This window comes from Pseudoglutamicibacter albus (assembly GCF_022346425.1).
Taxonomy (GTDB): Bacteria; Actinomycetota; Actinomycetes; order Actinomycetales; family Micrococcaceae; genus Pseudoglutamicibacter; species Pseudoglutamicibacter albus.
The window spans coordinates 230,529-288,199 of sequence record NZ_JAKRCW010000001.1; the positions used below are offsets into that span (position 1 = coordinate 230,529).

The following is a 57,671-nucleotide window of genomic DNA, read 5'->3' on the forward strand; positions in this document are numbered from 1 at the left end:
CGCCATCAACCGGATGTACGCGTCTAGCGAGAAGGCTTCCGACGTGCCGCTGCCTCCGGGCACTCACATGCACACCGCGTGGGCGTTCACTAAGCCGGGCACCTACACGATTGACGTGACGGCCCGCGCCAAGCAGTCCGGCGACGGTGAGCAGGGTGCCCAGGCCCGCAGCGCCGCTGGAAGTGGCAACGATGGGGAAGCGGTTGCTAAGACCCAACGCCTCACATTCGTGGTGGAGAAGAAATCCGCCACCGAAGAGCCTGGCGCTTCGGAAGCTCCGAGCGAGAATCCGACGGCGGAACCAACGGAAGAGCCGACGGAAGATCCAAGTGAGGAACCGACCGAGCAGCCGAGCGGGGAACCGTCCCAACAGCCGACCGCGGAACCGTCGCAACAGCCGACCGCGGAACCTAGCGTGGAGCCGAGCGACCAACCGTCTGAGCAACCAACCGAGGAGCCTTCGGTGGCGCCAAGCGCGGCGCCCACGCAGGAACCGGGCACCCAGCCGTCAACGGAACATCCAGGCGAAAGCCCTAGCTCTTCAGCTCAGCCGGGCGAGCCAGGCGATCGTGCTGGGGTGGGTTCCGCATCGGACGTGGGAAGTGACCTAGCACGCACGGGTGCGGCGGTGTTGGTAGCGGGCGTGATCGCTGGGGTGGCGGTCCTCACGGGTGTCGTGTTGTTGCTGGTTGCGCGCCGCCGCAAGGGCTGAACCCCCGCTCGTGTGTTTAGCCTGTCTCGGGCCGGTGATTCAGGCGAGCATGAAGCCCCACACCAGAACCGATACTGCGAAGATGATTCCGAGCACGATGAGGATCAGGACCATATAGCCCATCACGTCGCGCAGCTTCAGCCCGGAGATAGCGAGCACTGGCAGAACCCAGAACGGCTGAACCATGTTGGTCCATTGGTCACCGATCTGCACCGCAACCGCAGTCGCAGCGTGATCCGCACCAAGCGCAGCCGCAGCCTCCGCCATCACCGGACCCTGAACAGCGAACTGACCGCCACCAGACGGCATCAGGATGTTCAAAATACCACCGGAAATGAACGACCAGAACGGCAGCGTTTCCGCGCTAGCGAACGTACCGAACGCATCAGCGAACGCAACAGCCAAACCGGACGCGCTCAAAATACCCATGATGCCCGCATAGAACGGGTACTGGATGATGATGCCGGCAACAACCTTAACGCCATCGTTGACTGCCGTGAGGAACGCGGAAGGCCGCATGAACAGCAGGATTCCGAGGAACAGAAACATGAAGTTCACCGTGTCCAGGTTCAGCGTGCCGCCCTTGACGAAATAGCGGACCGCGAACAGCATCGCAATCAACCCGAAACCGATGCCAACAACGCGGGAATTGTTCAGGCGGCTAGCAATGGTCGGGGTGCTCTCCTGCACTGGCTTCACCGAAACCGCAGGGAAGTCTTCGCGGTTGATCTCGCGGACCTTCGCCGGGTCCTTCGGGTGCAGCAGCATGTTGAAAATCGGCAAAATGATAAGCACTGCCAGGTTCGTCAGCAGCAGGTACGGGGAGAACAGCGTATCCGTTAGCGGGATCAGACCAACCTGCTCTTCCATGAAGTTGCCAGGGGTCGCAAGCAGCAATGGAACCGAACCAGACAAGCCGATGCCGTACACCGCGAACCCGGAATAGCCGGCCGCAATCGCAAGCGGATAGTGCAGGCCCTTAACGTTCATCGCGAGCTTCTGCGCAACAATGCCGCCCATGACCAGGCCGAAGCCCCAGTTCAACCACGAGCCAATGCCGCCCACCAGCGTCGCCGCAACAATAGCGGCACGCGGCGAGGAGATCTTCGAGGTCAGCACGTCCAAGAAGCGGTCCACCGGCGGAGTCTTAGCGAGAACATAGCCCGCCAACAGCACCACGGTCATCTGCATCGTGAAGGACAACAGACCCCAGAAGCCCTCACCCCAGTAGTCAACAACCTGGAACGGGCTGGAACCCTGGAAAATAATGGCCAGGATCATCGTCAAGACCGTCAAGATCATGGCGATGACAAGCGGATCCGGCAAGTACCGGTCCATCAAATTAGAGAAAAACTGGGCCGTCGCTTCGAGCGGTCCACGTCTCCGTTTTACGGTTTGAACCTCATTGTTCATCATTCCCCCAAGGGCTTATTGAGTGATTTTTGTTTTAGAAGTTGTCCATCGCGCCATAGGACGCGCTGTTCCCAATCGCCTGGCGAAAGCAGCTCACCACGCTGGCGAACCACCTCCGCGACAAGGTCCTCAGTCCACGGTGTCCTGTTACCAATGTCATGTTCCATGCGCTGATACGACGGACCCATGCGGTCAGCATGAGCCGCGATCCCGCCGCGCGTGTTGAGATCCACCGTTTCGAACGGCCCCATGAAGGCCCAACGGCGGCCCAAGCCATCGCGGACAACTTTGTCGATGTCGTCGACGTCCGCCACGCCTTCCCGCACGAGCGCGTAAGCCTCCCGCAACACCGCACCCTGGAGCCGGTTGAAGAGGAAACCCTCAATCTCCTTGTGCAGAACCACAGGTGAAAGCCCCGCTTGCTCATAGAGCGCGCGAGCCCGCTCAACCGCGGCGGGCGAAGTGGCAGGGCTAGGGACCAACTCGATCACCGGGATCGCGTACGGCGGATTACCCGGGTGCGCCACCAGCGTCTGTTCCTCGATCCCGGTTCCTGCCGCGGACTTCGACGTCGGGATGAACGACGTCGACGAGCACACAACGCACTCCTCGGAGATCAGCTGAGCGAGCTCACTGAACAGTGAACGCTTCATCTCAAGCTTCTCCGGAATGCATTCCTGCACCAGCGCCGCGCCGGCAACCGCTTCCTCGAGGCGACCCGTGGTGGTGACGCGCTCAACCAGGGCGTCAACGTCGCCGTCGAAGAGGCCGTGCTTCTGCAGCAGCTCGCCGCGTTCGCGGATCTCCTGCGGGATCGCGTTCCGGCGCTCTTCCGCAGGCTCGAAAATGGAAACCTGCATCCCCGCCTGCGCGAACACCACGGCGAAAGCAACCCCGATGGAGCCGCCACCCACCACTGCGATGTGGCCGTTGGCTACGGTGCCGGCTGAAGATGCGTTCTGTTGATTAGTCATGGTGTGCTCCTACAGTCATGCCGCCACATACATACAAGGTCTGGCCAGTGATGAAGCCGGCGTTAGCGCTCAGCAAGAAGACGGCGGCGTGGGCGACGTCATCGGGCGTTCCCATACGGCCAACCGGGATGCTGTTGACGATCGCCTTAGTTCGCTCAGATTCCGCTGGGTTCGCGTTCATGAACAGCTCAGTAGCGATGGGGCCCGGCGCCACGGCATTCACCGTGATGCCCTGCTGACCTTCCTCGAGAGCCCACGTGCGCGTCATGCCTTGCAGACCGGCCTTCGTAGCGGAATACGCGGTGCGCAACTCCTTACCCAGAGCCGCGCGCGACGCGATGTTCACGATCCGGCCGAAACCAGCCTCACGCATCCCCGGCACCAACGCCTGAGCGCACAAGAAAGCGCTCCGCAGATTGAGGGCAACAGCGTTATCAAACTCTTCGACCGTCTGATCGCTGAGAGAGTTCGCGAAAACAGCGCCAACATTATTGACGGCTCTGTTGCAAAAATCGTGAAGCTTGAGCATGCTTGGCGGAGATTGGACGGACGGAACGATGACGGATTTCAAGTGGCGCCATTTCCAGGGTGATGTGATCCTGTGGGCGGTGCGCTGGTATTGTCGCTATCCGATCAGCTATCGCGACCTTGAGGAAATGCTGGCGGAACGCGGCATTTCGGTCGACCATACGACGATCTATCGCTGGGTCCAGTGCTACGCCCCGGAGATGGAGAAGCGGCTGCGCTGGTTCTGGCGGCGTGGCTTTGATCCGAGCTGGCGCCTGGATGAAACCTACGTCAAGGTGCGGGGCAAGTGGACCTACCTGTACCGGGCAGTCGACAAGCGGGGCGACACGATCGATTTCTACCTGTCGCCGACCCGCAGCGCCAAGGCAGCGAAGCGGTTCCTGGGCAAGGCCCTGCGAGGCCTGAAGCACTGGGAAAAGCCTGCCACGCTCAATACCGACAAAGCGCCGAGCTATGGTGCAGCGATCACCGAATTGAAGCGCGAAGGAAAGCTGGACCGGGAGACGGCCCACCGGCAGGTGAAGTATCTCAATAACGTGATCGAGGCCGATCACGGAAAGCTCAAGATACTGATCAAGCCGGTGCGCGGTTTCAAATCGATCCCCACGGCCTATGCCACGATCAAGGGATTCGAAGTCATGCGAGCCCTGCGCAAAGGACAGGCTCGCCCCTGGTGCCTGCAGCCCGGCATCAGGGGCGAGGTGCGCCTTGTGGAGAGAGCTTTTGGCATTGGGCCCTCGGCGCTGACGGAGGCCATGGGCATGCTCAACCACCATTTCGCAGCAGCCGCCTGATCGGCGCAGAGCGACAGCCTACCTCTGACTGCCGCCAATCTTTGCAACAGAGCCTTTGCGTCAATGCAGGGAGATAGCGAAGAGCGCGCTTCAACGGAGATGCTCGAATGGGTCCACGACGGATTGGAGTCCGTGGTCGCGGCAGACGTAGATGATTCGCACGCCGTACCCGTCGGCGCCGCTCGGCTCGGGGTCGCATTCTGCGCGGCAGACGTTACAGAGCCGGTGCTCGTTGCTCCCCCAGACCGTGACCTCGATATCGTCGGGGATCTCCATTCCGTCGAACTCCATATGCGGAGGTTAGCTGTCGCGGATTGAGTCGTGTCAAGATGCGGCACCGATGCTAAACCGCCGTTACCTATGGTCATCGCGCCGGTCGCGCACTCGACGCTTAGTTCTTGAGGTACTCGAGGACGGCGATGACGCGCTTGTTCCCTGTGCGCTCGTTAAGGTCGAGCATGGTGAAGATGCTGCTGATGTGCCGTTCCGCGATCGCGACGCGACATGCACACGGTCCCTGATTTGCTCGTTTGTGAGCCCCGTAGCCATGAGCGAATCGTCAGTATCGCGGAGGAGGTGCTGCGGGAGCGGGAAAGGATTGACCTTACTGACGCAGAGACCCAAAGTGCGAGCATCCCTCATCGCTTTGATGCCAGCCCTTCAACCATTGCAACTAACCCGAACTCGAAATCTAGGTCTTGATCGACAGGCTCACATCCGTTGTCGAGCGCTGTTTGTTCTTCTAGTACGAAACCGACCGTATAGCGGCTGATAGCCATGAGAGCTCGGACCGCAGAGCCCTCAGCGAATCCTTCGGACACGAGAAACTCGATCTGACTTTCGGGGGCATCCGAGCCCGCTGGCATCTGGTCACTCTTTTGACGGTGAAACTCTGCGTGCAGCCGTGCTCCATCCCGGACTGCCAGAAGCGCTGTCCGGAAGCTCCGCGCGTTGCGCAGGAGAAAGTCGTCCCAGCGCTCCCCTGACTCTGGGAGTGAGGCGTGGTGTTCGCGATCAAGCACATCAGCTGCGAGCGATCCGAGCAGGTGGGCCTTTGTCCGAAAGTGCCAGTAGAGCGCTGGCTGCTGCACCCGCAGATGCGCAGCCAGCGCCCGTGTGGTGAAACCGTCGATCCCCGTGTTATTGAGCACATGCCTCGCACCGCGCAAGACTGCTGCACGATCGAGTCGCGCTTGTTTCTGAGCCATGCTTGCACTTTATCATCGATAACTTTATCGTTGATAAGGTGTCATCTCTCACTTCCGCTCGTGGCTCGTTGGCCACGGTCCTCATCACGGCTAGCCTCGACGCCGCCGGCATGGGCCTGGTGATGCCGATTCTTCCCGCACTGCTACACGAGGCAGGGGTCACCGCTGATGCGGTTCCGCTGAACGTCGGAGTGCTGATCGCGCTCTACGCGGTAATGCAGTTCATCTTTGCCCCCGTACTGGGAACGCTGTCGGACCGATTCGGCCGCCGCCGGGTGCTGCTTGTTTCCCTGGCCGGTGCGACCGTCGACTATCTCGTGCTCGCCACGACGTCCGCTCTGTCGGTGTTCTATATCGCCCGCGCAGTGGCTGGGATAACCGGAGCGACCAATGCGGTCACCGCCACCGTGATCGCCGACATCACGCCACCCCACCAGCGCGCCAAGCGTTTCGGTTTACTCAGTGCCTGCTATGGCGGCGGAATGATCGCGGGGCCAGCCATGGGTGGACTGTTCGGTGCCATCTCGCCACATCTGCCGTTTTTGCTCGCTGCTCTTCTCTCAGCGAGCAATCTGGCACTCACCTTTATCCTGTTACGCGAGACCCGTCCTGATTCCCCTGCGCGCTCTGCGTCGCTCGCTCAGCATCGTGGTCGCCCCGGCCTCAGCGCGGTGCCTGGGATTACCTTCCTATTAATCGCATTCGGCCTTGTTCAATTCATTGGGCAGGCTCCAGGTGCGACCTGGGTGCTGTTTACTGAACACCGCCTCGACTGGAGTCCCGTCGAAGTTGGAATCTCCCTGTCCGTTTTCGGGATCGTACAGGTTCTCGTGCAGGCCCTCCTTACTGGCCGCATCGTGGAGTGGATCGGTGAGGCAAAAACAGTCATCATCGGGTGTATTACCGACGCCTTGGGTCTCGTAGGCCTGGCGATTGTCACTGACGCATTTTCCATGGCACCTATCTTGGCGGCACTGGGGATCGGTGGCATCGGCCTCCCCGCTCTGCAAACCCTTCTCTCCCAGCGCGTCGATGAACAGCACCAAGGGCGCCTCCAGGGTGTGCTCGCCAGCATCAACAGCGTCACATCGATCTTCGGACCGGTCGCTTTCACAACGATCTTCGCGCTCACTTACATCAACGCCGACGGCTTCCTCTGGCTCTGCGCCGCAGCACTCTACGTGCCCTGCGTGATTCTCATCATGCGTGGTACAGCAGCGTCCCCGAAGTTCGGCTCTTGGGCGAGCGGCGACTCGATGTGAGTTGTGAGACGTGAGCAGGAGCAACACGGCGGCGACACTGCTTCGCCATGGCCGACTAGCGAGACGGCGCCACCGGGAAACTCGGCATCATCGACCAAGGACAGGTCAGCTGGGAGCCTGATAGACCCATCGAAATGTGCGTGCCGATCGCGGAGAAGGGCCGGGCGCATCGGATCGAGCCATAGCACCATGAGTCTTCACGGAAGTGCGTCGACGGAGACTTGGTTGTGAACCGGGCCAAGGGAGAGCTGGAGGCCCTCTCCGAGTGGCTTGCCGATGACATGAGCTGGACGCTCATCGAGAAATCCACACACAGCGGCCCCAGTGCAGCCCGAGAGGTGCGCCCGCCGTTCTCCCGAGCGGGTGGAGGTCATTTCTGTCGTCACCCACGGACGACGCGCTTCCTGCGACGGCTACCTCGAGGCTGGAGGAATGCGCGTCCGTTTCAGCCATGCGTTCCGCTTCGTCAGCACCCCCAAGACCTCGATGATCGCAGAACTGCGACGCTACTGCATCGAGACGCAGGTTGACTGAGGCCTGTGCGGACAGCACGAACGACCCTTGAGCCCGTAATCTGGGAACCGCAGAAACTACCCGATCGAAACGCAACTACTTTGCCGACCCTACGGGGTTGGCTCGCGGTCGTCGTCCTTGGCCGGGCTCTGTTGCAAAAATCGTGAAGCTTGAGCATGCTTGGCGGAGATTGGACGGACGGAACGATGACGGATTTCAAGTGGCGCCATTTCCAGGGTGATGTGATCCTGTGGGCGGTGCGCTGGTATTGTCGCTATCCGATCAGCTATCGCGACCTTGAGGAAATGCTGGCGGAACGCGGCATTTCGGTCGACCATACGACGATCTATCGCTGGGTCCAGTGCTACGCCCCGGAGATGGAGAAGCGGCTGCGCTGGTTCTGGCGGCGTGGCTTTGATCCGAGCTGGCGCCTGGATGAAACCTACGTCAAGGTGCGGGGCAAGTGGACCTACCTGTACCGGGCAGTCGACAAGCGGGGCGACACGATCGATTTCTACCTGTCGCCGACCCGCAGCGCCAAGGCAGCGAAGCGGTTCCTGGGCAAGGCCCTGCGAGGCCTGAAGCACTGGGAAAAGCCTGCCACGCTCAATACCGACAAAGCGCCGAGCTATGGTGCAGCGATCACCGAATTGAAGCGCGAAGGAAAGCTGGACCGGGAGACGGCCCACCGGCAGGTGAAGTATCTCAATAACGTGATCGAGGCCGATCACGGAAAGCTCAAGATACTGATCAAGCCGGTGCGCGGTTTCAAATCGATCCCCACGGCCTATGCCACGATCAAGGGATTCGAAGTCATGCGAGCCCTGCGCAAAGGACAGGCTCGCCCCTGGTGCCTGCAGCCCGGCATCAGGGGCGAGGTGCGCCTTGTGGAGAGAGCTTTTGGCATTGGGCCCTCGGCGCTGACGGAGGCCATGGGCATGCTCAACCACCATTTCGCAGCAGCCGCCTGATCGGCGCAGAGCGACAGCCTACCTCTGACTGCCGCCAATCTTTGCAACAGAGCCTTATTGACCAAGCGGGTGATCGGGCCGTCGGCAAGCGCCTGCTCCAAAGCGGCGCGAGTGGATTCCGGGTCGGAAAGATCGCAATGGATAGCGTCGTCTCCGGCACGATCCAGGATGACTGTTTCGTAGCCAGCATCGTGGCATTTCTTCGCGATCGCGGCACCAATACCGTTGGCCCCGCCAGTAATCAGGACACGTTCAGGGGTAGCAGTGGACATCAGCAAACCTTCTCAAATAGGGGAGTGGAAGTGTGTGGAAGCTAGATCGTGGCGATCGGGTTGAGCGGAGAACCTGCCGCGCCTGGAAGGTGAAGCGGCGGGGCGGTGAGCAGGAACGCGCTCCGGCCAGCCTCACGCAAGGCGTGGGCGAGATCTTGGGTGTACCAAAGCTCACCGAGCGGAACCCCGAGCTTGAAAAGGCAATGCTCGTGGAGTGGAAGGATCGCGGCAGGGCCCTCAACCGGCAACGCTGGATACAACTCAACCGCAGTGTTATCCGCAGCGATCGCCGCGATGCCCACATCAGTGATCCACTGCAGCAACCGCTGATCCCGCCCATCGAGCCCAGCACCCAGCGATTCGAGCTTCTGCGAGTCAGGCTTGCCGCCCATCGCCATCAGTTCCGTCGCGAACCCGGTGTGGACCACCATGATGTCGCCCGGGCGGATATCCAGCTGGTCTTCGTTGATGATCTGCTGCAGGTCGTCGAAACCGACCGGCTTCCGGTCGCGGCCCAGGTGCTTCTCCAGGTCCACCAGAACCGCGCGTCCCTGGATAGGGTGCTGCGCCACCGAATGGATGCCGAGCGGCCCGAAATCGGCCGTCGATGTGGACGGATCAGTGACGCTGCAGTCTTCCGGACGCTCCGGAGAGTGGACGTCAGTTCCGGCCCGGTAGCCGTTGTAATAGACGGGTTCCGGGACGCCGTCACCGTCTGCATCGAACATAGACCCCGCGTGAGCCAGGGAATCCCACTGAGTTGAGTACTGGTTGTGCAGGACCACGAGGTCATCGTTGAGCACGTCGGTTGCGCCCTCATGCACCTGGCTGATTTGGCAATTCGCGTTGACCAAACCGTTGCGCAGATTAGGCCGGTGTACCGGCGGCAAACGGTTCGGGTTCAACACGGTGCCGCCAGGCAGGGTGAGCGGAAGGCTCAGCGAAAAGGTGCGGTGGTCCCGGACTTCGGCGAAGCCCTCCCGGACCTTCTCAGGGGTGAGCAGATTCAGCCGTCCGAGCACATCGTCAGACCCGAAGTCACCCCAGGTGGAGCCTTCAGGCTTCGACACCCAGCGGTTGTTTTCTGTGTAGCGGTGCGTAGCCATAGAACCTCCATTTATATGCGTCTGCTTCAAGTTCTAAGCGATTTATGCAAGAACTGTCTAATCGTTTGTGCATATGAATCTTGATTAAAAATCTATGACGCTTAGGGTTGGGTGCCTCATGCCTGTTTAACCGCGAAATCACGCCGTTCTTCGGCGAGCGCAGGGGAGAGGATTGGTGGGTGAAAGGGCGCGGAGTTGACGTTATCCACGTCACGAAAGCGAAATAAAAGCGGGGGTTGTCGCGACGCATCGCGACAACCCCCGCTTCGGTTAGCTCAGCCAGCCTCAGACTGGCGGGTTAGGTGAGGAGGAAACCCCACACCAGAACGGAAATCGTGTAGATGATTCCGAGCACCACGAGGATCAGCACCAGGTAGCCCATCACATCGCGCAGCTTCAGCCCAGAGATAGCGAGAGCAGGCAGGATCCAGAACGGCTGGATCATGTTGGTCCACTGGTCACCAATCTGAACCGCCATCGCCGTGGCCGCCTGGTCCGCGCCCAGCGCGGTGGCTGCTTCCGCCATCACCGGCCCCTGAACAGCGAACTGGCCGCCACCAGAAGGCATGAACAGATTCAGGAAACCAGCGGAAATGAACGACCAGAACGGCAGCGACTTCGCGGTAGCGAACGCACCGAACGCATCGGCGAAAGCGACCGCCAAACCAGACGCACTCAAGATAGCCATGATGCCCGCATAGAACGGGTACTGGATGACGAGGCCAGAAATGATCTTGATGCCGTCATTCACGGCGTTAAGGAATGCCGATGGGCGCGCGAACAACAGGATCGCGAGGAACAGCAGCAAAATGTTGACCATGTCCAGGTTCAGGTCGCCGCCACTGAGGAAGTAGCGGGCCACGTACACCATCGCGATCAACCCGAAACCAATGCCAATAACCCGGGAATCATTCAACCGGCTAGCAATAGTCGGGCTCTCAACCTGCGTGCGCTTCGTCGAAACCGTTCCGAAAGCAGCCCTATTAATCTCACGGACCTTCGCCGGGTCCGTAGGGTGCAACAGCATGTTGAACAGCGGCAAAATAACGAGCGTTGCCAACGTCGTCAGCAACAATTGCGGGGTGAAAATCGTTTCCGACAACGGGATCACACCCACTTGTTTCTCCATAAAGCTGCCTGGCGTAGCCAACAGCAGCGGGACTGGAGCCGAAATCCCAAAACCAAATACAGCAAAACCTGAATAGCCCGCGGCAATAGCGAGCGGATAATGCAAGCCCTTAACGTTCATCGCGAGCTTTTGCGCAACAATGCCGCCCATCACCAGGCCGAAGCCCCAATTCAGCCAAGAACCAACACCAGCAACCACAGTTGCGGTGGCGATAGCGACGCGCGGCGAATAAATCTTAGAAGCCAAGCTGTCCAGGAAGCGGTCCACCGGTGGTGTCTTCGCGAGCACATAACCCGACAACAGCACCAAAGTCATCTGCATTGAGAAGGCCAACAGGTCCCATAAACCTGCGCCCCAGTAATCGACAACCTTGAGTGGGTTAGTGCCCCGAACTATGACCGCTAAAGCCATCGTCGTGACTGTTAGAAATATTGCTATGACGAACGGATCGGGTAGATATCGATCCATCAGATTCGAGAAGAATTGCACCGCCGCTTCAAGCGGCCCTCGTTTCTTCTTACGGGTCTGTAATTGGCTGGTCTTTAGTTGTGTGGATTCTGTCTGCGTTTGTGTTTCTGTTTGTGCGGATTGTGTCTGCGTTGTCTGCAAGCCATCTTCGTCTGGTTCTGCTTGATTTTGACGCTTCCGCTTGAGGGTTAGAACCCCGTTTTTCATCATTCCCCCTAAGGGCTCGTTGAGTGTTCGTTTTACACACTTTCAACGCCGCGCGGCATCGCGTTAACGCCCGGCGAAGAGGACCCCTTTCCGTAGCTGCAAACTGGTATGCCGCGGACGTTGAGAAAGAGCGTATGCGCTACGTGAGGATGGAATGACGAACATGACGAAATGCAACGCGCCCCGGTCTGCTTGCGCAACGCCGCTACGCGGAACGTCCATTATCGGAGGGCCTGTTCGGAGATATCTGTCCGCGGAACGTCACCCATTGTTTCCCTGCGAGTGTTTCAATGGGTTCATGAGCGAGAAACTTTTTGAACACGAATCTGAAGAGTCCATGAGCCGTGAACAGGCCGCCGCCCGCCTGCGCGACCTCGCCGATGCGCTTGATGAGATTCTCGCCGTGGGTAAATGTTAGGCGCATCTTTAGTTAGTGCGTCCCTCCTAAGGCAGTCGGGAACACATCGATCGAGACCGCCCCGACGTGGGAGTCGTTCTTGAACGAGCACGCCTACTCTCACTGGAGAAGCGCTCTGCCCCTCATCGCCACCCAGACGAGTGCTCTGGTATATCCTCGTAGTCGGCGAGGGGCTCGGCAGCGCTGAAGGCGGGCACGCAGCACCCGACCGATTCTATAAACGTGGGTAACGGTTATTCGCCTATTAACGTGGTGATCCGAGGGGCAGTCTAATTCGGTGTTAGGCTTTAAGTATGCAGGGGAGGTGAAGTCGATGGACTACTTGTGGCAGTTTATTTCTTGGACTACCAGACGTGAGGCTGATGAGGCGCTTGCCCCCTCTATTACGAATATGAAGGCGCAGAAGTTGGCCTATCTCGCGGAAAGTCTCTACGGACACTTGGAGTCTCGCGACCTTTCTGCAGGGGCGTTCCAGGCGTGGGAGCATGGTCCGGCCCAGCCAGAACTGTACCGGGCTATTAAATCTCGTGTTGGTGATAATCCTGCCGCTCCGTTGCCGCCTTTCTCGGGGGGTAATGCCCTTTCGAAGGATATTGAGGAAATCTACGAGGGGGTATGGGACAATTTCGGCGGAATGACTGCCAACCAGTTAAGAAACTTCACGCACACGTACGGCCCCTACGACCGTCATTATCGCCGCGATGTTCGAGACATCGACATTCCAAAGGACGAGATTCACGAAGCTTGGCCCGAGTTTATTAACGGCCTGCACATTTTCGAACGCTCGCCTGAAATGCGACGTCGGGTTGTGGCGCTCGCAAAGTTGCCCAGGACGGTTGCTTCCTCGCCAATGAGTGGGATCCATGGTGAAATAGTTCACGACGTCCTCGTGGGACCCTGTGTCGAGTCGTGAGTTTCTCGTTTCCGCTGGTTATCCGCCAAGGATGCCTTTATTACGTGAAAGATGAGAAAATTACCTTCATCTCCGAGGGTAAACGAACTCGGCACGCTACTCGTCGTCCGGTTCTAGTCGTCTCCCGTGACAACGTGAATGATGAAGACTCTTATGAGGCAGTTTTTGTATGCCCAATTTCTAGTGGAGGCAACTCATCGGACTTTGACGTTAAAATTGCGGCTTTTGAAGGTGGGCAGCGAAAAAAGAGCTGGGTGAGAGTCGAACACCTTCAGCGCTTGCTTAAGAACGACTTGGAAGCATGTCTGTCGCAGGACGGGATTTCAGCTGCCGCTTTGGAGAATGTTCTTGCTAACATCGCAGAAATGTTTTTTCCCCGATGAGCCCTCCGTGAGGAGGTATCTGGCGCCCTCTTCTCGAGCGGCCCGCGCTACTCCTGCATGCTAGGGGCGAGGTAAAGGGAATATCGACTACCTCCTATCGGTCTGGTCTTTTGTAGTGGGGGACTTGCTTGTGACTTCGGCACGATATTGAGTTTGCAGTGGGTGCGACGACTAGGTGAGGCTGGTTTCTGTGATCATCTCCACTGTGGCAGCGGGTCATAATTTGTTCAGTTCGTTTGAGTGTCGCTAGTGATATGTAGTATTTTGTTCTAGCTAACCCGGTGCCGATGGGCAAGTATTGAGTAGATAGTCGCGTGATGGAACGTGATGGAATCTTAAATCGGTATCCTGGTCTTGACATCTGTGCGCCGCTGGGGTCTACGGTTCCACTGTTCGGTGAGGTTGCCAGACCACGCTTTGTCCAGATCGGTTTGATGTTGCGATAAACGCCAAGAACTCGTGGCGACTCCCTCCAAAGAGGGGCAATCTGAGGTATTTTTGGTACCGTCGAGTTGACGAACCCACATAGGCTAGTGCCCAGGTGGGTGCATTACCGGGTTGTTGAATGACCGCCTGAAATGTCGCCAAGATATAGCCCATTGAATTTAGGATTTTCTCTTGGAGAGGTTCTTTATAAGGTGCGTGCGGTAACGCTGACAGGGTGCTTCAGACAATACTTCAGATATCGCGAAGTAACGCGAGCAGAAAAGTTAGAATTGATGCAACAAGAGAGGTAAAACTGCAGCATCAAGCGCACTGCCTGTTCGCTGAAGTTGCCGTGGTCTGGATAATAAAAATGGCCTTATGCAGAGCAACAACGCTTATCCGTTAAGGATTGGCGAACAGCTTTTTACGATGATGATGCCCGCAACATTCATCAGATTTGGTTGGAACCTGATGAGGTTTATGGTGCTCGGCAGATCACTGTAGAACATGCTGAGCGCTACTGCACTTCGGATAACAGGAAGCCGTTGCTAAGTGAATGCGCTTAATCGGGATAGAAGTGGTTCCGCGCGGCACCTTATCCCCCTGCTAACTGCCCAATCTACGCACAGGTTGCCTTATCCAAACCTGCTCAAGCACATATCCGAAACCGCTGGGCTGATCTGGATGTGGATGTTGGACTTTACCTATCTGCCCACCGGCGAACCCTGGTTGCACTTGAACACAGTCGACGAGAACCATTCCCACAGGGTCTGAGATCGGGCGATGAACAGCGTTCGCGGTGCACGCTTTGGTCGTAGTCCCTGGAGAAGGAACAAGTAATACGCGATTATGTTGCAGGGCCTGTTCGGGAAGTATCTGTCCGCGTAACGTCACCTTGCGTTTCCCTGCGAGTGCTTGAATGGGTTCATGAGCGAGAAACTGTTTGAACACGAATCCGAAGAGTCCATGAGCCGCGAGCAAGCAGCCGCCCGCCTGCGCGACCTCGCCGACGCGCTCGAACGCCAAAACAAGGTACGCGTCCAGTCCGGCGAAACCGACGTCATCGTAGACATGCCGGACCACGTCGGCTACGAATACGAAATCGAAGTCAAACAAGGCGGAAAGTCGGAGATCGAAGTCAAGATCTTCTGGAAGTAGGGCAGGCGGGGCGGACGCCTGAGAAACAACAGAGCCGCCTTAATACAACGATGCCGCCGTGCACTGAACATGCCAGTGCACGGTGGCATCACGCTTTTAGTTGCGGTCGCAGTCGCAACCGAAATAGCGGCTACGAACGCAGCGTGCGCATCGCGCCTTCAACTCGCTGCAGCTCTTCAAGCATCGTCTTCGCGGCGGCTACGTGATCCTCGGTGGCGATGAACTTGCCGTCCTCGAGGTACTTGCCGAAACCATGCAACGCGACCTGCTCCGTGAGCGGGAACAGCTTGAGCGTGGACGTGATCGGCTTCAACGTCTGCACCGCACGCATACCGCCCGAAGCGCCGCCGTAGCTCACAAAACCGAGCGGCTTGTAATGCCACTCAACCCACAGATAATCCAGGGCGTTCTTGATCGCGGCCGGGAAACCGAAGTTGTATTCCGGCATCACAAACACAAAAGCGTCCGAACCGTCCACGAGCTCCGACCACTTCTTAGTGTGCTCATGCTGGTAATCACGCAGGCGCGGATGCTTCGGCTCGTCCATCATCGGCAAGTTGATCTCGCCGAGGTCAGCAACCTGAACCTCAAACCCATCAAACTCGCGCGCGACCTTCTCAAACCACCGCCCGATCGGCAACGCCTTACGGCCAGGTCGGGTACTAGCAATCACGATGGTCAACGTCGGCTTAGCCACGAAAATTCCTCCCACAAAAGTTCAACAAAAGAATCAGCCCCAGAACATCCTAAAGGGGGCCTCCCACGCCGATGAGGTGAGTGCGGCGGGGAGCTGCGGCAAATGTCCGGGGCTAATTCCCGGTCATGGACCGGCCATCGATGAGAAGTGAGGAAAACGAGTGGCGACACTAGAAGCCTGGACTGGTAGAATTACATACAGCTCATCTGCCATGTGTAGACGGAGTATCTGGGCCGTCCGTTTCCGGGCGGCTCTCGCCTTTCACGCTTAAGTTTGCCCCATCGTAGGCCGGCTAGCCCGAGGAGCTCGGGTGGCATAACACCCGCGGTGCCGGGCCCGAATAGCTTCGGCGCGGGCTATGGTTTTCGTAAACACTCCACTCGTGGGATCGAAACCTACCTTCGCGACAAGGTCCCCACCATGTGCCGATGCGTCACCTGCAAAACCTGCGGCAAACCAACCTGGGCCGGCTGCGGCCAACACATCGAACAAGCGCTCGCCGGCGTCCCCAAATCACAACGCTGCCAAGGCCACGCCAGAGAACCAGCTAGCGGCGGCATCGCACGCTTCTTCAGCAAACTGTTCGGTCGCAACGAATAACAGCGCCGGCAAACACCGAGGTGCCGGCCAACACCGAGCCGCCGCTAACGCGGCCTACGCGTCGACGTCGGCTTCCGCCTCAGCCTTTGCTTTCGCCTCGGCTTCGGCTTTCGCTTGGGCGGCTTGCGCTTTCTTCTTCTCGCGCACCTTCCGCTTCGCCTTCTTCCGTGCCAACCGCAGCTTCTGCCGCTCGATCGCCCGAGCGCGCCGCTCAGCGGCCTCCGCCTTGATCTCGGCGTGCTCTTCCTTCATTCCCTCAATCGCAGAGGACTTACCGCCGCCCGGCAGGCCCGGCGCAAGGGTGGCCCAGTCACGCACAACCTCAACGCGGGTCACCAGGAAGCACGCGAGCACCAGCATCAGGAACCCGGCGATCAGCCACCCCATCAGGATGCTCGCCGCCACGGACGTACTGAGGATCACGCCGCCACCAATCAGGGAACGGAACGCCTCAACCGTGTACGTCATCGGCAAGTGCGGGTGAATATCGCGCAGAATCCCCGGCATCGTCTGCCACGGATACGTGCCGCCGGCGGAGGCGATCTGCAACACAACCAGGATCAACGAAAGGAACCGCCCCGGTGCCCCCAGCAGGCTCACAAGGCCCTGGTTCACCGCGAGGAACGCGAGCGAACCCAACGTCACCAGCCCCCACAACAGGAACGGGTGCGCCACCTCAAGACCGAAAATGAACTGCACGATGATGGTGATGATCGCCGCTTGAACGATCGCCATGATCGCCGCCCGGCTATAGGAGGCGAAGGCCATCTGAATGAACGAATACCACTTGCCGCGGTACTTACGCACCAAACGCTCAGGGATCGGCGCGAGCAGCATGAAGAACGCGATACCGCCAATCCACAACGCAAGCGACATGAAGTAAGGGCTCAAACCCGTACCGTTATTCGCCATCTGGTTGATGCGCTCCAGCTCGCCGGTCACGGGTGCTGAGTTCACCTCGGACAGCTTCTTCTTCTCATCCTTAGTGAACGCCGGAACCTTATCCGCACCGTCCTTCAAAGCATCGGTGAGCTCGCCGGAGCCATCCACAAGATCACCCAAGCCGCTGTTGAGCCGGTTGGATCCATCGTGGGCTTTCTGCGCGCCATCATCGAGCTTGCCGGCGCCCGCTTGCAACTGGTTCGTGCCATCCCACAGCTTGTTAGCGCCATTCGATAGCTGCCCGGCACCCGCATTCAGTTTGCCGATACCAGCCACCAACTCAGGTGCCTGCTGAGCCAACTGATGCGTGCCTTCCTTGAGCTGCTGAGCACCCTTGGCGAGCTCAGGGGACTTAGCCGCCAACTGGCCCAAACCATCCGAGAGCTTAGTCGCCCCCGTATTCAACTGGCTCGTTGCGGTGTTCAGCTCATTCGCGCCGCTCTTGATAGCGGCGTTACCGGCACGCAACTTCTGCAACAGGTCCCCCGGAACCAGTGGCTTCGAGCCACCAGACAAGCCCGCGCTCTGAGCGGCTTGCCGCACCGAATTGATACCCGCGCGAATATCAGCGGTGTCCTTTTGCGCTGTCGCAAGACGCTGTGCGAACTGAGGGTTCTCCTTCAGAAACTGCTGGAACTCCGGGGAGCCATTCAGATCCGTGAGGAAACCTTCAATCCGCTGTGCGGCCGGGTCCAGGTTGATCGTGACGTCCGGGGTCAGCGCCTCGAAATCTTTCTGAGCCTTCTCCAAGGCACCCAGCAGCTGATCATTCGCGCCAGTCAGGGTCTGCGCACCCTGATTCAGTTGAGTGATCTTGCTGTTGAGCTCACCCGTGCCTGAGCTCAACTGCTTCGAGCCCGCCGACAACTTCTGAATCGCATCGTTAGCATCACCGGCACCCTTGGCAAGCTTGCCGGCACCTGTATCCAGTGCCTTCGCCGCACCAGGCAGTGATGCCGTCTTGGAGCTCAACTCACCCAAGCCACCGGCGAGCTCGCTCGCGCCGCTCGAGAGCCTGCCCGCACCAGAGTTCAGCTCGCCCGAGGCACCACGCAAACTACGCGTACCATCGGCCAGCTGCAACAGCCCCGAGCTCAACTCGCCTGAGGCATCGTGCGCTGTGGAGGCACCATCGGTGACCTTACCGGAACCATCCGCGGCCTCATTGAGAGAACCGTTGATGTCCGTGAGGCTCACATACACGTTCTCCAGGTATTCCTTAGCGAACTGGGAACGCAGCTCCGTGGTCAGCTTGTTCTCAACCGAGGAAGCGATCTGACCCATGATGTAGTTAGTCGAATCGTTGGTCTGGATCGTGATGTGCGCCGAGGCTGCATCCTCAATCGAGGCTTCCTTCTGAGAAGCCTTCGCCGCATGCGCCAGATGATCCGTGAACCCCTCCGGGATGGTCAACACCGCGAGCGCCCGACCATGATCCAACGCGTTCTTCGCCTCCGCCGCGGTGGCGGTGTCCCAGTTCAGGTTCTTGTCCGAATCACTCTCCATCAGCTTCTTAGTGAGCTCATCACCCACATTGATGGTCTTGCCCTTGACCTCCGCGGCGGAATCCTCATTCACGATCAACGCCGGAATATGGTTGAGGTTGCCTGTCGGATCCAAGTTGGAGAGGATCAGCATCGTCGCATAAATCAACGGGATACAGCCCACCGCAACCAAAGACACCGCGAGCCGGCCGTACTTCTTCAGGAAACCCTTGAAGCCGCCCGGCTGCGGTGATTCTTCCGACGGATGCTGTTGCTGTGACGGTGTGTTTGAAGCCATAAGTGTGAGCTCTTAAATCTAGGAAGTCTGAATGCTGGTAGCGTGCCCGGGCCGGTGTTGAGGCCATAGCACTCGTTGTGCGAGGTTTTGCAGGGTTGTGGCTAGCCGTTCCACGGTCTCGTCGCGGGTTCCGGTGAGCCAGCCGATCGCCGCGCCAGCGACCCCGTCGGAGACGAACTGCAGCTGTTGCGCCAAGCTTGGCTCGTTGGAATCAGTGTGGTGTTCCTCAAGCGGGGCGGGAGTCGCGAACGGGTTGTTCCCCGCGTCCAGCCCCTCCTCGTACGCGAGCGCATTCCACAGTTGCCGCGCCAACGCGTGAGTGATCGCCTGCACCACCCGATAACTACTTGGCCCCTGGGTGACGTTGAGGAAGAAATCCCTATCTTCTTGCAGATGGTTCAGCAGGTTGCGGATCGCGTCCGCACTACGCCTAGTGCTTCCGTCTCTGTTGCTACCGGCGACGGGCCCGTCCTGCTCCCAAGCAGTGAACAGCAGCTGCTCGAGGTTGTGGACGGCGGCCGCCACGGTGAGCCCGGTCAGGTCACCGAAATGCTGATACAGCGTGGGCCGCGACGTGTGTGCTTCACGTGCAACCATGGACGCAGTGATCTTATCGATGGGTTGCTCCCGCAACAGCTCGGTCATCGCGGTGATCAGGGTGTCACGCGAACGCATGATGCGCGGGTCAACACCATCCGATGCCTTAGCGTCGATCGCGTCAGTCTGTTCGCTCTGCGCGGCCTGTGGCGCTGTCTGTTGCGCGGTCTGTTGCGCGGTCTGTTCACTGTGCACGGCTTGTGCACACTGCACGGCGTTGATCGTCACGAGCCCCTCCACCAATCTCGTTGTCAATAACCTTATGTAGAGAATCGTTCGTACAGAACCACTTGTACTCAACCACGGTATATCTTACATCTGTAAAAGAGCCTACATGTGTGGGTTTGTCCAAAGCAACGGGTGTGAGACGCATCGCACTGTGCACAAGTTCAGCCGGGCCGTGCAGAAGTTCAGCCGGGCCGTGCAGAAGTTCACTCGGGTCCGTGCGGTGCCGCATCGTTATCCAGCAGAGTGCAGTGCCGCGTGGGTAGCCAGCCTTGCTGGTGCAATAGTCTTGATCTCATCATTAGCTTTCGCGGTTGCTGCGTTCGCGGCATCCGCTGATCAGCCCCAAGGAGAATGCCATGGCCGGTGGGCTTGCCGCTTTGCTTGACGATATTGCCGCGATAGCGCGCGCCGCTGCCGCATCGTTGGATGATGTTGCCGCCGCAACCGGCAAGGCAACCGCGAAGGCCGCCGGCGTCGTCGTGGACGATGCCGCCGTGACTCCGCGCTATGTCCAGGGGATCACGCCGCAGCGCGAACTGCCGGTGGTGTGGAAGATCGCGCGCGGCTCCATCATCAATAAGCTTGTGATCATCCTGCCGCTCATCATGCTGATGAGCGAGTTCACGCCCTGGCTGTTGACCCCGCTACTCATGGTGGGTGGGCTCTTCCTGTGTTTTGAGGGCGCGGAGAAAATATGGGAAGTCATCCGGGGGCATTCGGAGGCGGAAAAACCGCCGGCGTCCTTCCAGGGTGCCGCGGAGGAGAAGCAGATCGTGCGGGGGGCGGTGCGCACTGACCTGATCTTGTCCGCTGAGATCATGGTGATCTCGCTGTCCGCGGTGGATGGAATGGGTTTCTGGATGCGCCTCATCTCGCTGATCGTGGTGGCGCTGGTCATCACGGTGGGCGTGTATGGCGTGGTCGCGTTGATCGTGAAAATGGACGATGTTGGCCTTGCTCTGGCCCGGAAGCCCGCGACCGAGAAGCTTGGGACCGGCATCGTCAAAGCGATGCCGGTGGTCATGAAGGTGCTTTCGGTTGTGGGTGTGGTCGCGATGCTGTGGGTCGGTGGGCACATCTTGTTAGTCGGGATGCATGACCTCGGTTTCCACCCCATCTATGAGTGGGTGCACCACGCTGAAACCGCGGTCGCCGCAGCAACCGGTGGTGCGGGCGCTATGCTCGGTTGGCTCACCAATACTTTCTTCTCCGCAGTGCTCGGTTTGGTTCTAGGGTCCGTTGTGGTCGCGGTAGTCGCCGGCGTTCATGCTGCGATGTCCGGCAAAGGTGGGAAGGCTGCGGCGGCTGGCGAGGCGGGTGCGCCTAGCGAGGGAGGCGCAACTGGTGAAAATGACACAGGTGTCATGGGCTGATGTGCAGTCCCTAAGCGATGCGTAACGATGCAATAACGTTTCCTTCAAGCAGTGGATAAAGGTTGCTCGTTCGCATAGATTGGTTCACAGGTGGCGCACAGATGTTCGGCTGTGAGGCTGCCGCTGACCTAGGCGGATGCGCCTTGGAGGTAAACAGCCCCGAAGCGGCGAATGACCCGCCGCGCCGGGGCTGTTTCGCATTTAAACAGTTGATGCATTGGGCCAGCTGACGCATGGGGCCGCGAGCCCCGCGTCGCTTACTGCTCGCCCCGCGCTTTCCCGCGGGCTTGCTCGCGGTTGCGTTCGCGTTGGAACCACCACCGCAGCAGCAACAAGGCGACTGTGATGATGAGGATGATGTCGATCCACACATCGGACAGCGCGGCGGCCTTGGTTTGAAGCCACATCTGTGTCTCCAGCGGGACCAGCTGCGGGGCGGTCACCAGCCCGTTCGTAGTCCAGAACAAGACACCCACCGCGATCATCAAAACACCCGTGATCAAAGCAATCACATGGAACTCACGCCCGGCAACCGTGAACGTCCGGCCCCGCAACACGCCACGGCCACGCGCACCCAACCGTTGCCACAACAGTGCAATCACAAACAGTGGAACCACCATGCCCGCGCCGTACACGGCCATCATGAACCCGGACATCCACGCACTACCCGAGGTCGCCGCAAGCGTTAGGACCGAACCCAAAATCGGGCCTGCGCACGCCCCAGCCAGCCCCGAGGTCAACCCCAGCAGCAGGCTCTTGATGAGTCCCGTGGCCATTGACGTCCGCTCATGCACCGCATCAGATCCTGGGATCCAACGCGCAACATCGAACCCCAACCCGAAAATCTGCAGCACACCCAAAGCAATCAGCACGATGGCCGCCACAATGATCATCGGCGTGCGGTACGCATTGAACAGTTGCGCCAGCGCACCCACACCAAGCCCCAGCGGGACCAGCACCGCGACCATGCCCACAAAAAACACGAGCGAATGCACCACCAGCCGCGCCCCAGAACCCGCGACCGTCCCGAAATACGCTGGCAGCAACAACGCCGAACACGGGCTCAACAACGCCAGAGTCCCGCCAATGAACGCGGCAACTACGCCAATATCCATGCGACCCCTATGCCCTCACACTCAACGAACCTCACACTCAGCGAACCTCACAGCGAGCAAACCTTCACGGCCGGCAGGCCTTCGCAGCCGGCCGGGCTACTCAGACTCCTGCTGCTTCAGCTGCTCCTCGATTTTCAACTGCTCCTCGATGAACGCCTCAAACTGTTCCGTCGGCTGCGCGCCGCTCACGGGGCGGGTTCCAACAATGAACATCGGGGTTGAGGTCACACCAAGTTGTGCGGCACGCTGCTGATGCTGTGCCACCAGCTCCGCGATCTGCTTCGACCCCAAGTCAGCCTTGAACTTCTTAACGTCAAGCCCCAGATCCTCAGCGATCTCCACCATTTTCTCTTCTGGGAAGCTCTTCATCGGCTCCCCACCCGGATACAGCGCCTTCTGGAACTCGAGGAACTTACCTTGCTCGCCAGCGGCAGCCGCGGCACGCGCCGCCTTAACCGACTCCTCGCCGAATACGTTCGCCTCACGGAATTCAATACGCAGCTTGCCCGGCTCAACATATTTCTCCATCAGAACCGGTAACGTCTTAGTGGTCCACAACGCGCAGAAACCGCACTGGAAGTCCGAATACATGATCATCTGCACCGGCGCATCCGGCTCACCCACTGCCAACGTGTCCTCAGGGTTGCGTTCCGGCAGCGACTTGATCAGCTCCAGCTGAGCCTCCTCCTCGCTGCTGCGCTCGCCCTGCTGCTTGCGCTGCTCATCGACCGCCGCGTCTTCCGCCGCATAATCCGGAGCGCCGCTACCGCTGTTGCCGTTCGCGCCGCCGGAACCTCCGCGCAGGACCACCACCAACACCACAGCGATAATCGCCGCCACAATCACGATGCCGGGGAACAGATACGTACGCCACGCCGGCGCACTGTTAGTGGCAGCGGCAGGGGTGCTTCCGGCAGCGTTCTCGCTAGATTCCTGAGCGGCTTCCTGATGAGCTTCCGATGGGGTAGGGGGCTGATGCGACACGCGGGCTCCTTATGGGCTCCGTAAATGAGGTAGAGGCGTGGCCTATTTTTCCACGTACGCAGAAAGGTGCAACTATTAGCCGGTAAAGCCTGAGTCGATTAAGCACGCACGATAAAGCCTCCGCATGACCAAGTTGATGCCCTAGCGTCACTGTAATCACGCGAGTGTCATAATCCATCTGCCATAATGCCTCTATGGCAAAAACAGCAACAACTGATACTGAAGCGCACGTACGCCCAGGTCAGGCATCACTCGTCAAATGGGTTTTCTGGCCCACTGCTGTGATCGTGGTCGGCTTGTCGGTCATCACCATGATCAAGCCAAAGCTCATGGAAGTAGCGTTCCAATCCATCACATCGTGGATTACATCCAACTTCGGTTGGTGGTACGTGCTCCTAGCTTTCGTTTTCGTGGTGTTCTGCGTGGCGTTGGGGTTGTCCAAGAAGGGCGACATCAAACTAGGTAGGCCGGGCGATGAACCTGAGTTCTCGCTCATGTCCTGGTTCGCACTCCTCTTCGCAGCAGGTATGGGTATCGGCCTCGTCTTCTTCGGCGTCACCGAACCGATGTCCCACTTCGTTGAACCACGCCCAGGCGAAGACGTCTCCGGCGTCATCAGCGACTCCACCGAACACGGCGGGGAAGTAGCAACCACCACCGCGAACCGAGCGCAATCCGCGATGGCAACCACGTTCCTTCACTGGGGCTTCCAGCCGTGGGCCATCTACGTCATCGTGGGCCTCTCGCTCGCGCTAGCGATCCACCGCCGCGGCCGCCCACTGTCCGTACGTTGGGGTCTGGAGCCGCTCTTCGGCGAAAAGCGCGTCAAGGGTGCGTTCGGTAACGTCATCGACGTCATCGCACTCGTCGGTACCGTCTTCGGTGTCTCCACTTCCCTCGGTTTGGGTGTCAACCAGATCACCGCAGGTATGGCCCACATGGGGTGGGTCGATGAATCCAACCCGTGGATCAAATACGTCCTGATCGCCGTGGTCACCGCCTGCGTCCTCTGGTCCGTACTCACCGGTGTTTCCAAGGGCATGAAATGGCTGTCGAACACCAACCTTGTGCTCGCCGGCGGGCTGCTTCTGTTCTTGCTGATTGTCGGGCCAACCCAGTTCCTGCTCAAAGAGTTCGTCCAGTCCATCGGCTACTACCTGCAGAACTACCTCGGCCTCTCCATGAACACCTCCGCCTTCCAGGGCGACTCCGGTGAAGCATGGCAGGCCGGCTGGTCCACGTTCTACTGGGGCTGGTGGATCGCCTGGTCACCATTCGTGGGTGTCTTCATCGCACGCATCTCCCGCGGCCGCACCGTCCGCGAGTTCATCCTCGGCGTCATGGGTGTCCCAGCGACCATCACCTTCCTGTGGTTTGCGATCCTGGGCGGTAATGCGATCTACCGCGAAATTCACAAGACCCCAGGCTACGAATCGATCATCGGCCCAGACGGGGCCGTCGATTCGAACGCGGCACTGTTCCAGATGCTCGCGCAAATCCCAGGCTCCGCAATGTTGATTGTGGGCGCAATGTTGCTCTCCGCGATCTTCTTCATCACCTCCTCGGACTCCGGTTCGCTCGTGATGTCGATGCTCGCAACCGGCGGCGACACCGAACCGCGTTCCTGGATCCGTGCGTTCTTCGCAGTCGCAACCTCCGTGCTCGCAGCAGCCCTGCTGATGGCGGGCGGACTCGAAGCGCTCCAGGCCGCCTCGATCTCCGTGGCGCTACCGTTCTCGTTCGTCATGGTGCTACTAGCGATCGCTACCTGGAAATACCTCGGCGATAACGTGCGGCGCAACGAGAAACTGCGGCGTGAAGCGTTCATCGAAGAAATCGGTGAGGCATACGGCCTCGAAAGCGAAGAAACCGGATCCGTCACCAAGAAATCAGATACGTGGTGGCGCGGCCTACGGAAATAGCTACAACACAGCACTAGCTTCATAACAGTTCCGATGAAGCTGTATCTACAGTTCACATCAACAGCCCGCGTGGGGAAGGCCTGGCCTTCCCCACGCAGGCTTTAAACGGCCACGTAAAAACACAGCCAACAGCAGGCTATGAACCGCTTTCCGGTAGGCTATTGTGCACTTGAATGCCCCGCGCATCGTAATGTTCCGCTCAGCACAATGCTTGCTCTGCATTGAGCGCAAGCATCCCGTGAACGCGCGCTCGCGCCAATAGGCACAACACCGGCGCCCGCGCCCGCCGCGTCACGGACCACACTGAAAGGCCACAGCCATCAGACGCCCCGCACTGCTCCAGCGAGTCAAAGACGCCCGAGCCCAGCAACACAAGCAAGCTCAGCAGCACAACCGAGCCCGGCACACCCGGGTGCACGCCCGCACCCAGACCGGCCGCCGTATCGGCGTGCTCGCGCGCATCACTGCCGTCATCGCTGCAGCAACGCTCACGCTCACCGCGTGCGGCGCCGGCGGCAGCAAGAGCGAGGGCGGGAATAAGGACGCGGTCACCGTCGGCCTCACAGCCGCACCAGCGAACCTCGACTTCACCACCACATCGGGCGCTGCCATCCCGCAAGCGCTCATGACCAACGTGTATGAAGGGCTCGTGACCGTCAACCAAGAAGGCGAACTGGAACCACTGCTCGCCGAATCCTGGGACATCTCCAAAGACCGCACCGAATACACGTTCCACTTGCGCGAAGGCGTGAGGTTCTCCAACGGCACGGAATTCAACGCCGAAACCGCCAAGTTCTCGATCGAACGCGTCAAAAGCAAAGCGTGGAAGAACGGCCTCAAAGCCGGCATGGACGTCGTTAAAAAAGTTGAGGCCATCGACAAGAAAACCCTCAAAGTAACCCTCAAGCAGCCGTCCCAAGCATGGCTGTGGGACATGGCCACCCTCATCGGTGCGCAATTCGCGCCCGACGCGGTCGACAAACTCGCAACCGAACCCGTGGGCACCGGCCCGTTCACCGTCACCAAATGGGACAACGGCCGCACCCTGACCCTCGAAGCACGCGATGACTATTGGGGTGAGAAACCGGCATCCAAGAAAATCACGCTCCGCTATTTCGCAGACGCAACCACGGCAGCCAACGCACTCAAAACCGGCTCCGTGGACGCGATCCCGGCCTTCCAAGCCCCGGAACTCATTCCAAGCTACGAAAAGAACCCCAAATTCACGGTTCAACGCGGCACCACAACCGGCAAAGTCATGCTCGCGATGAACAACAAGAAACCGCCCTTCAACAAGCTGGCCGCACGCAAAGCGATCATGTACGGCATCGACCGTAAAGCCGTCATCGAATCCGCGTGGGGCGGCTACGGCGACCTGCTCGGCGCACCCGTGGTCCCAACCGACCCGTACTTCGAAGACCTCAGCGGCGAATACCCCTACGATCCAGATAAAGCCGCCAAACTCGTCGAGGAAGCCGGCATCAAGGGTGAAACTGTGACCATCGCAACGCCATCGCTGCCGTATGCGACCGCCGCCGCGCAGGTCATCGTCTCTGACCTGAAAAAGATCGGCCTCAACGCCAAAATCGAACAGCAAGAGTTCCCGGCCGTGTGGCTCGATAAGACCTACACCAAAGGCAACTACACGCTCTCAGTGATCGCCCACGTCGAACCTAAAGACCTGTTGAACCTGGTTCGCGGGGACTACTACTTCGGCTACGACGATTCCCGCATCGCGGAGTTGCGCGCCTCAGCGGACGCCGGCGACGATAAAGAATACGTGCGCGACATGAAGAAGCTCGTGCGCAGAGCCTTCGTCGAAGACGCCGCCGCCAACACGCTCTTCCTCATGGCCGGCATCACCGTCATGGCTGAAGACATCGAAGGCATGCCAAAGAACACGCCGACCACCGCACTCGATCTCACCAAGGTCCGCCACCGCTAATGCGCAAGCCAGACATGTGTGAGGGCCAGCGTTGATTCGTAGCCTCGGCCAGCTAGCGTTGCGGATGATCACAACGCTGCTCGTAGCCTCCATGATCCTCTTCGTCTTGTTGAGGGTCATGCCAGGCGACCCCGCGCAGGTCGCGCTCGGAATGCAGGCCTCACCGGAGGCCGTCGCGGCGCTGCGCGCCGAGTACGGGCTCGACCGGCCGCTGGCTGTCCAATACCTCGACTGGATCGCTTCCTTCCTCACCGGCAACGCCGGAGAATCCGCGATCACCGGCCAAAACATGACCCCCATCATCGCCGACCGCTTCGGTGTCACAATGTGGCTCGTGGTCCCTTCGGTGGCACTCAGCCTGCTCGTGGCCGTGTTGCTCGGCGTGTGGTCGGCCCGCCGCGCCGGAAAGTTCGATGCGGTTCTCATCTCGCTCATGACCCAGGGCTTCATGGCGGTGCCCGCGTTCCTCGCGGGCCTGCTGCTCGTGATGCTGTTCTCGGTCAGTCTCGGCTGGCTGCCGGCCTCCGGCTGGGTGGCCCCCAACGAAGGCTTCGGCACGTTCCTGTCCCACCTCGTGTTGCCGGTCATCGCGCTCTCGCTTGTGCAGACCGCGGTCCTGACCCGCTACGTGCGCACCTCGATGGCCACCGTGTTGCGCAAAGACTACATCCGCTCCGCCCGCGCCCGTGGGCTGAGTAAATCCGCGGCCATTCGCCGCCACGGCCTACGCAACGCAGCCATCCCGGTGCTGACGGTAGCGGGACTGCAACTTGCAGCGGCCGTTGTTGGCGCCGTCGTGATCGAGCGGGTCTTCGACATCCCCGGCCTCGGTGCGCAACTGATCACCAGCGTTGAACACCGCGATATGGTGACCATCCAAGCCATCGTGATGCTGCTGGTGACCGTGACCGTGGTGATCAACGCGCTCGTCGATGCGCTCTTAGTGGCCGTGGATCCGCGGCTTCGCGTCAAGGCGGTGGCATGATGCGCAGACTCCCCGTGACACTGTGGGCCGGTAGCGTCCTGATTGCGATGGTCGTGTTGCTTGCGCTGTGGTCCTGGCTCATCGGTGCCCCATACGACCCGGTCGCCGCAGACGCGAGCGCGCGGCTGCAAGGCTCCAGCCCCGAACACCTCATGGGTACTGACCGTTTTGGACGCGACGTGTTCTCGATCATCCTGGGCGGGGCGCAAGTCGCTTTGTCTGTGGGTGTGGTCGCGGCGTTGATTGCGTTGCTGGTCGGAACCCCGCTCGGGATGTGGGCGGCGATCCGCCGCGGCTGGGTCCAGGGGGCGGTGACTCGCTCATCCGATGTGATCCAGGCGTTCCCGTCGCTACTGTTGGCGATCGTGTTCTCGGCTGTTTTCGGGGCCTCCCCGATGGTGGCCGCAGTGGCGATCGGCATTGGCGCGATTCCGGGATTCGTGAGGATGGTGCGCGCCGTCACCGCGCGTATTCTGCGAGAGGAATACATTACTGCTGCGCGTTCGGCGGGCAGGAACTGGTTCAGCATCGCGTGGCGGCACGTGCTCCCCAACCTTGCAGGACTACTGCTGGTTGAGATCGCGGTGACCTTCTCCATCGCGATCCTCGCTGAATCCGCACTCAGCTACCTCGGGCTCGGCACGCCTGCCCCCGAACCGTCCTGGGGCCGCATGCTGTACGAACACCAAGTGTTCATCGAAGTAGCGCCCATGACACTCGTGTGGCCGGGGCTCGCGATCGCGATCAGCGTGCTCGGCCTCAACCTGTTCTCCGAAGGTCTACGCGACGCGCTACATAGCCGCCGCTCCTGATTTTGTTAACCGCATGTTTCCCGTATTTCCTCATGTGTGTGCCTATTTATAGAAAACTAGGCAATGAAAACTCCGTGGTCTAAACTTCAACTAGAAATAGCCTGAGAGCCTAGTCACACCAAAAGGAACTGACGACGTGACGCCACGCGAGAACACGCCACCAGAAGACAACGCATCCGTCAATAACGCGAACCAGCCGCAGGGCGGACACCTCCCACCGCCGCCGACGCCTGAAAACAGTGCCGACCAAACGCAGGCACTGCCGCAGAACGGTTTCGATCAGACGCAGGCACTGCCACAGAACAATATCGACCGGACGCAGGCGCTGCCGATGCAGGGCGATGCGACCACCGTATTCCCGTCGACCCCGTACGAAGACAACGTCGAAGCGCACAGTCAGCAACCCTACGGTCAGCAGAACCAGTACCAGCAGGGCTCCGGGCAGAGCGGCTATGGCCAACAGGGTCAGTATCAGCAGGCCTATGGCCAAGGCGGATATGGGCAGGGTGGCTATGGCCAGCCAGGCCAGTACGCACAGCAGGGCCAGTACGGCCAGCAGGGCTACTACGGTGCCGCCGGCTACGGACAGAACGGTCCAGGGCAGGGTGGCCCGAGCTACGGCGGGCCGGGTTATGGCGGCCCAGGCTATTACGGCGGGTCAGGTGATGAGAGGGATAACGGCAAGAAGAAGAGCCTCACGTGGCTGTGGTGGCTCATTGGTCTTCTTGTTGTGCTGGTTGCCGCGGGGCTCGTGTACATGTTCGTGTGGGGCCCGTGGGGCGCTAAAAGCAACAGCGGCGGCAACAAGCCGGCCCCAGGTGTTTCTGAAACCGTGACGATCACGGATGACCCGAACAACCCGAACCCGAATAATCCAGGTTCAGGGGGCGGTGACAACCCTGCTCCAGGTGGTGGCGGGGACAACCCTGGTCACGGCGGGGATGATTTCTTCACGGAAGATCCGTTCGGTAACTCGGGTGGCAACTCCGGTGGAGACACTGGCGGCAACTCGGGCGGAGATTCGAATCCGTTCGGCGGCAACACTAGCGCCCCGTCGAGTGACCCGTTCGGCTCTTCTGATGGTCCGAGAAGCGGTCTGCCAGAGATGCCATCCATGCCGGAGATGCCGTCCATCCCAACAGACTTCGACTTCGACCTCGACAACTAGCCCTTCAACCCCTTTGCCACGGCACGGCTCACACCTGGAAGGTAGCGCCATGACCTCAGGAAACTCGATGCCTCCGGGCCCACAACAGCCCGGCCAGGCAGACGGTCAACAGCCCTACGGCCAGCCGGAGCAGCATGGTCAACCAGGTTATGGTCAGCAGGGTCAATATGGCGCGCCACAGCAAGGTGGCCCACAATTCGGTGCGCCACAGCAGGGCGGCCCACATCAAGGTGGGCCGCAATATCCGGGCCTGGGCGGGCCGGGGTATTACGGCAACCCTGGCGATGAGAACGGCGGCGGTCCTAAGAAGAACCGTGCGTGGCTGTGGTGGCTCATCGGTGTCCTGGTGGTCGCGTTGATCGCGGGTCTTGTCTACATGTTTGTGTGGGGTCCGTGGAGCAAACGCGAAAGCAATACCCTCGACGTTGACCGTCCAACCGCACCAACTGAGGCGATGTCAACCATTCCTGCACCGCTATCTGTGCCAGGTGGATCTACCGGCCCTAACTCGACTGACGACCCATTCGGACCAAATTCAACGTCCCCAAGTGACATCAACCTGCCTTCCTTTGACCCAAGCCACACCCCGTCGATCGGCGCTCCACCACCTAACGCGGGCTCTATAGACCCAAACACCGGAGCTACCCTCCAGTCCTTCAAGGACATTCCTCCCTTCTGCGAGTGGCAGTTCGGAAAGTCCTCATGGCGGGCAACTGACGACGGCATGACCTACCAAGGGTCGAACAGCGGCGAGGGGTTCACTGACGTCACCTGCGGCCTGTCTCTGATCACCCTGAACAGCAGCAACCAGTCACCAGACGTTGAGAAGCTCATGGACGCCATGATCTATGGAAAACAGGGCAAGGGGAGCATCGAAAGCAACGAGCTTGGCAACTTCTTGCCAAACAACAAGCCGTTGCGCATCGACTACGAGATCAACCAAAACAACGTCAAGATCGAGGTATCGGCGAAATAACCCGCCATCACCACTCACTTCGCTCACACTCAACGGAGGCCGCGGCATCGACATCGGTCCGCGGCCTCCGCTCACCAGATCCCTGCAGCTAAGTCCCGTACAGTTAGACTCACCATTATGTCAGCCGCATTACCTCAAGACCCCATCGCCGCAGCCCAAGCCAACTGGGAGAAAGCCGGGTGGGGCGAGGTCGCAGAACCCGTCGCGACCGTCACCAGCATCGTTCGCGCCAACCAGATCCTCACCGGCCGCGCCGAAGCGTTGCTTCGGCCGTTCGATCTCACGTTCGCCCGCTACGAGATGCTCATGGTGCTCCGGTTCGCGCGCCGACCCATGGCGATGTCGAAAGCCTCCCGCGTTCTGCAGGTTCACCCCACATCGGTCACCGCGGCCTCGGAACGGCTTGAACGCGACGGCCTCATCACTAAAACCCCGAGCCAGGATGACGCCCGCACCGTCTTGCTGGCCATCACCGAAGCCGGCCGGGAACTCAGCGAGGAAACCACCCAGATCCTCAACCGTGAACTCTTCGCACAAACCGGTTTCACCCAACGCGAGATCGCTACGCTGAACCGCATTTTGCGCAAGTTCCGGCAGAAGAACGGCGACTTCGCGGAACCTCTCGGCTAAAGTCACACCCCGGGCCTTAGCGTGTGAGTGCGTTAGATTGGTGTCATGTCCAGTACCCCGCCCAGTAGCCGCTCCGATAGGTCGCAGAAAAAGATCGGTCGCAGCCCAGTGACCCCGCCAGCGCATCAGAGCGCGATCGCTCGGCGAGTGTTCCCGACCGGTAAAGAGCCTGATCCTCGTTTCACGCTCGCGAACGAGCGGACGTTCCTCGCATGGATCCGCACGTCCTTGGCTTTCGTAGCCGGCGGTGTCGCGCTGGAAGCCTTTGAGGTCGGCAACTGGGACCCGGTGCTACGTAAATCTGTTGCGATCGCCGTGATCGCGATGGGCCTGCTGATCGGTCTAGGGGCCGCATTCCGTTGGTTGCGTGTTGAACGCGCGATGCGTCACGACCATCCGCTGCCTGTCCCGTTGATCATCCCAATCCTTGCGTTGATCGCGGCCGCTGGCTCAGGTGCCGCCGTCGGGTTGGTGCTGACGAACTGATGCCTGAACGCCGAAGCAACGGGCGTCGGGAGACCCGGGTCCGTCTCAGCACTGGGTGGCACACCGTCAAGGAAACGGGCGTGACCATCAGCCGTGCGGTGCGCAAACGCATCCCGATCAAGGCTCCAGAGCCGCTTCCAGAGCCAGTCGATGTGGGGCTTCAGCCGGAGCGGACATCGTTGGCGTGGTCCCGTACGGGGCTCGCCGCGGTCGTCGCCGGGTTCATGGGTGTGCGCTGGTACGGGCACATGGGCCCGCTATTGCTGCTGGGGACCGCGCTGACGTTTGTTGGCGCCATGTGGGTTTCCACAACCCAACGCGGCCGCCTGCGCCGCATGGCGGAATCTTTCGAAGAGCGTCAACCGCCACCGCTGGGGCCGGTGGTGTGGATGACGGTCATGGTTGTAGCGATCGCGGTCATCGCGATCATCGTGGTGTTGCGGGTATAGAGGGGGCAGTGCGTGCCGCCGACGCGCGCGTAGCGCGGGTATGCATGCCGCCATGCGCGTAGCGGCCGGTTCAGCTCGCGTAGCGGTTGCGCACAAAGACGCGTAGCTGCTCGGCGAGGGAGGCGAGCTTTTCGTGCCCATAGTGGTCCGCTCGCCACGCCGCGTGCAGGGTCACGGTGAGCTCATGACCCCTGTTGGTTATGCGCAACGGAACGAGGTCGAAGCTCGGGTCTTCGGTCACCACAGCGACCCCCTCCGTCGCGACGAGCGCTTGGGCTACGCGGCCTGAGTTGGTTTCGATGATGTCAGGTTGTGAGAGTCCAGCGGTTTCGCATGCGCCATCGAATACGCGACGGGCTTTGAATGCCCGCGATGGAATGTGGATGGTGTGCTGGGCGAGCTCCTCGAGCGTAACACTGCGGCGCTCAGCCCAAGGATGCTGCGCGGAAACATATGCCCACACCGGCATCTTTTGGAGCTGAACGTGGGGGATATGAGCTGATGGAGCGGAAGGCATCACTGCTAGATCGGACGTAGCGATCGTGTCCTGCAAGCTCGCATCCAAGGACGCCTCCACAATGTTTGGTTGCCATTCGGACTGATCCAGCGTAGCCACGAACGGAATCACGACATCGATGAGCGTGGTACCGGGTGCCGCGATCGTCACTTCACGCATGCTGCCGTGGGCGAGTAGTTCCGCAAAGTCCAGGGTGTGCTGGAACTTGGTCAGGAGCTTCTTGGCGGCAGGGAGGAAATCGCGGCCAGCTTTGGTAGGCGTGAGTCCGGATGGAACGCGATCAAACAGCACAAGCCCGACGTCGCGGCTGAGCTTCTGAAGCTGTCGCGTCACTGCCGGCTGTGTGATGCCGAGGTCTCGAGCCGCGGAGGAGACGGAACCGGCTTCAGAGACCGCTACGAAGGCTTTCAGATGCTCGATGTCCATAATTCCCAGTCTATGCGCATTCGTTATAGGGGTTATGCCGATAACTGATTAGACAGTCATAATGATTTCGGAACAGAATGTGATGTACGCAACTTTCTGCGATCCGTTTTCACCGGGAGGTTCACACCACAATGCACGCGGACAGCACCAACGCCAGCACGCCGAGCGCTCCACTCGAGCAAAGCCGCCACCTCGCAACTGACCTCCCGGGCCCTAAGGCCCAGGCGCTAGCTGAACGACAGCGCGCATCGGTATCCGCCGGTGTCGGCGGGACCATGGCAACCTACGCTGTCCGCGCCGACCGCGGTATCATCGAAGACGTCGACGGCAACCGCCTCATCGACCTCGGCTCCGGCATCGCTGTGACCACCGTGGGTGCATCTCACCCTAAGGTCGTGGCCGCGGTCCAGGAAGCGGTCGCGAACTTCACCCACACGTGCTTCATGGTGACCCCATACGAGGCGTATGTTGAGGTTGCTGAAAAGCTCAACCAGCTCGCCCCGATCTCTGGCCCAACCCGCACCGTATTGCTGAACTCGGGTGCAGAAGCCGTTGAGAACGCCGTCAAGATCGCCCGCTCCGCTACGGGCAAGACCGCCGTCGTCGCATTCGATCACGCCTACCACGGCCGCACCACGCTCACAATGGCGTTGACCGCGAAAGCCAACCCCTACAAGAAGGCGTTCGGTCCGTTCGCGCCAGAGATCTACCGCGTGGCTGGCTCCTACCCGCTGCGCGACGGCCTGAGCGGCGAGGAAGCCGCCGCCCGGGCGATCAAACAGATCGAAGTCCAGGTAGGCGCCCAGGACCTCGCCGCGATCATCATGGAACCAATCCAAGGCGAAGGCGGGTTCATCACCCCAGCACCAGGGTTCCTCCCAGCGATCGTCGAATGGTGCAAAGCCAATGACGTCCTGTTCATCGCAGACGAAGTCCAGACCGGCTTCGCCCGCACCGGCTCGATGTTCGCTTGCGAACACGAAGGCATCGAACCAGACCTCATCACGACTGCGAAAGGCATCGCAGGTGGCATGCCGCTCTCCGCGGTGACCGGCCGCGCCGAGATCATGGACGCCGTCCACACCGGCGGGCTCGGTGGAACCTACGGCGGCAACCCAGTCGCATGCGCGGCGGCACTCGCCTCGATCAGAGTCATGGAAGAAGAAAAGCTCGCCGAACGCGCGCAAGAAATCGACCACATCATCACCGATAAGTTCAGTGCCGCACAGGAAAAGGACAATCGCATCGCGGAGGTGCGTGGCCGCGGTGCGATGAAGGCCATCGAATTCGTGGACCCAGCCACCGGCGAACCGGATGCCGCACTCACCGGCGCCATCGCCAACGCCGCCCGCGCACAGGGTGTTGTAACCCTGACCTGCGGAACCTACGGCAACGTCATCCGCCTGCTGCCGCCGCTAACCATCAGCGACGAACTGCTCACCGAAGGCATCGACATCATCCTCGAAGCCCTCGCGCAGAACTAACGGCGCAGTGTTGAGCTAACGACGCAGCCACCAAGCTAGCGCCGCGGGCATCACTACAGAACTCAAACGAAACATCCTCTATCGAGAATCCATACCTATAGGAAGCGATAACAATGACGAACGCTCAGAACCCAACCATCGACCGCGATGTGGTGGTCATCGGTGCAGGGCCAGCAGGACTCATGGCCGCATACACCCTTAAGAAGGCCGGCAAGTCGGTCGCCGTGCTGGAAGCACGCGAACGCGTGGGCGGGCGCACCTGGAACGGTAAGGTCGCCGGAACGGACGGTAAGGAACACTTCATCGAGATCGGTGGGCAGTGGATCTCCCCAGACCAGACGCGGCTGACTGAGCTGGTTGAGGAGCTCGGTCTGAACACGTTCCCGCGCTACCGCGAAGGCACCTCGATCTATGTGGACCCGGAGGGTAACCGCCACGAATACACAGGCGACCGCCTGCCGGTCAAGGAGTCCACGAATAAGGAGATGGATAAGCTCATCGACCTTATGAACTCGGTCGCTGAGGAAGTCGGGGCAACCGAGCCGTGGGCAGCCGAACGCGCAGCCGAGCTGGATTCGATCTCCTTCAAGGACTTCCTCGCTCAACACACCGACGATCAAGAGGCGATCGACAACGTCTCGATCTACGTGGCGTCCGGCATGCTGACTAAGCCAGCCCACACGTTCTCCGCGTTGCAGGCCGCTCTCATGGCCGCATCGGCGGGTTCTTTCTCCAACCTCGTGGATGAGGACTTCATCCTGGATAAGCGCGTTGAAGGCGGTATGCAGTCGGTATCGCTCACGCTCGCTGAGCACCTGGGGGAGGACGTGTTCCTCGGCAGCCCGGTGCGTGAACTCGAATGGGCCACCCCAGACCCATCGACCGCCGATGAGCTCAACAAGATTGCCGCCGATGTGCGCAACGGCGTTGAAAACGGTGTGCTCGGCCCGGTGACCGCGGTCTCCGATAAGGTCACCGTCAACGCGAAAGCCGCAGTACTCGCGGTACCGCCGAACCTGTACAACCGCATCCAGTTCGTTCCGCCGCTGCCACGCGAACAGCAGGTAGCCCACCAGCACATCTCGATGGGCCTGGTCATCAAGGTTCACGCGGTCTACGAGACCCCGTTCTGGCGTGAAGAAGGCCTCTCCGGTACCGGCTTCGGCGGCGGCCGCCTGGTTCAGGAGGTCTACGACAACACCAACTACGGCAAGAACTTCGCCGGCGGAACCAGCGGGGAAGAAGACATGAACGGAACCCTCGTCGGTTTCGTCTCCGACGTCTATGCCGAAGAGATGTGGGCACTGCCTGCAGAGGAACGCAAGCAGCGGATCCTGTCTGCGATGGCTGACTACCTTGGCCCGAAGACCATGGAACCGATCGCGTTCTACCTCTCCGACATGGCGGCAGAGGAATGGACCCGCGGCGCATACGCAACCAGCTATGACCTCGGCGGCCTGAGCCGTTGGGGCCACCTCCAGAACCAGCCGACCGGGCCGATCTTCTACGCGTGCTCCGACATCGCGGCGGAGGGTTATCAGCACGTCGACGGCGCCGTGCGTATGGGTGAAGCCGCTGCACGTGCCATCCTGGAAGCACGTTAACGTTCACACCCACCCCGAAACAGGGGTGCTGAAGGTGAGGAGGACACCGTGCCAGTTCCATCCCGTCGAATCCTTGTAGGTTACGTCGCGACCGCGGCGGGCCGTGACGCCCTGAATCTGGGCATCGCGCTCGCTGCCGGCCGCGATGCGGAGCTTCACGTGACCATGGTCGCCCCGGAAGCGGAGCCGTACGCGGCCGCCGTGTCTCAGGGTGCCGGCTATGAGCGTGTTTTGCGTCGCCAGCTGCAGAGCTGGCTCGATGAGGCGCTCGCTTCGGTCCCGGAAGGTGTTCGCGCGGTGGGGCACGTGGTGTCCTCCTCATCGGACGCTGAAGGCTTGTTGTCTCAGGCGCGCGCGGTGGATGCGGAGGCGATCGTGATCGGTGCCCGTGCCGGCGGTGTGCTGGGGCGGTATCGGATCGGTTCGGTTGCCCAGGCGTTGCTGCACAGTTCGCATGTACCGGTGGTCCTGGCGCCTCGCGGCCATTCAGGGCATGGCCCGCTAAGCCGTATCACCGCGCTGTTCGGCGACCGGCCGGGCGGTATGCAGGTGATCGCTGAAACGCTTGCGGCCGCTGAAGCGACCGAGACCCGGGTGCGGTTGGTGACGTTCGCGCAAGCCTCTGAGACGGGTAAGTCCTCGGCGGCCCACACGGGTGTTCCGGGTGCCGAGACGATGAAGGCTTTCGTTTTGGAGCAGCTGGATCGGCTAGGTAGTGGCGAGCACGGTGAGCGTGCTCGCGCAATGATTAGCTCCGGCCAGGCGACCACCGAGGTGGTGGCTGGCAAGGAGATCGAGAAATCGGTGCGGCGCCTTGATTGGGAACCGGACGAGGTTGTGGTTGTGGGATCTTCACGTTTGGCCCCTGCTGGGCGTGCGTTCTTGGGCTCCCACGCGGCACGTGTTCTGCGTGCAATCTCTGTTCCCATGGTGGTGGTTCCTGCACCGCGGTGATTCGGTCGCGGCCACGGTCACGTGAGCCCGCGGTTTTGATGGAAGGGGATGGTTTCGCTTGGCCACCTCAACGGAAAAACTTTCGAGGAGTGAAAGCTTCTCTGGCAAGGGGCTTGCGGCCGGTAAGGTCGGTGTGCTCGGTGCTGTGGTGATCGGTGTTTCGTGCATCGCGCCGGCCTATACCCTCACGTCTGGCTTGGGGCCTACGATCTCCGAGGTGGGCACGCACGTTCCCGCGATCTTGCTGCTGGGTTTCATCCCGATGCTGTTGGTCGCTTTCGGGTACAAGGAGCTCAACAACAAGGTCCCTGACTCGGGGACGTCCTTCACATGGGCAACCAAGGCGTTCAACCCGTGGATCGGGTGGATGGGCGGCTGGGGTCTGATCGCTGCGACCGTGATCGTGTTGTCTAACCTCGCGGCAGTTGCGGTGGACTTCTTCTATCTGATGCTTGCGCAACTGTTCAGCAACCCTGAGATCGCGGAGCTGACACGTAACCTGTGGGTCAACATACCCACAACGATCGTGCTGATCTCGTTGGCCGCGTGGATCTCCTATGTGGGCGTCGAGGCGACCAAGACCGTCCAATACGTTCTGGTTTTGGTCCAGATCATCGTGCTGGGTGGCTTCGTTTTCATGGCGTTCCGCGGAGTTAACGAAGGCACTGCGTTCGATGCGACCCCGGTGAGCCTGGACTGGTTCAACCCGCTTTCGGCGGGGGACTTCTCGGTGATCGCGGCTGGTGTTTCGCTGTCGATCTTCATGTTCTGGGGCTGGGATACAACCCTGACCATGAACGAGGAGACGAAAGACCCGAAGACCACCTCGGCTCGCGCATCCCTCATCGTGATGCTTGTGATCATGACGGTCTACATCGGTGTTGCACTCGCTGTGGTTGCGTGGGCAGGCACGGGGGACGAGGGCTTGGGTGCCGGTAACCCTGATAATCAGGAATCGATATTCGCAGCGCTTGCTGGCCCGGTGATGGGCCCATTCGCGCTCGCGATGGCGGTGGGCATCATGGCTTCGTCTTTCGCATCCCTGCAGTCGACGATGGTCTCGCCATCCCGCACCCTACTTGCGATGGGCTACTACGGGGCGTTGCCGCCGAGCTTCGCGAAGATCTCGCCGAAATACCGGACGCCGTCCGTTGCCACGGTTTTTTCCGCGGCCGCCGCCGGAACCTTCTACATCGTGACCCGCCTGCTGAGCGAAAACGCGCTGTGGGACACGATCACCGCGCTTGGGTTCATGGTGTGTTTCTACTACGGGATCACCGCGCTCGCCGCCGTCTGGTATCTGCGCCGCGAGCTCTTTGAGAGCACCAAGACCATCTTCACCCGGCTCATCTTCCCGCTGCTGGGCGGGATCATGCTGCTGATCATGTTCTTCAAGACCGCCTACGATTCGCTCGACCCAGGCTACGGCTCCGGCTCCTCGCTGGGTGGCATCGGGATGGTATTCATCCTCGGAATGGGCGTCCTTGTGATCGGGGTCACTATTATGGTGATTACAGCGATCAAGAACCCAGCGTTCTTCCGCGGTGAAACTCTGCCTAGGGTGGACTCCACGACCGACACCTACATGGGGGATGTGGTCGGCGAGGCCCTCGAACGAGGCGAGGCACGCACCGTTGGGGACACTGGCGAGAAGATCGTTGCCGAAACTAACACCGCCGTAAAGGATGAGGACCGCCCGTGACCAACCAGTCCGCCGCATATGTGATGCCACCGGAGTGGGAACGCCACGAACGTACGTGGATGTCTTTCCCAACCCCGAATGACACATTCGGCGCGCGTGGCTCAGAATCGCTTGAGCGTGCACGGGACGCGTGGGCGCAGGTCGCGCTCGCGGTGGCTCGCTACGAGCCGGTTGTCATGGTCATGGACCCGGAAGATGAGGCCGAAGCGCGTGCCCGCTTGGGTGAGAACGTCGAGTATTTCGCGGCCCCGCTGGATGATGCGTGGATGCGGGATTCCGGCCCCACATTCGTGCGCAACGCAGACGGCGAGCTCGCGGCAGTCAACTGGGTTTTCAACGGTTGGGGTGCCCAGGACTGGGCGGCGTGGGAGCACGATGCGCTACTCGCCTCCCGCGTTGCCGCGCATGCCGGTGTGCCGCGTGTGGATTCGCAACTGGTCAACGAGGGCGGCGGGATCCACATCGACGGCAAGGGCACGGTCCTGCTGACCGAATCCGTGCAGATGGACCCGGGCCGCAACCCCGGTGTGGACCGCGAGGCAATCGAGCGCGAGATCCACAGCAAACTCGGCACGACCCATGCCGTGTGGGTGCCGTATGGCCTGACCCGCGATAACGGACAGTTCGGAACCCGCGGCCACATCGACATCGTCGCGTGCTTCACCCCGGCCGGCGACGTCCTGTTACACATGCAAAACAACCCCGAACACCCGGACTACGAGGTTTCCCGCACCATCAGGAGCGTGCTCGAGTCCGCAACCAATGCCGCCGGCGAGCCGCTACGGATCATCGAGGTCCCGGCCCCGCAGGTGCTGACCGATGAGGAAGGCTGGGTCGATTACTCCTACATCAACCACTACGTCGGCAACGACTGCGTGATCCTGTGCGGATTCAACGACCCGAACGACCAAGCGGCCGTGGAAATCATGCAGCAAGCCTATCCGGGCCGCACGGTTGAGCTCGTCGATGCCCGCGAGATCTTCGCGTGCGGCGGCGGAATCCACTGCATCACCCAACAACAGCCGGCGGTTGAGGCATGATCAAGGTTTTTGATGCCGGCGACGCTGCTGAGGACATCATTGTTGAGGCGAGCATCGCCGAGCTGCGCACTGCGCTGGAAGAAGGCCGGGTGACCGCGGTTGAGTTGGTGCGCGCGTATCTGGACCGCATCGACGCCTACGATGGCGAGCTCAACTCGGTGATCGTGCGCAACCCGGACGCGTTAGCTGAGGCCGAGGCCTCAGACGCCCGCAGGCGCGCCGGTAAGCCCGCCTCGCCGCTGGACGGGATCCCGTACACCGCGAAAGAGTCCTACATGGTGCGCGGACTCACGGTTTCCGCGGGCTCGCCCGCGTTCAAAGACCTTGTAGCGCAGAAGGATGCGTTCACGATCGAACGGTTGCGTTCCGCCGGCGCGATCTGCCTCGGGCTGACCACGATGCCGCCCATGGCTAACGGCGGCATGCAACGCGGCCTGCACGGCCGCGCCGAATCCCCATACAACCGCGCCTACCTCACGAGCGCATTCGCGTCCGGTTCCTCGAACGGTTCCGGCACAGCGACCGCCGCGAGCTTCGCGGCATTCGGGCTGGGGGAGGAGACATGGTCTTCGGGCCGCGCCCCGGCATCCTGCAATGCCTTGAGCGCCTATACGCCCTCCCGCGGCGTGATTTCGATGCGCGGGAACTGGCCGCTGGTCCCCACGATGGACGTGTGCGTACCCCACACGCGGTCGATGGCGGACATGCTCGAGGTCCTCAACGTGATCGTCGCCGACGACCACACGCACGCAGGCGATTTCTGGCGGGAACAGCGCTGGGTTGAGATCCCGAAAGCCTCCGAAGTGCGGCCCGCTGACTATCGCGAGCTGGCTCAGCAGCGCCCGCTGGCTGGCATGCGCATCGGCGTTCCCGGCATGTACATCAACCAAGACGAACACGCAGGAACCGGCGGGGACCGCACCACAGACACCGGCGTGGGCGGGCCGATGGGCCAGAAAATCCACACCCACCCCGACGTCATTGCGCTATGGGAGAAAGTCCGTATCGTTCTTGAGCAGGCGGGCGCTAGCGTGGAGATTGTGGACTTCCCCGTAGTCAGCAATTACGAAGGTGACCGCCCCGAAGCTCACACGATTTCAAGCCGCGGGCTGGTCAGCTCCGAGTACCTCACTGACGAGGTCGGATACCTCGCAGCGTGGTCCTGGGAGCGCTTCCTGCGCGCCAACGCTGAGGCCACTGAAGCCGGCAATGACAACACCGCCCCGCGCCCGGCAACGCTGGCTGACGTTGACGGGGCAGAGATTTTCCCGCACCCGGACGGCGCGCTCGAAGACCGCTATGTGGGCTTCGATGACGACATCGCTACCTACCCGGACATGATCCGGGAACGCGGCTTCTGTGAACTCGCCGAGATCCCAGGCATCGGGGAGGGGATCGCGGGAATGAACCGGATCCGTGAGATCGACTTCGACGAATGGATGAACCGGCACAGCCTGGACGCTATCGCCTTCCCAGCGATGGCCGACGTGGGCCCAGCCGATGCCGACACGAACCCGGAATCAGCGGATCAAGCGTGGGCGAACGGGGTGTGGGTCGCTAACGGCAACCTCGTCCCACGCCACTTCGGCATCCCGACCGTGACCGTATCCATGGGTGCGATGCGCACCGGGATGCCGGTGGGCCTCACCTTCGCGGGCCTACCGTATTCAGACAACACGCTGCTGGCGCTCGCCGCGCAGTTCGAGGCCAGCCATCCGGCCCGCACCACACCAAACCTGACCGTAACAAGCAAGGATTCAGCCGCCAACATCGGCAGCAAGTGAAAACAAAGGAGCAGGAACAATGTCCCAGTCCTACGTTGGAATCAACCCGGCAACCGGCCAGGTCAACAACGAATACCCACACACCACTGACGCCGAAATCAGCGAGGCCCTCGACAAAGCCGTGAAGGGCTACAAGGAGTGGCGCGCCAAGAGCGTCAAGGAGCGCGGTGAAATCCTCGCCAAGGTCGCTGACCTGTTCGTGGAGCGCCGCCGTGAACTCGGCGAGATCGCCACCAAGGAGATGGGTAAGCCATTCGGTGAGGCCCGCGGCGAGGCGGCGTTCTCCGGCGAGATCATCCGCTACTACGCGGAGAACGCCGAAGAGTTCCTCGCTGACGAGGTCATCAAGGATGACGAAGACGGCAAGGCCGTGATCCAGAAGCGCCCGCTGGGTCCGCTCGTGGGTGTTATGCCGTGGAACTACCCGTACTACCAGGTTGCACGCTTCGCCGGCCCTAACCTCATGCTCGGTAACGTCGTGCTGCTCAAGCACGCGGAATCCACCCCGGATTCGGCGCTTGCTATCCAGAAGATCATGGACGATGCGGGCGTTCCGGAAGGCGTCTACCAGAACATCTTCGCTTCCCACGAGCAGATCGCCTCGCTCATCGAGAACCCAGAAGTCGCAGGTGTCTCGCTGACCGGTTCGGAACGTGCAGGCCGCGAGGTCGGCGCAACCGCCGGTAAGGCTCTCAAGAAGTCCGTCCTTGAGCTCGGCGGTAATGACCCGTACGTGATCCTCTCGAGCGAGGACCCACGCCAGGCCGCACGCGACGCGATCGCGATCCGCTTCGAGAACACCGGCCAGGCATGCAACTCGAATAAGCGGCTGATCGTGATGGAGGACATCTACGATGAGTTCCTCGACGAGCTCGTCAAGGAGACCGAGAAGCTTCAGGCGCACGACCCGATGGAGAAGGGCGAGAACGTCTTCGGTCCGCTCTCTTCCGAGAAGGCCGCAGAGCGTCTTGTGGATCAGCTCGAGCGCGCCGTCTCCGAAGGCGCGAACCTTCGTGTTGGCGGAACCCGCCTGGACCGTCCAGGCTTCTACGTTCAGCCAGCCGTGCTGACTGACATCCCGAAGGGCACCACCGGCTACAGCGAAGAACTCTTCGGCCCAGTCTTGAGCGTCTACAAGGTCACTTCCGACGAAGAAGCGCTCGAACTCGCCAACGACACCGCATACGGGCTGGGCTCCGCAGTGTTCGCAGTCGAGGAAGGCCGTGCAGAACGCTTCGCCGAAGGCATCGAAGCCGGCATGGTGGGCGTCAACGGTACAACCTTCGAAGACGTCGACATGCCATTCGGTGGCGTCAAGGGCTCCGGCTTCGGCCGCGAACTCGGCGCGCTCGGCATCGACGAGTTCGTCAACAAGCGCCTCGTATGCTTCAACAAGTAACGCGCCAACGCTGACAGTGTTGGGTTAAACACCGTTTGCATAAATGCCTGTGGCGGGCGGTTCACACGAACCGCCCGCCACTGGCGTGTAAAGGTTGTTGCTTATTCGGCGCTGACTATTCTGCGCTGTCTACAAAGATCGTGGAGAAGTCCCGGTCCCCGCGGCCCGTCTCCTGAGCCGCATCTAGCGAACCCAGTGCGGCACGCACGGCAGGCATGTTCGCATCGAATGCATCCGCATCAACTCGGCCCTGCTCGTACAGCTCACCGAAACGCTCCGAGCCAGCCACGGCATCGAGCATCAACCGAGCGTCCTTAGCGATGGCGTCCACCGTGAAATCGCCGGGCGAACTCTCCCGCTCGCCTTCAACGAATGGGCGCTTCATGTTCGCGATGAAAGCCAGCCCGGTCGAATCGAGCATGTCCAGGGTTGCGGAACCATCCAGGCCAGCGGCCGCACCCAGCGTCAACGCTTCCCGCAGACCCTGAGCCGAAACCGCCAACGCGAGGTTAGCCAGCAACTTACCAGCGGTAGCCTTCTCGGCAGTATCGACCGGACGCAAACGCGCCGGATCAGCCCACACAGCCACCACATCGGCGGCCCGGGTGCGCAGGCCCTCATCCGGGGAGCCCACATACACGCCGAGCTTGCCGGCACGCGCCGGACCCAGCGTGCCCACCACCGGGGTTGCGACATAGCTCGGGACCGCGGCAGCGAACTCACGTGCATCAGCCAGCCCCACCGTCGTGGCATCAAGCCACGGGACACCATCCGGGATCAAGCCCGCGCCCGTGATGACCTCACGCACCACATCCGGGCCAAACAAGCATGAAACCACGATGTCCGCGCCAGCCACCGCATCAGCGGCAGACTCAGCGAGCACGGCACCCTCATCAACCAGCGGCTGGGCACGCTCGGCGGAGCGGTTCCACACCGTCACATCGTGATCAGCGAGCAACTTACGGGCAAGCTCGGTGCCCATCCGGCCAGTACCAAGAAAAGCAATCTTCATGCTTTCAGTCTCTCGCACTGCGGCGCTCACGCCAACAGTGATGCCAGCGCCCAACAATCCGGTAATGCAGGTCTCCCCGGGTCTTGCGAAAGAAGACCCGGGGAGACCATGAACTCATGAGAGCTAGCGACTAGTGTCAGCAGCCGCACCCTGCATCGTTGGAGTCGCTGCCGTCGCTGGTGCAGCACACTTGCTGCTTCTCAGGTGGCGGGACATCCAGGACTGGGGAGCGGTCGAAGAAGCCTTCAGGGCGCAGCTTGAACCCGACGGTGTCTACCGGCATGATCGGCCAGTCTTCAGGCCGTGGGAAGTGGGTCAGGCCGAAGGTGTGCCATACGACGTTGCGTTGGGTGTCGATATCGCGGTCGGCTTCGATCCACTGTTTGATGCCGTGCTTGCCCGGGTTCTGGTTCGGGTAGTCGCCGGTCGGGTATTTCTCTTCTTTCGCGTAGCGGGTCACCCAGAGCGCGTGGCACATCACGGTTGCGCGGCGGCCGATCGAGGAATCGTCGTGGTCGGCCAGTAGCACCGGGGTTCCCGCCGGATGCAGCTTGTAGGCAACCGGGTGGCCCAGGCGGTTGGTGGATTCTGGGTTGGAGATGACCCAGGCGCGGCCCACGGAGCCGTCCGGGTCACGCACCGCATCGGATTCTTTAGCGAGTACAGTGCGTTTGCGGGTGAACGCGTTACCGCGCGGGTTCTCTTCGGAGACCGGTACGCGTACGGCGTCTTCTTCTTCGATGCGGGACGGGCCGCCGTCCAGGGCGAAGTCGAGGCGCGCAGCGAACTGGTGCTGGTGGAACGGTGCACCCAGGCCTGGGGCGATTTCGCTGTTGTAGCGCGGGTCGCCCGTGAAGCCCGAGGTGAAGACGATGCCGGTGGCTTTCGCTTCGAACTCGATGTTGCCATCCAGGTAGAGGTACCAGTAGAAGCCGTAGTCGTAGTTACCTACCGTGGTGAAGATCGAGAACACCATGCGGCGGTTGCGGCGCGTGTAGGCGGTGCCTGCCCAGTCGTCGGTGTGCTTTGCTAGCAGCGAGTAGTCTTCCTCGTGCATGCAGATGCCGTTGGTGATGGTCACTGGCTTGCCGTCGTTATCAGCGATGGTGGGGGACAGGTAGGTGATGTCGCCCAGGCAGTCGCAACCGAGTTCGAGCGAGTTGGCGCACTGGCCGATGAGGTACTCGCCGGTGTCGAAGTAGTTCTGCCACGAACGCACGGGGCTCGGGTCGCCGTAGGGGACCACCATTTCGGCGATGGATGCGCGGTTGAGGATGCGGCGGCGGCCCTTGATTGGGTCGTCGAAGCACACGTTGTGCAGCACGAGGCCGTCACGCATGTCGAAGCCAACGTCCAGGCTCCAGCGTTCCCATTCGACGTGGTTGCCGTTGGTCACGGTGAACGATGGGCCTTCAGGCTGGGTGATGACGATCGGTTTCTGTGTTTCACGCAGCGGGTGCCCGGTGTCTTCCGGGGTCATGTAGTTGCCGTGCTCTTCAGGGATCGGGTGGTCGAAGAAGTCGAGTACCTGCATGACTTCCTTGTTGCCCACATCGACGTATCCGAGCAGACCCTCGATTGGGCGTGCCCACGCGGAGTCGGCTTCGTGTTCCTGTACGAAAGCAAGACCGCGAAGAACGCGTTTGCCGGATTCCTCCGGGTATTCGAACACGCCAGCGGACAGTGGGGCGACTCGTACGTTCTCGACTTTGAGGCCGCGCTTTTCGATCGCCGCGATCCACTCGGGGTGCTGGGAGAGCAGCGCCTCGACGATCGGGAACTCTTCCGCCAGGACCGGGAGCTCGCCGTATTCCTGGGTGTCGATTTCGTGGTGGCATTCAACGGTCCCGTTGGTCACGGACACGGTTGCGTCATAGGACTTCTGCTCTTGTGCGTCATACAGGTAGATGCGGACCAAACGGTTGACGGGGGCGTCTTCTGGCAGATCAAAATCAGGGTCAACCAGGCCGATGTAGGCCAGGCGGGTTGCTTCGCTGAACTTGCCTGCCTCGCGCAGGATGTTCACTGCGGTTTCCACTTCCGCTGGGGTCAGCAGAGTGTGGTGCCCAGGGGTTGCGTTGGTTGGGGTGATGGTCTGCGACATGCTTTCTCCAATTCGACACGCGTGCGCCGGATGGCATGGTGGCGGGTCGCGCTTTCATGCGGACCCGGGTTTTTCTATACTCGTAGAGAATAAATGTGATTCGGGTTACATGCAAGTGATCTGGAGCATGTGAATCGACTCGGTTTTACGGCCGCGTAACTATATGTTTTTGCTTAAACGCGCATCGGGCGGTTAGAAGGATGTCATGCCTAAAGTTGTTGATCATCAGGCCCGCAGGGAACACATCGTCGATGCCGCGTGGGCGCTCATTGGGCGCGAAGGTTTCGATGCCGCCACGATGCGCGACATCGCCGCCGAGGCCGGCTTCGCCAATGGCGCGATCAAGCCCTATTTCGGGACCAAGCGAGAGCTGCTGGAGGCCGTGTATGAATCCGCGGTGGACAGGACCAACGCCCGCGCGCGCCGGGCGTGCACACAACGTACGGGCCGCGCGGCGATCGAGGTGTTCGCTAGGGAAGTGCTTCCGCTGACTCCGGAGTCCCGCGAGGAAGCCGCCGGCGTGGTGGCCTTCTGGGGTGCCGCGGCAGACAGCCCCGAGCTCAAAGCCATTCACGAGCGCGCGATGCGGCGCTGGCGTGAACGCGTAGCCGAATGGATCATGCAGGCTCAAACGGCTGGCGAGTTCAGGCCCGCGCTGTGCCCGCATAAGGCTGCCGATGCGCTCGTGACCTTTCTTCTGGGTACCCAAGTCATGCTCACGATGGAGTCACAGAGCACTCGACCCGAATCTTTGACCGCACAGCTGCACGTGCTCCTTGACGGCTTCGCTCGTGACACAGAAACCCCAGCAACGTAGATTGAGCCCTATTATGTGGCCTATGTCACCTACGCAGAAAACTGAGCCAGCCAACCGCGCTGGAACTCATCGCGCGATCACGGGCACGCCGATCACTCGCACGTTCGTCGAGTGGCAGCGGGCGTCGTCGCAGGCCTTCGTGCCGCTGCATGCTCACGCGACCCGCGGTGGCGACTTCAGCGGCAAGCTCACCAGCTTTCAGCACGCCGCCGCATCGGCCATCCGCATCGACGCATCCGCCCACGCTGTGGAACGCACCCCGGAGCTGATCTCCGCGGGCGGGGGAGGGATGCTCAAGTTCACCCTCCAAGAGGCGGGGCGCTCCTACCTGATCCAGGGAGGCCGCGAACTTGAACTGACCCCAGGGCGGCTCGCAGTCTATGACACCTCAGAGCCGTACACGATGGTCGTGGACGATGATTCGAGCATGCTCATCGTGATGCTCCCATACGCCCGCCTATCCGCCCCGGCCCGGAGCCTGACCGCGGTGGCGCTGGGCGAAAACGGCGGAATGTCCGATGTCGTGGCCCCGCTGCTTGCGGGACTTTCGCGCCGCATCGCACAGCAAGATGCCGCAGGCGGGCGGCAGGACGCGGCAGGGTTGGCGGCGTTGTGCGCCCATTCAGTGGGGCTGCTGGATGCGATGTGCCGTGACCAGGCCGAGCGGGACCTCGGCAGCGAAGCGATCGCGGACTCCGCGCTGGCGGCCGTGCGCGCCACGATCGAGGCGAAATTGCGCGACCCATCGTTGACCCCGGCCACACTCGCGCAGGCGCACTTCATGTCCGTGAGGCAGCTCTACACGATCTTCGAGCCGATGGGCGTGCCGGTAGCAACCTGGATTCGGACCCGCCGGCTCGAGGAAGCCCGCAAAGAAATCCAAGACCCCGCACACGCCTCGGTTCCCGTGTCTCATATCGGCGCGCGCTGGGGTTTCCCGGAAGCCGCGCACTTCTCGCGGGCCTTCAAAGCCGAATTCGGGCAAACCCCAACCCAAGCCCGCCAAAAAATGCGGGCGTCGCGCTGAGTACGTGGGCGCCGAGCTAGCCCCGGCGCTGAGCTGACTCTGCAAGGGAATGCAAGGCGTGTGCACGGGAATGCTAGCTGAGCTGGCCCTCACGCGAGCAAGATGGTGAGCTATATCACATGTTGTCCTTAGGCGGCCGCAGTCTCTTCCGTATCGAAGGTTCCCGCGGTCCCATCTTTTGAGTGAGGTGCCCTCATGACAGCTGAAACGACGGGGTCCGCTAAAACGCCGCACGTAATAGAGCCAGGTTCGCTGGACACCAGCACCAGCCGACAGCTCAACAGCGACGAACCGAATGGTCAGCCGCCGGCATCCAAGCGCATCGGGACGGTTTCGCTCGCGCTCATGATCATCGCAGCGTCCGCTCCGCTGACCGTGCTTGCAGGTGGCGTGAGCTCCAACTACGCCGTGACCGGCCTGCTCGGTGTCCCGCTGAGCTTCCTCATACTCGGCGTGGTCCTCGCGCTGTTCGCAGTCGGCTACGCAGCCCTATCAGCGCGCGTACGCACCGCCGGCGCTTTCTACGCATATGTGGCTCGCGGACTCGGCCGCGTCACCGGTGTTTCCGCTGCGTGGGTCGCGCTGCTGGCCTATAACGCGATGCAGGTCGGCATCTACGGAATGTTCGGCTTCGCATCGGCAGACACGTTCAACGCACTGTTCAGCATCGACGTCCCATGGTGGGTCTACGCGCTCGCCGGCTGGGTGATCGTGGGCATCCTCGGCGTCAACTCGGTAGACCTCTCCGCGAAGGTCCTCGGAATCCTCGTGGTCATCGAGTTCATCATCGTGATCATCTACGACATCTTCGCAGTCGTCGACGCACCAGCAGGCCTATCCGCTGACGGCTTCCAGTTCGGTGACTTCTTCGCACCAGGCGTGGGTGCGGTACTCGCGTTCTCGATGGCTGCGTTCATGGGTTTCGAATCCGGCTCCGTCTATGTCGAAGAGGTCAAGGACCCAGAAAACACGGTCCGCCGCGCAACCTTCGGCGCCGTGATCGCTGTAGCGATCTTCTACGCGATCTCCGCATGGGCCATGATCATGGCACTTGCCCCAGAAAACACCGTCGCAGAAGCTGGGGAACAAGGCCCAGGCGTGGTGTTCTCACTGCTCGGGGCGCACGTGCCGAACTTCCTAGTGGTCTTCGCCCAAGTCATGTTCGTGACCTCGCTCATCGCAGCTCTCATCTCCTTCCACAACGTCGTAGCCCGCTACCTGCGCACCCTGGCACGCGAAGGCGCGATGCCTAAGTTCCTCGCGATCTCACTCGGCCGCGGCCAAGCCCCAGCGCTAGGTTCCATCTGCCAGTCCTCGATCGCGCTCGCCGTGCTCATCGTCTTCGCTGTCGTCGGTTCAGGTTCGGAAGACCCGGTCATGTTCCCGGTCTTGACGCTGTTCACGTGGCTGACCAACCTCGGCTCTTTCGGTCTCATCGCGCTCATGGCTGTCACGAGCTTCGCGGCGATGGCCTACCTCGGAACCAACGCACGGGATCTCTCGATGTGGACCAGGTTCGTTGCCCCACTGCTTGCGGGCCTGAGCCTGAGCGGGATCGTGGTGCTCATCATCACGAACTTCTCCTTCCTCGTAGGAATCTCTGAGACGAGCCCACTGAACTGGATCCTCCCAGGCCTCGTTGTTCTTGCCGCACTCTTCGGTGGCATCTGGGCGGCATGGCTGCGCTCGGCCCACCCAGAGCGCTACCTCAAGCTCGGTGGCGGCGAGGCCGCGGAATTCGCATGGAGAACATCCACCCAGGAGTGAAAACGGCGCAATCGAAATCACAACGCAGCTGAAACCGCCACAACTGAAACCACAGTGCAACTGAAATCGCAGCGCACCTGAAAGTGATTCGCAGTGCGCGAAACGTTTCAGATCGTTCTTTCCCGCAAGCGCGGGATAGGTTTAAAGACATACACGTGAGACTCGCCTCACACCGCTGAGCCTCGTACAGACAAGGAGTGTCATGACTACCGAAAACGTCACCTACGCGACCGTCGAAGAACTTCGCGCGGCGTTCGATCTTCCAAGCGAGGGTCGTGAAATCAAGGACCCCGCAACGGGCGAACTTGTTGGCTACGCACCAGAACCAACCGTTGAGGACCTCGACCGCGCTGTGGTCAAGGCCCGTGAAGCGCAGAAGTCCTGGGCCGCTAAGTCCTTTGAGGAGCGCACCAACGTCATGATGGCTGTTGCCGATGCGCTCGATGAGAACGCCGAGCAGCTGGCTCAGTTGCTCTCCCGCGAGCAGGGCAAGCCGCTCAACGGCCCGAACGCCCGCTTCGAGGTCGGCGCGTGCTCCGCATGGCTGCGTGCGACCGCCGCGATCGAAGTCAAGCCAGAAGTGCTCTTCGATGATGAGTCCGGCAAGGCTGAACTGCACTGGCGCCCGCTCGGCGTGGTCGGTGCGGTTGGCCCGTGGAACTGGCCGATGATGATCACGATGTGGCAGATCGCCCCGAACCTCAAGATGGGCAACGCAACCGTGATCAAGCCATCCGAATACACCCCGCTTTCGGTGCTTGCGATGGTCAGCGTGATGAACCGTGTTCTGCCAGAAGGCCTCGTGCAGGTCATCGCTGGTGGCCGCGACGTAGGTGAGGCGTTCACCGCGCACAAGGACATCGACAAGATCATGTTCACCGGGTCGATCGAAACCGGTAAGGCGATCGCGAAGGCCTCCGCTGAAACCCTCAAGCGCGTAACGCTGGAACTCGGCGGTAATGACGCCGGCATCGTCCTCGATGACGTCGACCCGGCCGCTATCGCTGAAGACCTGTTCTGGGGCGCGTTCATCAACACCGGCCAGACCTGCGCGGCCCTGAAGCGCCTCTACGTTCCGGATTCGATCTATGACGAGGTTGTTGAGGAGCTGCGCAAGGTCGCTGAAGCGATGCCGATGGGCGTGGGCCTGGGCGAAGAGAACGTGCTCGGCCCGCTGCAGAACCAGATGCAGCTCGATGTGGTCAAGCGTTTGGTGCAGGCCGCCAAGGATGGTGGCGCGCGCATCGTGACCGGTGGGGAAGAACGCCCAGCTGATGAGGCTGGTTTCTTCTACCCAGCCACCCTGGTTGCTGATATCGACAACGACAACCCGCTGGTCGCTGAAGAGCAGTTCGGCCCGGCTCTGCCGATCATTCGTTACACGGATGTTGAGGAGGCCATCGAGATGGCCAACGGGCTTGAGGTGGGCCTCGGCTCCTCCGTGTGGTCCTCGAACCGTGAGCGTGCGCTCGAGGTCGCCAACCGCCTCGAGGCAGGCACCACCTGGATCAACAAGCACGGTGCGATCGACCCGCGCATGCCGTTCGGTGGCGCGAAGCAGTCCGGCTATGGCGTCGAGTTCGCTCTGGAAGGCCTCAAGGAGGTCGCCCAGCCGCACGTCATCAACTACTGATCGCGTGGCTCGGCGCACGCTAGTTGGACGGCGTAGCTAGGCGGCGCCGGCACGGCTAGGTTGCATGCAGGCCGATGCGGTGTAGGCGCCGTTTGCGCCGCACGTGAGCGCATACAAAAGGGGTTTTAGGGAACCGGAAGAGGATCCCTAAAACCCCTTTCTATGCCTCAACGGTGATTTAGCTGTGCTTAATGAAAGCTATGAAAAGTGATGTAGCGCATATTCGATCTGGAAATTTGGGTACAATCAACCATCATCAAGAACAGTTCGTCCAAGGAATCCTGGAGATAAGCTTCAATCTTTCGAAAACGGCTGATCCTTGGCGAACCTATGTGACAAAGTTCACATCACACTCTCCTCTTTGACACGACGGGAAGTAAAACTATGAAGCGCACTCGCGTAGCATCCCTTGCGGCAGTAGCCGCGATCGCAGCTCTCGGGCTCTCGGCCTGCTCCGGTGACGGCTCGGGTAGTGGAGGTTCCGGAGGCTCCGGCGGTGAAAAGAAGAAGGTCGACATCGTCCAGTTCGTAAAGCACCCGTCGCTTGACGCAGCGAACAAGGGCTTCCAGAAGGGCCTGAAGGACAACGGTATCGACGCTGAGATCAAGGAATACAACGCACAGGGCGAAGCCGCGAACAACGCCCAGATTGGTTCCCAGGTCGCAACCAGCAAGTCTGACCTGATCCTCGCTATCGCGACCCCGAGCGCACAGGTGCTCTCGCAGGCAGTCAAGAACCGCCCGATCCTCTTCACCGCGGTCACTGACCCGGTTGACTCGCAGCTCGTCGATTCGCTTGAGAAACCAGGCAAGAACGTCACCGGAACCTCGGACGCCAACCCGGTCAAGGAACAGCTCGAACTGCTGAAGCAGATCGACCCAGACGCCAAGAAGATCGGCATCGTCTACTCCTCGGCAGAGCAGAACTCCAAGGTTCAGGTTGACTGGGCTCAAGATGCTGCTAGCGAGCTCGGACTGACCGTGGAAACCAAGGCGATCTCCGCGTCCTCCGAGGTATCCCAAGCCGCAAGCTCCATGAACGTTGACGCGTTCTACGTGCCAACTGACAACATGGTTGTCGCCTCCCTGGAATCCCTCCTGAAGGTCGCAGAGAACAAGAAGATCCCAGCGATCGCCGCTGAAGGGGATTCCGTCAAGCGTGGCGCAACCGCAACCGTGGGTATCAACTACGAAAAGCTCGGTGAACAGACCGGCGCGATGGCCGCGAAGGTCCTCAAGGGTGAAGCTAAGCCAGAAGACATGGCAGTTGAAACCCAGGAGGAATACGACCTCTACGTCAACGAGACCTCCGCAAAGAAGTCCGGCATCGAACTTCCAAAGGAACTCGTAGAGAAGGCAGCCGAAAAGTACTGATCCCCTCCACGGATCACACACCCTGACGTGAAGCTCGGCCCGCCCACCTAACTTCACTGAAGACAACAGCGGCGGTGCAGGGAGCAGTACACAGCCCTCTGCACCGCCGAACTGTGAGAACATCACCACGCACGCAGGAGCACACACCATGTTTTTCAGCGACATGCTGGAGCAGATGCCTTCCGCAATGGAGCTCGGACTGATCTATGCCATCGCAGCCCTCGGGGTCTACCTGACCTTTCGCGTCCTCGGTTTCCCTGACCTGACCGTCGACGGTTCCTTCACTACCGGCGGCGCCACCGCGGCAACCGCCATCGTTGCTGGCATGCCGCCGTGGCTCGCGATGGTCATGGCGTTCTGCGCTGGCGCTATCGCGGGCGCTTTGACCGGCATTCTGCACACCAAAGGTAAGATCGACGGCCTTCTCGCGTCCATCATCATGATGATCGCGCTGTACTCGATCAACCTGCACATCATGGACAACTCGGCCGCCAAGCCGCTCCTCGGTGAAGAAACCATCCTGACCCCGCTCGAAGAAAACGGCCTGCTGCGTGACGACTGGGGAGGGTCCGGCCTGATGCTCCTCGGTGTTTTGGGGATCTCGTTCCTGCTCATCTGGTTCCTGCACACCCGCACGGGTCTCGCGTTGCGTGCAACCGGTAACAACAGCCAGATGGCAACCTCGTTCCGCGTCAACACGGACAACCAGAAGATCCTAGGGCTTGCGATCTCCAACGGCCTGGTCGCGGTCTCAGGCTCGATGCTCGCCCAGTACCAGGCGATCGCGGACGCGACGATGGGTATCGGCTTGATCGTGATCGGCCTGGCTTCCGTGATTGTTGGCCAGGCGATCTTCGGTCAGCGTCGCGTATGGCAAGCGGTGCTCGCGTGTGTTGCAGGTGCGATCATCTACCGTCTGGTTCTGCAGATCGCGCTCGGTGCCGGCTTGCCGTCCTCGGACATGAAGCTCGCCTCTGCGGTGCTCGTGGTGGTCGCACTGCTGCTGCCGCGGCTTGAGATTTTCAAGAAGCTCAAGGCACGTAAGATGCGCCGCGAACAAGCCGAGGTCGAATCCGGCCTCCCAGACGATACAGACACCCACGCCGATGCCGCGGGCACTGCACGCGCAGACGCTCAGGCATAAGGAGAGAAACATGCTTGAAATTCAGAACCTCTCCCGCACGTTCTTCCCGGGAACCGTCAACGAACGTAAAGCCCTGCGCAACATCAACCTGACCCTCAAGAACGGTGACTTCGTGACCGTGATCGGTTCCAACGGTGCAGGGAAGTCGACGCTGTTGAATATGATCGGCGGGCGCTTGCGCCCCGACACCGGCAAGGTTGTGATCAACGGCAAGGACGTCACCAAGATCAAGGAGCACAAACGGGCCTTGTGGGTTTCGCGGGTGTTCCAGGACCCGATGGCCGGAACCGCCCCGGAGCTCACGATCGAAGAGAACCTCTCGGTCGCGGTCTCCCGCGTTCGCAACCGCGGGCTACAGTTGGCGGTATCCGGTAAGGACCGCGCACAGTTTAGGACCGCGTTGGAAACTCTCGAGCTCGGCCTCGAGAACCGCATGAGGACCCCGGTCGGGCTGCTGTCCGGTGGTCAGCGTCAGGCTCTCAGCCTGCTCATGGCGACCATGACGCATCCGCAGATCCTACTGCTGGATGAGCACACCGCGGCACTGGATCCGCAGCGTGCGGCGCTCGTATCGCGCCTGACAGGCGAAATCGTGGAACGCGATCAGCTCACCACACTCATGGTGACCCACAACATGGAACAAGCAATCCAGTTGGGCAACAGGCTGATCATGATGCACGACGGCCAGATCATCCTCGAACTCGACGGCGAAGCCAAGAAGAACGCAACCGTCTCCAGCCTGCTCGCAGAGTTCGACAAGATCGGTGGAGAACTTTCCGACCGCGCGCTGCTTGCCTAACAACGGACGAGGTGGCGCAGACGAGGCAACTGGCGCGGATAGTGCTGTGGTACTTCGCGGATGATGCCGTGGTATTTACTGACCGAGCGTGCGGCGCGGTATCTTGAGGAGTATGCCCACACAGTCTGTTAAGCGTGGCCAACGCGCGGCCAAGAACCCCGCCATCACCATCGGTGCGCTGGTGCTCGGTGCGATCGTTGTCGTAGCGGTCCTGGTGCTTGCTGCCCGCGGCCTGCGGAGCCTCGACGCGGTTGAAGAGTTCATTCAACGCTACCCAGGAACCTCTAAGCCGCCGGCGTTCAGCGAGCCAGGGTTCCCGTTGTGGGTGCGTATTACGCACTACCTGAACTTCCTATTCATCCTGCTCTTGATGCGTTCGGGCATGCAGAAACGGGCGATCGGCGCACGCAAGCATCCCGCGTACTGGACCCCGAACAAGCGTGGCGGACGTAAGATCCCGTTCTTGCTGTGGTGGCACCAGTTCGTGGATGTTCTGTGGGTCGCCAACGGCATCGTCTATGTTGTGTTGCTGTTCGCCACCGGGCGCTGGGGCCGGATGGTGCCGACCAGTTGGGACGTGTTCCCGAACGCGATTTCCGCTGGCTTGCAGTATCTTTCGCTTGATTGGCCTCTGACTGAATCGTGGGCGGCCTATAACTCGCTGCAGCTTTTGGCGTACTTCGTGATCGTGTTCATCGCAGCGCCGCTTGCGATCATCTCCGGCTTGCGGCTTTCCAGTTTCTGGCCTAAGGATGCTCCACGCTTGAACAAGATCGTCTCAGCCAAGGCTGCGCGCGGTCTGCACTTCCCGGTCATCCTCGTGTTCATTGCCTTCGTGGTGTTCCATGTGTTCCTCGTGTTCACCACCGGGATGCGGCAGAACCTCAACCACATGTTCGCAGGTACCGCCGATACCTCGTGGGTCGGTTTCTGGGGCTTCGTGATCTCGACCGTGATCGCCGTCGGCTTGACGGCTGCCGCGACCACGCCGGTTCTGCGGCCGATCGCCGCAACCCACGGCAAAGTCACGACGCGTTAGTTCGCGGTCGCGTGAACCAACGCGATGATTTCTGCAAGCCGCGCAGGCGTCATACCGGTGAGGGTTTCGCGGATGATGAGCCCGTCGCGTCCGGTGATCGCCGCGGTGTGTGGGATGCCGAGGGTCGCCAGCCCCGCGTTGACGGCGGAGGTTGTTCCGGGTGTTGAGTCTTCGATCGCGATGACCCGCTCTGCAGGTAGCTCTAGCCCCGTGGCTTCACGCAGCAAGCGTAGGCCCTGAAGGTAGGGTTCAGGTTCTGGCTTGTGCGGATGCACCGTGTCTCCCGTGACTATCGCCTGGAAGGGGTTGTGTCCCAGCACCTCGATGAAAGCGCTCGAAAGAGGCGTCTCAGACATCGTGACCAGCGCTTGCGGAACACCCGCCTCGCTCAGCGCCTCAAGCAGTTCGCGGGCGCCTGGCCGCCACGGGATGCCGTGTTCACGCACACCGGCGGCAACTTCGGTGATGAGGTGGTCGATGATCTGGCGAACAGACAAATCGAGCCCGGCCTGCCGCATCTTCTCAGCCGCAACCGGTAGGGAAGCCCCTACGAAATCTTCGACGTCCTGTTGCGTCCACGGGGCGCCCGCCCGCTGCATCAGTGAGATCTCAGCCCGGCCCCACAGTGGATCGGAATCGATGAGGGTTCCGTCCATGTCCCACAAGACTGCCGCTGGTACCTGATTGCTCACGTGTCACTCTCATTCGCGTTCTAGCCGCCGATGCGGTGGTGTGGTTCCCGTTCGGCCTGCCCCAATTCTAGTGAAGGCAAAGCCTATTGGAAGGCCCGGTTAAAGCTCTGCGGGGGTATGGGTTGAATTCCCATACCCCCGCAGTCAGTGGTGGCCAAGCGCTAGTTCACGTTCGTGATCCCTATGCGCTGATGCGCCAGCGTTCTCTTGCCAATGATTCAGTGCAAGTGGTTACTTGCCTGGGATCACCTGTGCGCGAGAACCCTTCTGCTTGTCGTTGCCACCCTTGAGGTTGCCGGTGCGGTTGTTCAGGTGCAGAACCAGGAGATCCTTGGCTGCGTCATTGACCAGAACTGGTGCGGCCGAGCCCTGAACCGAGGTGACGAGCAGGCCGTCGGTGCGGTTAGCGATAGCTGGCTTGGTTGCATCGAACTCGATCCAGTCGGTCTCATCAACCGCGGCGAGGCGGCCGTCCTCGTCAACGTTGTAACGGGACCACGAGCTGACCTTGTAACGCAGCTTTGAGGCCTCGTCCTTGGTGAGTCCAAGTTCCTTGAGGGCTACCGGGAATACTGCAACGTTCGAATCGAAGGTTGCTGGGTCCTGGTTACCAACGAGGTCATTGACTGGACGCAGGTCTATGTCCTTACCGGTGTCCGAGTGGACGGTAGCTACGAGGTCCAGATCGAGCGTGTTGATACGAGTGTTGAACATCTCGTAGTCAGCCTTGCCGTCACCGTCGATGTCGAGCTCGATGTTGAACTCGGTAGCGGTGGACATGCGTGCCCAGTTGCCCCACGTGGAGAT

Annotated in this window: 49 protein-coding genes and 1 pseudogene (2 of these 50 cut by a window edge); 33 read left to right on the top strand and 17 right to left on the bottom strand. The window is 60.8% G+C overall.

The genetic code is table 11. The features are described 5' to 3' along the window. Positions 1–712, top strand: the 3' end of a protein-coding gene (locus MHJ63_RS00940) for a choice-of-anchor M domain-containing protein (protein WP_239445894.1). The gene continues 2,042 nt to the left of window position 1, outside the view; only the last 712 of its 2,754 coding nucleotides appear in the window; the start codon falls outside the window, past its left edge; its stop codon occupies positions 710–712. A gap of 39 nt (positions 713–751) precedes the next feature. On the opposite strand, the gene MHJ63_RS00945 is transcribed toward MHJ63_RS00940, so the two are convergent. Genes MHJ63_RS00945 through MHJ63_RS00955 form a run of 3 tightly spaced genes read right to left on the bottom strand, consistent with a single transcriptional unit; the run spans position 752 to position 3,670 of the window. Next, positions 752–2,128, bottom strand: a complete 1,377-nt coding sequence (locus tag MHJ63_RS00945; protein WP_338110354.1) for a short-chain fatty acid transporter — start codon at positions 2,126–2,128, stop codon at positions 752–754. Continuing rightward, a complete protein-coding gene (locus tag MHJ63_RS00950; RefSeq protein WP_239445896.1) occupies positions 2,125–3,099 on the bottom strand; it encodes a 3-hydroxyacyl-CoA dehydrogenase in 975 nt (324 codons plus the stop codon). Before MHJ63_RS00950 ends, MHJ63_RS00945 begins: the two co-directional genes overlap by 4 nt. Next, on the bottom strand, positions 3,092–3,670 hold the full coding sequence (locus tag MHJ63_RS00955; protein ID WP_239445897.1) for an SDR family NAD(P)-dependent oxidoreductase: 579 nt from the start codon (positions 3,668–3,670) through the stop codon (positions 3,092–3,094). The genes MHJ63_RS00950 and MHJ63_RS00955 overlap by 8 nt, the downstream gene beginning before the upstream one ends. Between MHJ63_RS00955 and MHJ63_RS00960 the strand changes: the two genes are divergently transcribed. Both MHJ63_RS00960 and MHJ63_RS00965 read left to right on the top strand, forming a co-directional pair. Continuing rightward, positions 3,657–4,421, top strand: coding sequence for an IS6-like element IS6100 family transposase (locus MHJ63_RS00960; RefSeq protein WP_001389365.1), 765 nt, complete (start codon positions 3,657–3,659; stop codon positions 4,419–4,421). The genes MHJ63_RS00955 and MHJ63_RS00960 overlap by 14 nt on opposite strands. Positions 4,422–4,484: 63 nt before the next feature. Beyond that, complete coding sequence (locus MHJ63_RS00965) at positions 4,485–4,739, top strand: hypothetical protein (RefSeq protein WP_011867692.1); 255 nt, start codon at positions 4,485–4,487, stop codon at positions 4,737–4,739. Between the two features lie 320 nt (positions 4,740–5,059). On the opposite strand, the gene MHJ63_RS00970 is transcribed toward MHJ63_RS00965, so the two are convergent. Beyond that, positions 5,060–5,629, bottom strand: a complete 570-nt coding sequence (locus tag MHJ63_RS00970) for a TetR/AcrR family transcriptional regulator C-terminal domain-containing protein (protein ID WP_005882738.1) — start codon at positions 5,627–5,629, stop codon at positions 5,060–5,062. A gap of 38 nt (positions 5,630–5,667) precedes the next feature. Here MHJ63_RS00970 and tet(33) point away from each other — a divergent pair, with 38 nt between their 5' ends. Beyond that, on the top strand, positions 5,668–6,891 hold the full coding sequence (tet(33), locus tag MHJ63_RS00975) for a tetracycline efflux MFS transporter Tet(33) (RefSeq protein ID WP_010991840.1): 1,224 nt from the start codon (positions 5,668–5,670) through the stop codon (positions 6,889–6,891). 719 nt (positions 6,892–7,610) lie between these two features. Beyond that, the gene (locus tag MHJ63_RS00980) at positions 7,611–8,375 is read left to right on the top strand and encodes an IS6-like element IS6100 family transposase (protein ID WP_001389365.1); all 765 of its coding nucleotides are present in this window, start codon (positions 7,611–7,613) and stop codon (positions 8,373–8,375) included. Between the two features lie 101 nt (positions 8,376–8,476). Here MHJ63_RS00980 and MHJ63_RS10090 read toward each other — a convergent pair. From MHJ63_RS10090 to MHJ63_RS00990, 3 genes and pseudogenes are all read right to left on the bottom strand, one after another. Beyond that, positions 8,477–8,647, bottom strand: a pseudogene (locus MHJ63_RS10090) (SDR family NAD(P)-dependent oxidoreductase); the annotation flags it as partial. Positions 8,648–8,688: 41 nt separating this feature from the next. Beyond that, entirely contained in the window at positions 8,689–9,753 is a 1,065-nt protein-coding gene (locus MHJ63_RS00985) for a cyclase family protein (protein WP_239445898.1), read from the bottom strand. A 298-nt stretch (positions 9,754–10,051) separates the two neighbouring features. Further along, positions 10,052–11,560, bottom strand: a complete 1,509-nt coding sequence (locus MHJ63_RS00990) for a short-chain fatty acid transporter (RefSeq protein WP_239445899.1) — start codon at positions 11,558–11,560, stop codon at positions 10,052–10,054. 728 nt (positions 11,561–12,288) lie between these two features. On the opposite strand from MHJ63_RS00990, the gene MHJ63_RS00995 reads away from it, so the two are divergent. The 3 genes from MHJ63_RS00995 (at position 12,289) to MHJ63_RS01005 (ending at position 14,855) form a co-directional block, all read left to right on the top strand. After that, positions 12,289–12,888, top strand: coding sequence for a Panacea domain-containing protein (locus tag MHJ63_RS00995; RefSeq protein WP_239445900.1), 600 nt, complete (start codon positions 12,289–12,291; stop codon positions 12,886–12,888). Positions 12,889–12,932: 44 nt separating this feature from the next. Then, positions 12,933–13,271, top strand: a complete 339-nt coding sequence (locus MHJ63_RS01000; RefSeq protein ID WP_239445901.1) for a type II toxin-antitoxin system PemK/MazF family toxin — start codon at positions 12,933–12,935, stop codon at positions 13,269–13,271. A gap of 1,353 nt (positions 13,272–14,624) precedes the next feature. Beyond that, on the top strand, positions 14,625–14,855 hold the full coding sequence (locus MHJ63_RS01005; RefSeq protein WP_239445902.1) for an amphi-Trp domain-containing protein: 231 nt from the start codon (positions 14,625–14,627) through the stop codon (positions 14,853–14,855). 130 nt (positions 14,856–14,985) lie between these two features. Here the strand turns inward: MHJ63_RS01005 and MHJ63_RS01010 are convergent, their stop codons facing one another. The 3 genes from MHJ63_RS01010 to MHJ63_RS01025 all read right to left on the bottom strand — a co-directional run bounded on the left by MHJ63_RS01010 (position 14,986) and on the right by MHJ63_RS01025 (position 19,701). Further along, positions 14,986–15,552, bottom strand: coding sequence for an NADPH-dependent FMN reductase (locus MHJ63_RS01010; RefSeq protein WP_239445903.1), 567 nt, complete (start codon positions 15,550–15,552; stop codon positions 14,986–14,988). Between the two features lie 654 nt (positions 15,553–16,206). After that, positions 16,207–18,876, bottom strand: coding sequence for a YhgE/Pip domain-containing protein (locus MHJ63_RS01020; RefSeq protein WP_070508065.1), 2,670 nt, complete (start codon positions 18,874–18,876; stop codon positions 16,207–16,209). Between the two features lie 18 nt (positions 18,877–18,894). Beyond that, a complete protein-coding gene (locus tag MHJ63_RS01025) occupies positions 18,895–19,701 on the bottom strand; it encodes a TetR/AcrR family transcriptional regulator (RefSeq protein ID WP_239445904.1) in 807 nt (268 codons plus the stop codon). A gap of 356 nt (positions 19,702–20,057) precedes the next feature. Here MHJ63_RS01025 and MHJ63_RS01030 point away from each other — a divergent pair, with 356 nt between their 5' ends. Further along, a complete protein-coding gene (locus MHJ63_RS01030; RefSeq protein ID WP_239445905.1) occupies positions 20,058–21,074 on the top strand; it encodes a DUF808 domain-containing protein in 1,017 nt (338 codons plus the stop codon). A 257-nt stretch (positions 21,075–21,331) separates the two neighbouring features. Here the strand turns inward: MHJ63_RS01030 and MHJ63_RS01035 are convergent, their stop codons facing one another. Both MHJ63_RS01035 and MHJ63_RS10000 read right to left on the bottom strand, forming a co-directional pair. Next, positions 21,332–22,189: a cytochrome c biogenesis CcdA family protein gene (locus MHJ63_RS01035; RefSeq protein ID WP_239445907.1), complete on the bottom strand. Its 858-nt coding sequence runs from the start codon at positions 22,187–22,189 to the stop codon at positions 21,332–21,334. 96 nt (positions 22,190–22,285) lie between these two features. Then, positions 22,286–23,173, bottom strand: coding sequence for a DsbA family protein (locus tag MHJ63_RS10000; RefSeq protein ID WP_239445908.1), 888 nt, complete (start codon positions 23,171–23,173; stop codon positions 22,286–22,288). Positions 23,174–23,367: 194 nt separating this feature from the next. On the opposite strand from MHJ63_RS10000, the gene MHJ63_RS01045 reads away from it, so the two are divergent. The 9 genes from MHJ63_RS01045 to MHJ63_RS01085 all read left to right on the top strand — a co-directional run bounded on the left by MHJ63_RS01045 (position 23,368) and on the right by MHJ63_RS01085 (position 32,546). After that, positions 23,368–25,095 carry a BCCT family transporter gene (locus MHJ63_RS01045; protein ID WP_070491831.1) on the top strand — a complete coding sequence of 576 codons (1,728 nt, stop codon included), beginning with the start codon at positions 23,368–23,370 and terminating at the stop codon, positions 25,093–25,095. 412 nt (positions 25,096–25,507) lie between these two features. Beyond that, the gene (locus MHJ63_RS01050) at positions 25,508–27,040 is read left to right on the top strand and encodes an ABC transporter substrate-binding protein (RefSeq protein WP_239445909.1); all 1,533 of its coding nucleotides are present in this window, start codon (positions 25,508–25,510) and stop codon (positions 27,038–27,040) included. 31 nt (positions 27,041–27,071) lie between these two features. Further along, a complete protein-coding gene (locus MHJ63_RS01055) occupies positions 27,072–28,025 on the top strand; it encodes an ABC transporter permease (protein ID WP_239445910.1) in 954 nt (317 codons plus the stop codon). After that, positions 28,022–28,837, top strand: a complete 816-nt coding sequence (locus tag MHJ63_RS01060; protein WP_198020661.1) for an ABC transporter permease — start codon at positions 28,022–28,024, stop codon at positions 28,835–28,837. The genes MHJ63_RS01055 and MHJ63_RS01060 overlap by 4 nt, the downstream gene beginning before the upstream one ends. A 136-nt stretch (positions 28,838–28,973) precedes the next feature. Next, positions 28,974–30,005: a hypothetical protein gene (locus tag MHJ63_RS01065; RefSeq protein WP_239445911.1), complete on the top strand. Its 1,032-nt coding sequence runs from the start codon at positions 28,974–28,976 to the stop codon at positions 30,003–30,005. 49 nt (positions 30,006–30,054) lie between these two features. Further along, positions 30,055–30,981, top strand: coding sequence for a hypothetical protein (locus MHJ63_RS01070; RefSeq protein ID WP_239445912.1), 927 nt, complete (start codon positions 30,055–30,057; stop codon positions 30,979–30,981). A gap of 117 nt (positions 30,982–31,098) precedes the next feature. Then, a complete protein-coding gene (locus tag MHJ63_RS01075) occupies positions 31,099–31,611 on the top strand; it encodes a MarR family winged helix-turn-helix transcriptional regulator (protein WP_035756461.1) in 513 nt (170 codons plus the stop codon). A gap of 45 nt (positions 31,612–31,656) precedes the next feature. Continuing rightward, positions 31,657–32,097 (top strand): YidH family protein, encoded by a 441-nt coding sequence (locus MHJ63_RS01080; RefSeq protein ID WP_083285592.1) that lies wholly within the window; start codon positions 31,657–31,659, stop codon positions 32,095–32,097. An 80-nt stretch (positions 32,098–32,177) separates the two neighbouring features. Further along, the gene (locus tag MHJ63_RS01085; protein WP_052048493.1) at positions 32,178–32,546 is read left to right on the top strand and encodes a DUF202 domain-containing protein; all 369 of its coding nucleotides are present in this window, start codon (positions 32,178–32,180) and stop codon (positions 32,544–32,546) included. A 70-nt stretch (positions 32,547–32,616) separates the two neighbouring features. Here the strand turns inward: MHJ63_RS01085 and MHJ63_RS01090 are convergent, their stop codons facing one another. Next, the gene (locus MHJ63_RS01090; RefSeq protein WP_035756457.1) at positions 32,617–33,489 is read right to left on the bottom strand and encodes a LysR family transcriptional regulator; all 873 of its coding nucleotides are present in this window, start codon (positions 33,487–33,489) and stop codon (positions 32,617–32,619) included. A gap of 131 nt (positions 33,490–33,620) precedes the next feature. Here MHJ63_RS01090 and gabT point away from each other — a divergent pair, with 131 nt between their 5' ends. From gabT to MHJ63_RS01125, 7 genes are all read left to right on the top strand, one after another. Beyond that, on the top strand, positions 33,621–34,973 hold the full coding sequence (gabT, locus tag MHJ63_RS01095) for a 4-aminobutyrate--2-oxoglutarate transaminase (RefSeq protein WP_239445913.1): 1,353 nt from the start codon (positions 33,621–33,623) through the stop codon (positions 34,971–34,973). 113 nt (positions 34,974–35,086) lie between these two features. Next, on the top strand, positions 35,087–36,577 hold the full coding sequence (locus tag MHJ63_RS01100; RefSeq protein WP_239445914.1) for a flavin monoamine oxidase family protein: 1,491 nt from the start codon (positions 35,087–35,089) through the stop codon (positions 36,575–36,577). Positions 36,578–36,625: 48 nt separating this feature from the next. Then, positions 36,626–37,531, top strand: coding sequence for a universal stress protein (locus MHJ63_RS10005; protein WP_239445916.1), 906 nt, complete (start codon positions 36,626–36,628; stop codon positions 37,529–37,531). Positions 37,532–37,589: 58 nt separating this feature from the next. Beyond that, positions 37,590–39,233 (top strand): APC family permease, encoded by a 1,644-nt coding sequence (locus tag MHJ63_RS01110; protein WP_239445917.1) that lies wholly within the window; start codon positions 37,590–37,592, stop codon positions 39,231–39,233. Continuing rightward, the gene (locus MHJ63_RS01115; RefSeq protein ID WP_338110355.1) at positions 39,230–40,273 is read left to right on the top strand and encodes an agmatine deiminase family protein; all 1,044 of its coding nucleotides are present in this window, start codon (positions 39,230–39,232) and stop codon (positions 40,271–40,273) included. The genes MHJ63_RS01110 and MHJ63_RS01115 overlap by 4 nt, the downstream gene beginning before the upstream one ends. Beyond that, positions 40,270–42,057 (top strand): amidase, encoded by a 1,788-nt coding sequence (locus MHJ63_RS01120; RefSeq protein WP_239445918.1) that lies wholly within the window; start codon positions 40,270–40,272, stop codon positions 42,055–42,057. The genes MHJ63_RS01115 and MHJ63_RS01120 overlap by 4 nt, the downstream gene beginning before the upstream one ends. A gap of 19 nt (positions 42,058–42,076) precedes the next feature. Beyond that, a complete protein-coding gene (locus MHJ63_RS01125; RefSeq protein ID WP_035756449.1) occupies positions 42,077–43,456 on the top strand; it encodes an NAD-dependent succinate-semialdehyde dehydrogenase in 1,380 nt (459 codons plus the stop codon). A gap of 115 nt (positions 43,457–43,571) precedes the next feature. On the opposite strand, the gene MHJ63_RS01130 is transcribed toward MHJ63_RS01125, so the two are convergent. Together MHJ63_RS01130 and MHJ63_RS01135 are read right to left on the bottom strand one after the other, a co-directional pair. Further along, positions 43,572–44,498 carry an NAD(P)-dependent oxidoreductase gene (locus MHJ63_RS01130; RefSeq protein ID WP_338110356.1) on the bottom strand — a complete coding sequence of 309 codons (927 nt, stop codon included), beginning with the start codon at positions 44,496–44,498 and terminating at the stop codon, positions 43,572–43,574. Between the two features lie 106 nt (positions 44,499–44,604). Then, positions 44,605–46,572: a primary-amine oxidase gene (locus MHJ63_RS01135; protein ID WP_239445919.1), complete on the bottom strand. Its 1,968-nt coding sequence runs from the start codon at positions 46,570–46,572 to the stop codon at positions 44,605–44,607. Positions 46,573–46,777: 205 nt separating this feature from the next. Here MHJ63_RS01135 and MHJ63_RS01140 point away from each other — a divergent pair, with 205 nt between their 5' ends. From MHJ63_RS01140 to MHJ63_RS01175, 8 genes are all read left to right on the top strand, one after another. Then, positions 46,778–47,389, top strand: coding sequence for a TetR/AcrR family transcriptional regulator (locus tag MHJ63_RS01140; protein WP_239445920.1), 612 nt, complete (start codon positions 46,778–46,780; stop codon positions 47,387–47,389). 22 nt (positions 47,390–47,411) lie between these two features. Beyond that, positions 47,412–48,416, top strand: coding sequence for an AraC-like ligand-binding domain-containing protein (locus MHJ63_RS01145; RefSeq protein WP_239445921.1), 1,005 nt, complete (start codon positions 47,412–47,414; stop codon positions 48,414–48,416). Positions 48,417–48,611: 195 nt separating this feature from the next. Continuing rightward, positions 48,612–50,183 carry an APC family permease gene (locus tag MHJ63_RS01150; protein ID WP_239445922.1) on the top strand — a complete coding sequence of 524 codons (1,572 nt, stop codon included), beginning with the start codon at positions 48,612–48,614 and terminating at the stop codon, positions 50,181–50,183. 202 nt (positions 50,184–50,385) lie between these two features. Next, a complete protein-coding gene (locus tag MHJ63_RS01155) occupies positions 50,386–51,816 on the top strand; it encodes an aldehyde dehydrogenase family protein (protein ID WP_239445923.1) in 1,431 nt (476 codons plus the stop codon). 384 nt (positions 51,817–52,200) lie between these two features. Next, entirely contained in the window at positions 52,201–53,190 is a 990-nt protein-coding gene (locus tag MHJ63_RS01160; RefSeq protein ID WP_239445924.1) for an ABC transporter substrate-binding protein, read from the top strand. A 175-nt stretch (positions 53,191–53,365) separates the two neighbouring features. Beyond that, positions 53,366–54,334: an ABC transporter permease gene (locus MHJ63_RS01165; protein ID WP_070508068.1), complete on the top strand. Its 969-nt coding sequence runs from the start codon at positions 53,366–53,368 to the stop codon at positions 54,332–54,334. Positions 54,335–54,344: 10 nt separating this feature from the next. Beyond that, positions 54,345–55,133: an ABC transporter ATP-binding protein gene (locus tag MHJ63_RS01170; protein ID WP_239445925.1), complete on the top strand. Its 789-nt coding sequence runs from the start codon at positions 54,345–54,347 to the stop codon at positions 55,131–55,133. Between the two features lie 112 nt (positions 55,134–55,245). Continuing rightward, positions 55,246–56,172, top strand: coding sequence for a cytochrome b/b6 domain-containing protein (locus MHJ63_RS01175; protein WP_239445926.1), 927 nt, complete (start codon positions 55,246–55,248; stop codon positions 56,170–56,172). Here the strand turns inward: MHJ63_RS01175 and MHJ63_RS01180 are convergent. Both MHJ63_RS01180 and MHJ63_RS01185 read right to left on the bottom strand, forming a co-directional pair. After that, complete coding sequence (locus MHJ63_RS01180; protein WP_035756442.1) at positions 56,169–56,864, bottom strand: HAD family hydrolase; 696 nt, start codon at positions 56,862–56,864, stop codon at positions 56,169–56,171. The two genes, MHJ63_RS01175 and MHJ63_RS01180, sit on opposite strands and share 4 nt — an antisense overlap. A 231-nt stretch (positions 56,865–57,095) precedes the next feature. Continuing rightward, positions 57,096–57,671: the end of a S8 family peptidase gene (locus tag MHJ63_RS01185; RefSeq protein ID WP_052048489.1), read on the bottom strand. 2,748 nt of this gene lie beyond the right edge of the window; the window shows 576 of its 3,324 coding nt (coding positions 2,749–3,324); the start codon falls outside the window, past its right edge — the gene reads right to left on this strand; it ends in the stop codon at positions 57,096–57,098.

What these genes read in the sequence shown, in the direction of transcription:
- MHJ63_RS00945 (WP_338110354.1), bottom strand. Translation starts at nt 2,128, where the DNA reads ATGATGAACAATGAGGTTCAAACCGTAAAACGGAGACGTGGACCGCTC.
- MHJ63_RS01045 (WP_070491831.1), top strand. Translation starts at nt 23,368, where the DNA reads ATGGCAAAAACAGCAACAACTGATACTGAAGCGCACGTACGCCCAGGT.
- MHJ63_RS01005 (WP_239445902.1), top strand. Translation starts at nt 14,625, where the DNA reads ATGAGCGAGAAACTGTTTGAACACGAATCCGAAGAGTCCATGAGCCGC.
- MHJ63_RS01100 (WP_239445914.1), top strand. Translation starts at nt 35,087, where the DNA reads ATGACGAACGCTCAGAACCCAACCATCGACCGCGATGTGGTGGTCATC.
- MHJ63_RS01145 (WP_239445921.1), top strand. Translation starts at nt 47,412, where the DNA reads ATGTCACCTACGCAGAAAACTGAGCCAGCCAACCGCGCTGGAACTCAT.
- MHJ63_RS00970 (WP_005882738.1), bottom strand. Translation starts at nt 5,629, where the DNA reads ATGGCTCAGAAACAAGCGCGACTCGATCGTGCAGCAGTCTTGCGCGGT.
- MHJ63_RS01135 (WP_239445919.1), bottom strand. Translation starts at nt 46,572, where the DNA reads ATGTCGCAGACCATCACCCCAACCAACGCAACCCCTGGGCACCACACT.
- MHJ63_RS00990 (WP_239445899.1), bottom strand. Translation starts at nt 11,560, where the DNA reads ATGATGAAAAACGGGGTTCTAACCCTCAAGCGGAAGCGTCAAAATCAA.
- MHJ63_RS01075 (WP_035756461.1), top strand. Translation starts at nt 31,099, where the DNA reads ATGTCAGCCGCATTACCTCAAGACCCCATCGCCGCAGCCCAAGCCAAC.
- MHJ63_RS01120 (WP_239445918.1), top strand. Translation starts at nt 40,270, where the DNA reads ATGATCAAGGTTTTTGATGCCGGCGACGCTGCTGAGGACATCATTGTT.
- MHJ63_RS01035 (WP_239445907.1), bottom strand. Translation starts at nt 22,189, where the DNA reads ATGGATATTGGCGTAGTTGCCGCGTTCATTGGCGGGACTCTGGCGTTG.
- MHJ63_RS01170 (WP_239445925.1), top strand. Translation starts at nt 54,345, where the DNA reads ATGCTTGAAATTCAGAACCTCTCCCGCACGTTCTTCCCGGGAACCGTC.
- MHJ63_RS00980 (WP_001389365.1), top strand. Translation starts at nt 7,611, where the DNA reads ATGACGGATTTCAAGTGGCGCCATTTCCAGGGTGATGTGATCCTGTGG.
- gabT (WP_239445913.1), top strand. Translation starts at nt 33,621, where the DNA reads ATGCACGCGGACAGCACCAACGCCAGCACGCCGAGCGCTCCACTCGAG.
- MHJ63_RS00965 (WP_011867692.1), top strand. Translation starts at nt 4,485, where the DNA reads ATGCAGGGAGATAGCGAAGAGCGCGCTTCAACGGAGATGCTCGAATGG.
- MHJ63_RS01175 (WP_239445926.1), top strand. Translation starts at nt 55,246, where the DNA reads ATGCCCACACAGTCTGTTAAGCGTGGCCAACGCGCGGCCAAGAACCCC.
- MHJ63_RS01080 (WP_083285592.1), top strand. Translation starts at nt 31,657, where the DNA reads ATGTCCAGTACCCCGCCCAGTAGCCGCTCCGATAGGTCGCAGAAAAAG.
- MHJ63_RS00950 (WP_239445896.1), bottom strand. Translation starts at nt 3,099, where the DNA reads ATGACTAATCAACAGAACGCATCTTCAGCCGGCACCGTAGCCAACGGC.
- MHJ63_RS01030 (WP_239445905.1), top strand. Translation starts at nt 20,058, where the DNA reads ATGGCCGGTGGGCTTGCCGCTTTGCTTGACGATATTGCCGCGATAGCG.
- MHJ63_RS01160 (WP_239445924.1), top strand. Translation starts at nt 52,201, where the DNA reads ATGAAGCGCACTCGCGTAGCATCCCTTGCGGCAGTAGCCGCGATCGCA.
- MHJ63_RS01060 (WP_198020661.1), top strand. Translation starts at nt 28,022, where the DNA reads ATGATGCGCAGACTCCCCGTGACACTGTGGGCCGGTAGCGTCCTGATT.
- MHJ63_RS01155 (WP_239445923.1), top strand. Translation starts at nt 50,386, where the DNA reads ATGACTACCGAAAACGTCACCTACGCGACCGTCGAAGAACTTCGCGCG.
- MHJ63_RS01140 (WP_239445920.1), top strand. Translation starts at nt 46,778, where the DNA reads ATGCCTAAAGTTGTTGATCATCAGGCCCGCAGGGAACACATCGTCGAT.
- MHJ63_RS01070 (WP_239445912.1), top strand. Translation starts at nt 30,055, where the DNA reads ATGACCTCAGGAAACTCGATGCCTCCGGGCCCACAACAGCCCGGCCAG.
- MHJ63_RS00995 (WP_239445900.1), top strand. Translation starts at nt 12,289, where the DNA reads ATGGACTACTTGTGGCAGTTTATTTCTTGGACTACCAGACGTGAGGCT.
- MHJ63_RS01090 (WP_035756457.1), bottom strand. Translation starts at nt 33,489, where the DNA reads ATGGACATCGAGCATCTGAAAGCCTTCGTAGCGGTCTCTGAAGCCGGT.
- MHJ63_RS00960 (WP_001389365.1), top strand. Translation starts at nt 3,657, where the DNA reads ATGACGGATTTCAAGTGGCGCCATTTCCAGGGTGATGTGATCCTGTGG.
- MHJ63_RS01125 (WP_035756449.1), top strand. Translation starts at nt 42,077, where the DNA reads ATGTCCCAGTCCTACGTTGGAATCAACCCGGCAACCGGCCAGGTCAAC.
- MHJ63_RS00985 (WP_239445898.1), bottom strand. Translation starts at nt 9,753, where the DNA reads ATGGCTACGCACCGCTACACAGAAAACAACCGCTGGGTGTCGAAGCCT.
- MHJ63_RS01165 (WP_070508068.1), top strand. Translation starts at nt 53,366, where the DNA reads ATGCCTTCCGCAATGGAGCTCGGACTGATCTATGCCATCGCAGCCCTC.
- MHJ63_RS01150 (WP_239445922.1), top strand. Translation starts at nt 48,612, where the DNA reads ATGACAGCTGAAACGACGGGGTCCGCTAAAACGCCGCACGTAATAGAG.
- MHJ63_RS01020 (WP_070508065.1), bottom strand. Translation starts at nt 18,876, where the DNA reads ATGGCTTCAAACACACCGTCACAGCAACAGCATCCGTCGGAAGAATCA.